The following is a 57,671-nucleotide window of genomic DNA, read 5'->3' as shown; positions in this document are numbered from 1 at the left end:
GATATTTATGTAAGTAGTAGAGGACAGGTACCACTTACAAGAGGAGCTCAGATTTTAGTTGACGGAATTGAATATAATAATCCTTCTGGTTATTTTAATGCTCTTGCCATACCTATAGAAAATATTGATAAAATTGAAATAATAAAAAGTCCAGCTACCTCTCTTTATGGTAATTTTGCAACAGGTGGAGTGATTAACATAATCACCAAAAAATCCAAAAAACCCTTTGAGGGTAAATTAAGTTTTTCAGGTGGCAGTTTTGACACACAAAAATACTCTGTTTTACTTACTGGAGTTTTAAAAAACTTAGAATATAACTTAGAAATGAGATATTTCAAAACGCACGGATGGCAAGAAAATAGCTGGGAAGATAATAAACTTTTGAACTTAAAATTGAAATATAATTTAAATCCTCAAACTAACATAGGATTGCATTTTAACTATGCACCAATCGAAAATGGATATCCTGGAACACTTACAAAAAAAGAATTTCAAGAAAATCCTAGACAAACAACTCAACCATGGGGAAAGGCAGATTCATATACCTTTATTATCGCTCCATATTTTGAAAAAATATTTTCTGATTCGAGAATATTATTTAAAATTAAGTATGGCTATCAAGATGGATGGGTAATTGATCCTGATTATTTTGAATTTGCAAACTATAATATTGTACCTGAGTTTAATTATACAATAAGTCATAAAATCGGGGATATAAAAGGAATTTTACTAATAGGTGCAGAATATCGTTATTTAAATAATGAAAAAATAAAAGCATATTCATTTGATGGAAGTACAGGAATTATAGGACCTCTCTATCAAGATCGAACATGGAAAGATAAAACTTTCGCTTTATTTTTTCAAGAAGATCTTGAAATAATGAAAAATTTGTTTGTCTCTTTTGGGGCAAGATACGACCGTGTTGATACAGATTTTAGGGATAAAATAAAGCCTTCTCTAAATTTTAGTAAAACTCATTCTGCATTTAGTCCTAAAATAGGTATTTCTTATTTGCTATCTGATTCTTTTAACATTTTTGCCAATTATAGTCATGGTTTCAGAAACCCTACTACTGCAATTACTGGATTCGCTAATAATCCAGATCTAAAGCCAGAAAAAATAAACAGCTATGAATTAGGACTGAGAGGACAACCCTCAAAATGGTTTTACTATAGTGGAGCACTTTTTATTATAGATACTAAAGATAAAATAGTTAGAGTTGGAGGGCCTAGAAGAGTTGAAAATGCTGGTGAGACAATATCTAAAGGAATTGAATTTAATTTTACAATAGACTTACAAAATGGATTTTACAGTTCAATAAATTATACATATCAGGATTCGAAATATAAGGAATATACGACCTTAGCAGGCATATCTTATAAGGATAAAAGAATTCCTCTTATACCTTCTAATATTTTAGGTATAAGTATAGGATATGAATCATCTAGTTTTGGAAAAATTGATCTAATATCAAATTACACAGATAAGAAATATATTGATTCAGCTAATACGGAATCCTTAGGTGATCATTTAATAATTGATGCTAAATACACAAAACAAATTGGTAAAAATATGGAGATATTCCTGTCTGGTAAAAATTTGACAAATAAAAAATATGCTGAAGTGGGATTCGTAGATGCAATTTATCCTATGCCAGGCAGAAGTATTATGGCAGGAATAAATTTAAATTTTTAATTTAAATATAACTTAAAAAAGAAGAAGGAGGATACAGAAATATGAAAAAAATCAATAAATTATTAATAACAATGATAATTTTTACTTTTTTATCCCCTAATTTTAGCAATTTAGCAAATGCTCATGACAGATGGTTGATTTCTTCAAAACCTTTTGCCAAAATCAACGATTTAGTTCCAGTTGAATTTTGTGTTGGACATGGATTTGAATCTGAGGCAGCTCCCAGTGAATGGTGGCTTACAGACTTTTATTTACTTGATCCTGATGGAATTGTAAGTAAATTAGAATTTAATTTTGACAGAGATAAACAAAAATCTGCCTTATCTAAATTTAAAGCAAATAAGGAAGGAATTTATATAATTTATTCTGTGGCAGAAAACATATACTGGGTTAGAACGCATGACAATAAATATATTCAATTCAAAGACAAAATAGAGATAGATAAATCACAGATTAAGAGAACTTTTATTGGTTGGCAATATAGTAAAACTTTTATAAGGGTGGGGAAAACAAAAAGAGGTGATTATGATAAAAGTGTGGGTGGACTTATAGAAATAATTCCTCTTAAAGATCCTACAAATCTTAAAGTTGGAGAATACTTACCAATTAAAGTTTTATCTAATGGCAAAAATACTAATTGGAATGTTGGAGTAGTTGCCCTATACAAAGGATTTAAAGGTGAAAAATGGGCTTATAGTTATTTTTCTGAATATCCTGGAGTGATATATATTAAAGAAGGAATAGGGAAAGACCCTTATTTTAAAATTCCTATTGATAAAAAAGGTTTCTGGTTTATAAAGGCTTTTCGAATGATGGATAGAGAAGTATTATCTGAAAAGAAATATGGTGAACATGATGAATACTTTTTTGAGGCAACAATTACATTTTATGTGAAATAATTTTTTTAATCTATATTATCAGCAACAAAAATTTTTTAAGATTTAAACTAAATAGTAATTATAAGTTTATAAATGAAACCATATTATGAATATTTTTAAAGAGGCGAAATTAGCAAAGTAGCATACAATTTTTTTAAAATAAGAGTTTATGAAAACTATTAAAGCGATTTTGATTCTTCTTTCTCCAATTTTCGTTGGATGGTTTGCGCTTTTTCTTGGCGCTTATGAAGTTACACCTTTGATGGTTTTAAAAATTTTATTAAACGAGACTTTGCATATATTTGAAATTGGTGATATTCCAGAAAAAGCAATAGTCATAGATATAAGACTTCCGAGAGTTATACTTGCTGGAATTGTTGGAGCTTGCCTTTCTGGTGCAGGTGTTACACTTCAGGGAATATTCCGAAACCCTCTTGTTGACCCTTTTATTTTAGGTATCTCAGCTGGTGCAGCCTTTGGATGTGCAATAACAATTGGTTTTTTAAGTAATATTCCTATTCAATTTATGGCATTTGTTTTTGCTGTCTCTGCGGTAGTTATTGCCTATACAGTTGCAAGAACTCAGGGTGAGGTGAGCCGTCTTCCACTTATTCTTTCAGGAGTTATTGTCTCAGCCTTTTTTACAGCATTGGTTTCAATTGTTAAGTTTCTGGTTGACCCCCATAAACTTCAAAGTATTGTTTATTGGCTTATAGGAAGTTTTTCCCTTGCTGACTGGAAGGCAGTAAAAGTCTCCTTTGTTGGTGTTATACTCGGGATTTTACCTATTTTTCTTATGCGTTGGAGATTAAATGTAATGAGCATGGGAGAAGAGGAAGCTAAAGCGTTGGGAGTTAATGTATTAAGAGAGAGAGTTCTTTTCATTGGATTTTCCACACTGGCTGTGGCAGTAGCGACCTCTCTTTGCGGAATTATTGGATGGGTAGGCCTCATGGTGCCTCATCTTGTAAGAATGCTTACAGGTCCTGACCATAAAACTCTTGTGCCCCTTAGTTTTGCTGCTGGGGCATCCTTTATGATTGCAGCAGATACAATATCGCGCACCCTTACAAGTTTTGATATCCCTGTTGGAATTATTACAGCTCTTACAGGTGCACCATTTTTTATTTATTTAATGAAACGTAGTGGTAAAGAGGCATGGGGTAAATAATGCTTAATCTTAAAGAAGTTTATTTTAGACATAAAAACCAGACTACGGATGTTTTAAAAGGAATAAGTTTTAATGCAGAAAAGGGTTCTATTACTACAATTCTTGGACCAAATGGTTCTGGCAAAACAACTCTCTTTAAATGTATTACAGGACTCTGGAAGTATTATAAAGGAGAGATTAAAGTTGATAGAGTTTCAATTGATAAACTCTCCTTTAAAAAAAGAGCAAGGCTTTTTTCAGTTGTCCCGCAGGAGCATGAGCCACCTTTTCCCTACTCTGTTTTTGATGTTGTGCTTATGGGAAGGGCAAGCTATATAAGAGTTTTCTCATCTCCGAGTAAAAAGGACTATGAAAAAGCAGAAACTGCATTAAAAACAGTTGGAATTGAACATTTAAAAAATATCCCTTACACTAAAATAAGTGGTGGTGAACGACAGCTTACTTTAATTGCAAGGGCAATAGTCCAAGAATCTCCTGTTATGCTTCTTGATGAGCCTATAAGTCATCTTGATTTTAGAAATCAGATAAATATTCTCAAAAAAATTAAAGAAATTGCATTAATTCGCGGAATTACAGTTGTAATGACCCTTCATGACCCTAATCTTGCAAGCCTTTTTTCAGATAAGGTAGTAGTTATTAATTCAGGAAGTAAAGTAGCAGAAGGACTGCCTAAGGAGATAATCACTGAAGATTTGATTAAAAGGGTTTATGATATTGAGGTAAAGAAAGCAGATATTGACGGACAAAGCATAATTTGTCCTGTATTGTAAATTTTTATTGAGGAGGATTGTCTTTTTGATTTGAATTTATTATATATTTCTAAAAATTCAGTTAAAAGAGATTCCCAAATCTTCACTTATTATTTATTTTTTTATATTGCGAATTCTTCCTTGACTGTTATATGGGCTGGTTCGGATACTTTCAATGTTTTAAATAGGGCTTTTCCTATTTTATCAATCCTGTTCTTTAAATAGTATTCTTTGCCATCTATGCTAAATTCTGTCAGGGTTATATTTCTTAAAGTTTCAACATAGGGAGTATAATCCCTGCGAGTTCATGAAGTTTGACATTACATCTAAAATTGCAGAATGCTTGATGCAAAATATTTTCTATTAGATGAAATTAAAAGCGAAAATATTGTAAATATTGTGACATCTTACAAAATATTAACAAAAATTTAAAAATACCCTTATCTACAGTTGATTCACATTAAGATATTTGATATAATTTGGCAAAATGGATTTAAAAGATCTAATTCCATACACTGAAAGTCTTCCAGCACCGCCACAAATTTTAATTTTACTTGAGCAATTATTTTTTCTAATTCATATTGTGCTTATAAATTCTATTTTGGGATTAAGTTTAATAATAATCTATAAGAGGATGAGATTACTCTCTATCTCTTCCCAAGACTTAGATATTTATAAACCTTTTTCAAAACAAATACCTGTCCTTTTTGCCCTTGCAATTAATATGGCTATACCTGCTCTTTTGTTTCTTCAGGTTGTTTTCGGGCATCTTTTTTATACAAGTTCAGTGCTTCTTGGAACATACTGGATTTTAATTATTCCTTTGCTCATAGCTGGATATTATTCATCCTATATTCATTACAAAAAATTTGAATCCTCTCAATTAGCAAAATTTACAATTTTTGCTGTTGTTTTTATTATGCTTTACATCTCCTTTATTCTGGTTAATAATCTTTCATTAATGGAGAGTCCAATAAAATGGAGTAGATATTTTGAAAACAGAAGTGGAACAATTTTACTTTGGGATGAAATAAGCATATATCCAAGATATCTACATTTTCTTGTTGCTTCTTTGGCAATTGGTGGATTGTTTTATAGCCTCCATTACAAATTCAAAAAAGACTTAAATCAAAATTTACGAAATATAAAGATTAAAGAGGGATTAAAAATTTTTAGCTATTCTACAATGGTTCAAGCCATTGTTGGTGTTTTATTTCTTTTAAGTCTTCCCAAGAAAATCATGCTTAATTTTATGGGTGCTGATATTTTGGCTACCATAATATTTATAATAGGAGTAGTTTTTGCATTTCTATCTATATTGGCAGGTTTAAAGGGGAAATTAGGCTTAACAGTTCTTTTTCTTTCTATAACTCTCATTGCTATGGTGATAAACCGATATCACCTAAGAATTTTTCAACTGGGAGAACATTTTAGCCTCTCACAATTAAATATTGTTCCTCAATGGGATGTCTTTGCTATCTTTCTTATTATTTTAATTTTGGGTATAGCTGTAATTTTTTATATGCTTAAGATCGCCTTTCCTAAGGGAGTTAAAAGATGAATTATCCAGTTTGGGAACTTTACTATCTTAATTCTGGAACTTTAATTGCCATAATTGCTGTGCTACATGTATTTGTATCTCACTTTGCAGTGGGTGGTGGAATATTTTTATGGCTTACTGATTTAAAAAGTGTAAGAGAAAACAATCAGGAACTACAGCTTTATGTTCGTAAACACATATGGTTTTTCTTGCTTCTTACAATGGTTTTTGGTGCTGTAACAGGAGTTGGAATATGGTTTACCATTGCTCTTTCAAGTCCTTGGGCAACTTCAATTCTGATTCACACCTTTGTGTTTGCTTGGGCAATAGAATGGGTCTTTTTCATTGTTGAAATTATCGCTCTTTTGATATATCACTATAAATTTGATGGACTTTCAGATAAATTTAGACTTAGAGTTGCTTTTATATATGCTCTTTCAGCTTGGCTAAGTCTTTTTGTTATCAATGGAATTATTACTTTCATGCTTACTCCGGGACAGTGGCTTGAGACTCAGAACTTCTGGGATGGATTTTTCAATCCTACAAATCTGCCAAGTCTTGTTTTTAGAACAGGAATTTGCCTTATGTTTGCAGGTCTTTTCGGATTTGTTACAGCTGTGTTTATGCCTCAGAGTGATTTCAGAAAAAAACTTCTTAAATACTGTGCAAGGTGGCTTTACATGCCTTTACCATTTATTTTGATTTCAGGATTCTGGTATTTTTACTCAATTCCAGAAAATGCAAGAATAACCAATTTCTGGTTGAATAAACAAACAGCTAATGCTGTCAATGTCTTTGTGATTTCATCAGTATTGCTTTTTCTTCTGACAATTCTTTTCATAATTAAAACGTCAAGAAGATTTCAACAATTCTTAGTATTCGTTCTTTTATTAATCGGGCTTTCATGGATTGGAGGATTTGAATACATGAGAGAGTATGCGAGAAAACCCTATGTTATTTACGGATATATGTACTCTCCATCAGTTTTAGTTAAAGATGAAGAAATGTTGAATAAAGAAGGTTTTCTAAAACATTCAAAATGGTCAAAGATAAAAGAAGTAACTGAAGAAAACAAAATTGAAGCTGGACGGGAACTTTTTAATCTTCAGTGTCTAAGCTGTCATAGCATTAGAGGAGTAAAAAACGATATTGTTGAAAAAACTAAGGGATTTACCTATCTTGGTGTACTATCTCAGCTTTATGGTCAGGGAAAGGTTCGCGATTACATGCCAAGGTTTATAGGAACAGAAAAGGAGATGGAAGCCCTTGCAACATTTATTGTTAAGGGATTACATGGAAAAGAAGCTACAATACCTCCAATTGATGATAAAATTACAAAATTAACCTCTGAGATTCCTGAATTTAAATCTTCTAATCAATATGTTCTTCTTGTATGGAATACTCTTGGAATGAAATGTGTAAGTGATGCTGACAAATGGTTTGCCTATTTACCTCCTGGCAATACTCTTGAAGCATTACTAATAAAGAGAGGGAAAAAACCCGAAATTGTTACAGATAATATTGAAATTGCCTATACTGTTGAAAGGGGTTTTGAAAATCCTTCAAAACACACGCTATTTTGGAATTATGTTGAATATAATTATGGTAAAAAAGTCTCAAAAGATACGGGACTTACTGGTAAAGGATTAAAGGGTGCTTTTGATTTTGACAAAGAGAGGGGAGTTTTTAAGGCAGAGGGATTACCGATTCTTCCATATAGAGATGACGGTGTTTACAATCCCTATCCGATTTTTGAGGTGATTGCAAAGGATAAAAGTACTGGCAAGATTTTGCAGAAAACAAGGGTTGTTGCTCCTGTAGCAACAGAGATGAGATGTTGGATGTGTCATGAAGGTGGATGGCGATGGAATGACATATCTGGTATTTCTGACGAAACAGCAAAAAACATTCTCAAACTTCACGATAGAAAACATAAGACAAAACTTTATGAATCAGCTATTAAAGATAAGCCTATGCTATGTCAAAGCTGTCATGAAGATTTCATAGTAAAATCAAAGGGAATTAAGGGACATAATAGCTTTTCAGTTTCAATGCATGGATTTCATGCCAATTATATACCCTTTAAAGATGAAAGAGCCTGTGCTTTATGTCATTCAAGCCATCCAAAGGGCAATACAAGATTTAACAGAGATATTCATGTGAAAATTGGAATAAACTGTACTCACTGTCATGGAAAACTTGATGAACATGCTGTATCCCTATTGCTTGGACAGGAAAATTCACGAACAGCAAAACTTCTCTTAAAAAATCTTAATCCAGAAACCCCCATTTACCAAATAAATCCAAGGAAACCCTGGATAAATGAACCAGACTGTTTAAACTGCCACAGAGGATTTCAGAAGCCTGAAAAAAATATGAGAGCTTTCAATATATGGACTGAAAATTTTAATATGCTATATAGAATGAGATTTGACAATACTGGTAAGATTCCCTGTATTGCCTGCCATAGTTCACCCCATGCAGTTTATCCTGCTTTCAATGAATTTGATAAGAATAGGGATAATATTCAACCATTGCAGTATCAAGGAGCACCTCTTCCAATTGGAGCAGAAATGAAATGTGAAATATGCCATATTTTGAAAATGGACAGACAATCATTTCATCATTCAAACATGTTTAAAGCATTCAGGAATAAACAGCTTTTGAAGTAAAATTCAAGCTATTTTTATTTTTTTGTAAAATTCTAATATTAGAAAAATTATAAATTGGAGGTAATATGGCAAAATTAAACAAAGAAGTAGACATTGTAAGAGGAGATGTTGTTTATGACGATGGAACTCATAAATTTATATGGCTTGGTTGGGAAGAGCATGAAGAAGAAGGGTTTGTTCAGGTAAACCAGTATCTCATTGAAAATAAAAATGTTGGCGTTATTCTTGACCCCGGTGGTGTTCATGTTTTTCCAAGAGTTGTTGCAAATGTTTCAAGATATGTTGACCTTGAAAGAATTCAACATCTATTTTTCTCACATCAAGACCCAGATGTATCCTCAGGTGTAGCACTGTGGCTCAGTGTAACACCTGCGAAGGTTTATATATCAAAATGGTGGGTAAGATTTTTACCTCATTACGGAATTTTTGATATGACAAGAATTGTTCCTTTGGAAGAAGGAGGTGGAAGAATTCAACTTCCATCAGGAGACTATCTTGAGATAATACCAGCTCATTTTCTACATTCTGTTGCTAATTTTCATGTTTATGACCCTCGTTCAAAGACTCTTTTTACAGGTGACTTAGGAGCAGCAATTTTTCCAAAGGGACAGAGGTATCCCTATGTTGAGGATTTTGATAGTCATATAAGGCTTATGGAGGGATTTCACAGAAGATATCTTGCTTCAAATAGTATAGTGAAGAAATATCTTGAAAAAATCAAAAGGCTTGATATTGAAAGAATAGCTCCCCAACATGGTGCAATGATTCATAAAAAAGAACATATTCAGAGATTTTTTAACTGGCTTGGTAACCTAAGATGTGGTGTTGATATAGCTGATGAGTTCTACAAATAGGGAGGAATAAAATGTTTTTTAGAAAAAAGAAAAATACAAATCTTACAAAAAAAGATGTAGATACCAATCTTTCACTTATCAAAACTCTTTCATCAGGAATAATAAAGTCAAACATTGTAGGTTCCACAATTTCAAATACAATGGGTTTAATTGATTCAAATTTTTCAAGAATTAAAGATGAAGTTTCCTCAATAGCAACTGCCATGGAAGAAATTGACACCACTATTAGGGATATGTCAAAAAGTGTAGTTTCTATAAACAATGAAGTTCAAGCACTTGTTAAACAAAATGAGACAATGGATGAGGAACTTGAAAAAAAAGTTAAAGAGATTGAATCTCATAATGAAAAAATAATAGAGGTTGTAACAAATATAAAAGATCTTGGGGATGCAACAAAAAACATTGGAAATATTGTTACTGCTATTTCTGATGTTGCTGACCAGACAAATCTTCTTGCCTTGAATGCATCTATTGAAGCAGCAAGGGTAGGAGAGGCTGGTAGAGGCTTTGCTGTTGTGGCAGATGAAATAAGAAAGCTTGCGCAAAAAACTGATGTCTTAACAAAAGATATTGGGAAAATTCTTGGTAATCTAAGTGAAAGAGTAATTATAGCAGTAAAGGAAGTAGAAAAAATTAAAGAGCTTTTTTCTGAAATTGAAGAAGAAATGAAAACAATAAGAATATCCTTTGAAAAAAACAAAACCATGTCAGATACAGTTGGTGATGCGGTAAATACTCTTTCAACAGCAATAGAAGAACAAAGTCAGGTATTAACTGATGTTTCTAAGAGAATTACAAACACCGCCTCCATGCTCAATGAAACATATAAGGTTTTCTCTACAGTTGTAAAAGTTAATGATGAAATTGCAAAGATAACTAAATTTTAAACTTATGCAGAATAATGTATTAACCTTTGCCTTTTGCCCTCACTGCAGTGAAAGAGATATTAAACAATGGGAGAATATTGTCTCTTTTATATCTTCAATCCTTAAAAAAGAGGTTAACATTGTTTTATTTAAAGACTTTGTAGAAGAGGAAAAAATTACTGAGTTTGATTATCATATTGTTTATGCAAATCCTGATACTTCCTTGAAACTTTGGGAAAAAGGTTATATACTCCTTGGTAAACTTAAAAATGATATAAATTCTTTGTGTAGCATTACTTCATTGTCTTATTCTTCAAAAAAGGAGCTAATAAATATAGCTTTAATCAACAGTAAATACTTTCTTATTCCTCTTTTACTTTATAAAAAAAAATACAAAAATTTTCATCTTATTTTTGCTAAAAATTATGAGGAGATAATAGACCTTGTTAAAAAGGGAATTGCAGATTTTGGGTTTATATATACATCAAATCTAAGAGAACTGGAAGATGAAAAAAATATAAAATTTTCAGAGGATTTCTGTTTCCCTTGCCCTCACTTTATCTTTATTCATCCATCATTGAGGGAATATAAGGAAAAATTGCTTAATATTGAGGATATTGATAAAGCATCAGAAGAGGAAATTCAATATATTAAAAGTCTTTACGAACAGTTAGAAATCTTACTTGAAGAATGGGCTTATCATGATATCACTAAGGCTCTGATGAAATCATCAACTATTGGTATGTTTATTTATCAAGAGAAAATAGTATTTATAAATGAATATGCTTTAAATCTTCTCGGCTATGAAGAAGAGGAAATCCTTGAAATGAATAGTATAGATTTAGTTTATAAGGAGGATAAAGAAAAAGTAATTGAAAATTTAAAAAGAAGACTATCAGGAAAAAATTTTTCTTCAATCTATGATATTCGTTTTGTAAAAAAAGGTGGAGAGATAATACATGTTAAATGTTTCACATCAACTATACTTTTTAAAGGTAGATATTCAGGCTGCGTTATCTTTTATGACATAACCCAACAAAAGCACGCTGAAAGTGTAAAAGAAATTTTAAAAGAAATTAATAAAATCATAACAATGTCATTAACTGAAGAGGAAATATATAGCGGAATATGTAAAGCTTTAGTTGAAAATCTTAAATTTAAATTTGTATGGATTGGATTAATTGATGAATATGGAAAGAGAATTCCTAAATTTCACTATGGTGATAATGAATTCATAAAATTCCTTAGTGAATTAGAACATAAATGCGATAAATTATTACAAGAAAAAAAGATATTAATTAATTCCGATTTAAGAAAAGATACCGATAAAAATCCCATAAGATTAGAACTTTTAAAAAGAGGAGTTTTGTCATCTTGTGTAATTCCTCTTTTTAAAAATAAAAAAATTGTGTCTTCGATAAGTATCTATTCAGAGTTTCCAAATTATTTCACAGAATCGATTGCTGATATACTACAAGAAATTCAAAGAGACCTCTCTTTTGCCCTTGAAAGAGTTGAAAGGATAAGGCATAACACTATCATTTCAGAGGCAATTAAAAACTCTGATACATGGATTTTAGTTACCGATGAAAAAGGTAATATTACTTATGTAAATGAATCTGTAGAAAAAATAAGCGGATACAAAAAAGAAGAGTTGATTGGTCAGAATCCAAGAATATTTAAATCAGGACTTAATCCACCAGAATTTTATAAAGAAATGTGGGATACCATTCTTTCAGACAAAATATTCAATGCCATAACACCAAACAGAAAAAAGAGCGGAGAGATTTTTCATGTTGACTTAAAAATTATACCTATCAGACTTCCTGGAAATATCTTAAGATTTGTTGCTGTAGCAAAGGATATTACAGAAAAATTAGTGCTTTCCGAAAGAATAAATAAATTACAAAACTATGATGCCCTAACAGGACTTTTAAATTTAAATGGATTTTCTGCCGATGTCTCCGTTAAATTGAGAGAAACCCAGGCAAAGGGACTTATAGGAGTATTCCTATTAATAGATTTATGTAATATGACAGGGATAAATAAAATTTTAGGATTTTCAGGGGGCGACAGATTCCTGCAATCCTTTGCTAAAAATTTAAGTGAAAACTTTAAAGGTACAGATGCCGTTGCCAGAATAAGTGCTGACACCTTTGGAGTATATGTTATGATTGATAGTTCAATTGAGAGCTATAGTGTTTATCAAAAAATTTTAGAACTTAATGATTTTAAATTTGAAATAGAAAACAAAACAGTAAGTACCAACATTAATGCAGGCATAGCTTTATTTCCAAAAGATGGAACAACATTTAAGTCTTTATATGAAAAAGCTGACATAACTCTTACAGAGGCAAAGAATGAAGGTGAAGGAGTAATTAAATTTTATGACCCAGCAATTGAAAAAGATGTAGAAAGCCAATGGGAAATAATCAATCTGGTTAGAAAAGCCCTTGATGAAAATCTTTTTGTATTTCACTATCAACCTTACTACCATACTGATACTTTGAAAGTAGCAGGTTTTGAAGCTTTAGTTAGAATAATTGATAAAGACAAAATTTATTATCCGAATTCTTTTATTAACTACATAGAAAATAGCCAATATTTAAATAAATTTGAAGATTTCTTAATCAAAGAAACAATTGAAAAAATAAGGAAATGGAGGATTAATATTTCAATAAATATTTCAGGAAAAACTTTTAATGATGCAAATTTTATTCAAAAAATATCTCGCATTCCAGAAGAAATAAGGGATAAAGTCACAATTGAGATTACAGAAAGAGTATTTATTGAAAATCCGGATCATGTAATGGATTTAATTTCAATGATTAAAAAAATGAAAAATCCCCCCAAAATTGCAATGGATGATTTTGGCACAGGTTTTTCTTCTCTTGTTTATCTTAAGGATCTACCAATAGATATTATAAAGATTGATATTGCTTTCATAAGAGACATATTAAAAGATAAAAAATCCTTTGCTGTTGTTCAAACAATAATAGAGCTTGCAAAAAGACTTGACAAACTCACCCTTGCTGAAGGAGTTGAAAAAGAAGAACAACTTAATATCTTAAAATTCCTTGGTTGTGACTTGGTTCAGGGTTTTCTTCTTTCAAAACCTCTCTCAATTGATATCATAGAAAGCAATATAATCAAATAACCTTAATAAATATCTTGGGATATCTTAACTGTTAAATCTCCAAACATTTTTGTATAACTTCCAAGTTCGTTATCATGCCAGCCATATATTACTTTTCCCGAGTTTATCAACTTAGGCTTAAAATTTGCCAAATTGCACTCGTAAACCCTTGATTTTATTTGATGTGATTTTTTATTTCTAAACCCATCTTTCTAAACTTTTGCCTCTCACTTATTGAAATAATTAATTTTTTATTTTCTGTGTAATGGCGAATATTTTTTGATATAAGTCATTTCTTCCTTCACAAAATTATTTATTCTATGTTATAAGTATTGGCGTATAAAAAGGAACATTCAAAATCTCTAAAAAGACTGTAAAAGGTAAGACCTATTACACTGCTGATATTGTTAAAAGTTACAGAGAAAAGGGAAAAGTAAAACAGAGGACCATAAAGTCCTTTGGAGGTGTTACATGGGAAGAGGCACAGAGGTTAAAGCTTGCCTATACAGCTAAGTCTATAGAAGGATTAATCCACATAGATGATATTGAATGCGAAGAAAGTGTTTCTTATGGAGGGAATATATTTAGTGAGGCATCTTTGTGCGTTATTTCAATTCTTTCACACAGTGATAGAATATCTTTTAAAGAAAAAGGGCAATACAAATCAGTGATGTATTGGCGAAAATGAATACTATTTCCCTTATTTTACAATGACTTACATTTAAAAAATTATAAAGTCGGATTTAAAAAATAAGAAAAGCTTCGCAGTATAAAGAAGATAAAGAATCAAAAACTTATCAAGTCCTAATTATATTTTTATCTTAACCACCAATAGCCCTGAATATCAAGATTTGAAAGACCTAATTCTTTGGCTTTATTTACAACTTTTACATACTCTTCTTTGGTTATTCTTCTTGATATCTCTGGATAATCAAAAGCTTTATAAAGCGGGGTATACTGTGCCATTATATTTACATAAGTATCTTTTGGTAGAACCTTTGCAATCCATTCCATTATTTTTTCTGATCCAGCGACATTATTTGGCATAACAAGATGTCTGATGATTAATCCTCTATATATAATTCCATCTTTTGCAGGTTTTGCTGTTCCAACTTGACGATGCATTTCCAAGACTGCTTCCTTTGTAATCTCAGGATAAGTTTCTGCTCCTGATGAGTATTTTGAAGACATGCTACTTTCCCAATATTTGATATCAGGTAAATAAATATCAACAATTCCATCAAGAACTTTAAGTATCTCAAGTCGTTCCCACCCTGAAGTATTGTATACAAGAGGAAGAGTAAGTCCTTTTTCAACTGCTACATCAAGGGCTTTGAGAATATGGGGAGAATAGTGAGTTGGTGTAACAAGATTTATGTTGTGGCAACCAATTTTTTGTAAGAAAAGCATCATATCTGCTAAATCATTAATACTTCTCTCTGTACCTCTTCCAATATGGCTTATTTCCCAATTCTGACAGAATACACATCTTAAATTGCAATGGGTAAAAAATATAGTTCCTGAACCTCTTTTTCCAACAAGGGGTCTTTCCTCTCCAAAATGAGGATGAAATGCTGAGATAACAAGTTTACTTCCTGGAGCACGACAAACCCCTTTCATTCCTTTCAAACGATTTACTCCACATTTTCTTGGGCAGAGTTGACATTTTTCCATAATCTTCCATAGTTTTTCTGCCCTTTCTTTCAACTCACCTGATCTGTGAAGCTTTAAGTATGCTGGAGTAAAACCTGAATTTATACTTTTACCATAGCCGTGTCTGCCAAAGATTGGTAAAAAAAGCATTTGAAGTCCAATACAACTGATTTTTTTAAGGAAATTTCTTCGGCTAATTTTATCACCGCAATTTTTTTCCATTTTTTTACCTTCTTTCTGACACATTAATGGCAATGGTTGGATATACTATTATAATTAAACTTAAAAGTTTAAGTAAAACAACAACTATTGCAGTATTAAGAAGTCCGAGAACAGGTAGGAGAACTATACCACCTAAAACTCCGCTAATCCATCCACCTATAAGGTCAGAGCTATAAAGAATTCCTGCAGTTTCTGACAAACTTGGGCTCTTTTCTAAATATATCATATTTGCAATTGGAAATTGAGCACCTACTAAACTACCACTTATGAACGAAAGAATCAGGAAAAGTATTTTCAAAAAAATAAATTCAACAGAGCTATCTATGTGAGGATGTAGCATAATAAATAAAACAGGCATTAAAAGAGAAAAAAAGATTATTGTTAAATCAATTTTAATAAAAACACTTAATAAATTTTTTATTCGTGACAAAAGGGAATTTGTAAAAAAGGCTCCAAAGGATACTCCCACCATAAAAAAGGTTACAAGAAGTCCTATCCAGGAAAAGACATATCCATAGATTGACTGGAATGCAAATATCAACATAAGGTCAAAAATCATTCCTGCAAAACCGGTTGTCATTATACATAAGGGTATACCTAATCTATAAAGCTTTGTCTTTTTGATTGGTAGTAGGAAAAATAATAAAATAAGAATAAAAAATAAAACTATGAACATTTGCAAATTCATTTTCTCTAATAGTTGGAAAACCTTAGCAATTTCAGGATTGAAAACTGAATTCCAATGAGACACACTGTAAAAAACTCCTATTGGTGTAAAATCAGAATTGATTTTTTCAGTGCCACCCTCAAAAAACATAGTAAACCATTCTTTCCATCCAGGATGTAGCACTTCTTCAATATGCCTTGCAATGGGAATATTTACATGAATGCCTCGCTCATTAAGTCTGATTAACAGTTTTGAGCTGTCAAAATGGATAATTTCATCTGAATCTGAAGCCAAGAAAAGATTTGTTCCTTCTGCAGGAAAAACTCTTATATAAGAAAATTCACTTTTAAGGGTATTAAAAATACAACTGTTTAGATTTTTTAATTCATCATTAAAATATCTTAGTGAACCGGGTAATCCTATAACAAGTATACCACTATTATTTAATCTCTTTTTAGCTAAAGCAAAAAATTCTTTTGTAAAAAGTCTGTTTGTCTGTAGATCCGATGGATTGAATACTCCTACGAGAATTATGTCGTATCTATTTTCAGTCATTTTAAGAAAAAGACGTCCATCAATATACTTAACCTTTACATTTTTATGATTTAATTCATATTCTGTTAAAGGAGTGGGAAACTTTTTTATAATTTCAAGAAACAGTGGGTCTAATTCTGCATAATCAATTTCTTTTACTGATGGATGTTTCAATATCTCGTTAATTACACCACCAGCTCCACCACTTAAGATAAATAATTTCTGAGGTTGAGGATGAGTAAAAAGGGGAATATGGACGAATTTTTCAACAAATCCTATGTCAGGTATTGGGGTAATTAGCTCAGGAATACCATCTGAAAAGAAGATGTATTGTCCTTCATTCTCCACAACAGAGATATTTCCATAAAGAGAGTTTTGATAATGAACTACATTTAAACCTTTCCATTGAGCTGATATAGAAAATTGATGAATCCTTTCTGCTGAAATGGTAAGATATAATGAAACAATTAAAATAGTTAAGGTAATGACCGTAGTAATTTTCTTTAATCTGAATTCTCTCCAAAAAATGATAATTAAAATGATGTTTATAAGCAGGATTAAAATGACAAGAAAAAAAGCTATTTGGAATGAGTGAAAATAGGTAATAAAAAAATATGTCCAGACAATACCACCCAAAATTGTTCCTATTGTCTCATAGATGTAGACCTTTCCAATGGATGATGCTTTATCATGGGAAAAATCAGAATAAAGTTTACAGGAAAGAGGAAATAATGCCCCATGAGAAATACTTGTTGGTAAAAGTATGATAAAAGATGAATAAAGCATCTGTAAAAATCCTATATTTTCACCTATTGAAAAACCAAGAAGTTCCTTTAGGATACGTGTGAAAAAAATTGCTAAGATCAGAAATATAGAAAATATAATATTAAGTGCAATAAATGTTTCAAATTTATTTTTACTTTTTTCAGCCCTTTTACCAAAAAAGAAACAGCCAAAAGCCTCAAGAATAACCCAATTTGCAAAAATAATTCCAATAGAAAGTTCATTGCCTGAAAAAACTATTAACAATTCCCGTAAAAGTAGCATTTGGGCAATTAGTCCGCTAAACCCCATGATTAAGATAGCCAATCTTAGACTATTTTTAATAATTCCAAAAGTCATGGGTTAAATAACTCCAAATTAAAAAAACCAAATTCTATTTAATTTTTTGTTGTTGAAAGAGATATCTTTTTATTTTCATTGAAGTTGTTTTAGGAAATTCTTCTTCTCTAATGGTAAACTTTCGTACTCTTTTATAGTTAGCTAAGTCACTACTGTATGTGACAATCTCTCTATGTATGAGCTCATGCAAATCATTAGTGTTTGGATTTTTAATACCCCTTTTTTCAAAATACTGATTTACATTTTCAAAATTTGGATACACGATTGCATGAACATCCTCTTTATTTTTATCAGAATCCCACACCCCAATCACCAAAACTTCAGAGATATAGGGAGATCTTAACAATGCTATTTCTACCTCCTCAGGATAGATATTTTTTCCGCCAGATGTTATTATCACACTTTTTTTTCTTCCTGTTATGTAAAGGTATCCATCTTTATCCATATACCCCATATCTCCTGTTAAAAACCATCCATCTTCAGTAAATACTTCTTTAGTAGCTTCCTCATTCTGATAGTAACCAACCATTACCATAGGTCCTTTAATAGCAATTTCACCGATTCCGTTATTATCTGGTTCATGTATTTTTATTTCTACATAGGGCAGAGGCAAACCAACGCTTTCATTTCGAGGACAAAATGGAGGATTTAGCGTAATAACAGGTGATGTTTCTGATAATCCATAACCCTGAAGTATGGGAAAACCCATTTCTTCTAATGCAAAAGAAACCCATCTTGGAAGGGCTGCACCACCTGAAATTAGGTATCTAAGATTTTCCATCCCTAATTGGGCTCTGACATTTCTGAATAATGTTTTTGATATTTTGCCTTTAAAGAGTTTATCAAGATTTCTTGCAGTTATTCTTAATGAATTAAATATGAGCTTTTTTAATATTCCAGATTCTTTAACTTTTCTTATTATTCCCTCTACTATTTTTTCAAGTAATAAAGGAACTGTTAACATTACTGTTGGTTTTACATAACGCATTTCTTCGATCAATACTTTAGATTTTAATGAACTTGCATAGGCTATGGTGGCTCCTCCAGCTATTGGACAAATAAGTCCACAGGTTTGTTCATAAACATGATGGAGAGGTAATACTGAGAAAAATCTATCATTAGGTCCGTATTCTATCGTTTGATAAACAGCATCAACATCTGAAATTATATTCTTGTGAGAGAGCAGTACTCCCTTTGATATCCCTGTTGTTCCTGATGTGTATAAAATAACCGCATAGTCTTCTAAAAATACCTTTTCCATAGGAATTCCAGTTTTTACTTTTTGAAAAATATCTTGTAAAGAGGTGATATTCAATTTATTCGGCTGTTTAGATATTATGTGCTTTAATGTTGGGAGTTCTCTTTGAATTTTGAGCAGTTCTTCAAGAAAAGTATCTTGTGCGATAATGACAACTGATTCAGAATCTTTTAGAATAAATTTAATTTCAGGTGTTTTCAATCTTGTATCTACAGGTATAACAATTAGTCCAAGCCAATGACAAGCAAAATAAGATATTACCCAATAAGGTGAATTTTGTCCAATAATAGCTACTTTATTACCCTTTTTGAGTCCAATTTCATCTTTTAAATATTTTGCAAGCAAAGTAACTTTTTCATATAAAAACTTATAAGGTAGACTTATCCATTCATCTCCCTCTTTTGTCATTATGGCAATTTGCTCTTTATACAAAGTACATGATCTTTCAAACATTTCTGGAATGGTAATCAAACCAATACTTTGTCTTACATTAGGGAAAGACATGATAAACTCCTAATTTTTAAATAAATTTTAACAGTAGAGCATTAAATAGTCAAATTAAAATTGAAAAAATTTTTATTAACAATACAGCATTCAAGTTTGTTGAAAAGTACTCAAAGGGACAACTCATTCCAAAATCCCTTACTAATTTTATATTTAATTTTATATAAAGTATTAGGAGTAGTTGAGGCAGGATCTACATCTTCTGTAGAAGAAAAACTCTTGATAAAATCTCTATTGACCAAAGGTTGATAAATAATCATGCACTTGAAAAAATAAATTTTTAATTTTTTCAATTTGTTAAGATATTATACTTCAAGTAATTTTTTAATTTTTAAGGCATTTTTAACAGCATATCCCATATAGTCGTTATCAAAGTAAATGTAAGTATCTTTATCCCAGACTTTGATTTTATTAGCCCATTCAATAAGTTCCTCATCTGAATACTCTGAAGCATAAAGTTTTTGAGAGCCGTGTAATCTCACATAAATAAAGTTTGCTGTAATTGTCTCATAGTAAGGGAATCTTCCAGCAGAATCTGCTATACAGAAAGCAATGTTGTTTTGTTTCAGAATTTCAAAAAAATTATCATTAATAAATGTTTTATTTCTAACTTCAATTGTGTATTTATATTTTTTATCTAACATATTGATAAAATCAGTAATCAAATTTACATCGAACTTTAATCCAGGTGGAAGCTGAATTAATATAATGCCTAATTTATATTTGAATGTTGAGTACTTCTGAATAAAGCTTTCAATTAAATCCTTATTAACTTTAAGTTTGTTAAAATGGGTTATTTGTCTTGATAGTTTTACTGAAAATTGAAAATTCTCTGGTGTTAGTTGATACCATTTTTCAAAAGTTGAAACTCTTACATCTCTGTAAAAAGTTACATTGACCTCAACTGTTGAAAAATATTTACAGTAATAAGATAGCCATTCAGAATATTTTAATTCTTCAGGATAAAAAATTCCTTTCCAATGTCCATATTGCCATCCTGATGTGCCAATAAAAATATTTAATCCTCTCCGTAAAGTTTGCTCCATAAATTTTCATAATAAAAGAGTTTTTTAAACAACCAATTTCTATTGTTCAAATTCCATTCTATAGTAGATTTTAACCCTGATTCAAACTTTGTTTTAGGTGCCCAACCTGTTTTATTTTTTATTTTTTCAGTACAAATCGCAAATCTTTTTTCGTGTCCAGGACGGTCAGGTACAAATTTTATGAGAGTTTCTGGTTTATCAAGAATTTTTAGTATTTGCTTTATAATGTCTATTACTTGAAATCTTTCCCCACTTCCTATATTGTAAACATCTCCCGGTTTACCTTTTTCTAAAACTGCAAAAATTGCTTGAATACAGTCACATAGATATAGCCATTCGCGAATTATATCCCCTGTTCCATATACGGGGATTGGTTCATTTCTTAATGCTTTTAAAATTGTCATAGGAATCAGTCTTTCTGGATTTTGCCATGGACCATAGATACTGCAAAGTCTCAATGTAATAACAGGAAATTGCAATGCTCTCCAGTAAACCTGTCCCAACATATCCGCTGATGCTTTACTTACAGCATAAGGTGAACGAGGATTCAGGGGGCAGTCTTCATCTCTTTCTCCTTCTTTAATTTCTCCGTATTCTTCATAGGATGTAATATTTATAAATTTTTCTACTCCGAATTCTTTAGCAAGTTCTATCAGGTATATAGTACCTATTATGTTTGTTTCCATGAAAATACTTGGTTCTATGACAGACCTATCAATATTTGTTTCAGCTGCAAAATGTAAAATAACTTCTGGTAGCTGTTTTTCAAATATTTTTCTTAATTCATCCTTGTCAAGGATATCTACATTGTAAAAATCTAATCTATCCTGTATTGGTTTGAGTCTTTCCAAATCACCTGCATAAGTTAATTTATCAACAACTGTGACTTTCCAGCCCTTTCTTGCAGCTAATCTTACAAAATCACTTCCTATAAAACCGGCTCCACCTGTGACAAGAACTTTCATGTCTGAAGCCTCCTTAAAATTTTTTAATTATTATACCAAAAATATATAAGGATGTTTTAAAATAAAATTTGTCAGTACTTTATAAAGGAGGTGCAGGTTCAGATGCCAATTTATGAGTATGAATGTATGGAATGCCACAAAATCTATGAATTTATTCAAAAATTCAGTGAAGAGCCTTTAAAAAATTGTCCTGAATGTGGTGGAGAGCTTAAAAAACTTATCTCACAGTCTTCCTTTATCTTAAAAGGAAGTGGCTGGTATGTGACTGATTATGCAAGAAAAAATAATTCAGGAAATGGAAACTCCAATTCAAACAAAGTTTCAAATAAAACAGAAGGAAAATCATAATAGATGATAAAACCTCATATTCATGTACCATATAACAAAATTTACGATTATATTGATATAATTCAAAAAGAAAAATTTAATCTTGAAATATACTTCAGTGCTACTGTTCTTGATCAAATAACAACTGAAGACATAGAAAAGCTTAAGAAGGCTCTATATTATGAACCTTCTTTATCTTTTCACGCACCTTTTATGGATTTATCTCCTGGTGCAGTTGATTCAAAGGTTAGAGAGGTCACTTTAGAGAGATTTAATCAGGTTTTTGATATTGCTGAATTGCTAAATCCGATATCAATAGTTTTTCATTCAGGCTATGAAAAATGGAAGTATGCTTTTAAAGTAGAAGTATGGCTTGATGCGAGTATTAAAACATGGGAGAGAATTTTATCAAGAGCAGAACAATTGCATATTAAAGTTGCAATAGAAAATATTTTTGAAGAAGACCCTGAAAATCTCAGAATGCTTATGAAATACTTTTCATCTCCCTATTTTGGAGTATGTTTCGACACAGGACATTTTAATCTTTTTTCAAAAAAGAGCATAGAAGAATGGCTTTTTTCATTAAATGATTACATAATTGAATTACATTTACATGACAATAATAAAAATTTTGATGAACATCTTTCAATTGGAAGTGGTTGTTTTGATTTTGAAAAATTTTTTCAATTATTAAAAAAGAAAGAATGCATATACACAATCGAAGCACATAATCCTGAACATGTTTTAAAGAGTATAAAAAGACTTAATAATTTGATTAAATAGAAAAATTTATGTTATTTTATTTTTTAAAGCTTATAAAATAGGGGATATAGCTATGGCAAAAATGAAAGGTGCTGAAATTTTGATTGAATGTTTAAAAAGGGAAGGGGTAAAACATATATTTGGTTACCCTGGGGGAGTAATTCTTGATATATTTGACCTTCTTTACGATGATCCAGACATAAAGCTGATTCTTACAAGACATGAACAGGGTGCCACTCATGCTGCTGATGGATATGCAAGAGTAAGTGGAAAACCAGGTGTTGTACTTGTTACAAGCGGACCTGGAGCAACAAATACTGTAACTGGTATAGCTACTGCTTATATGGACTCTGTGCCTCTTGTCATTTTCACAGGTCAAGTCCCAACATTTTTAATTGGAAATGATGCCTTTCAGGAAGCAGATATAGTAGGAATTACAAGACCGTGCACAAAATACAATATTCTCGTAAAAGATGTTAAAGATTTAGCAAAACAGGTCAGAGAAGCTTTTTATATTGCAACCACAGGAAGACCTGGTCCTGTTCTTGTTGATCTTCCTAAGGATGTAACACAGGGTAGGGCTGAGTTTGTTTGGCCAGAGAAAATTCATATAAGAAGTTATAATCCAACTTATGAAGGCAACATTTATATGATCAAGAAAGCTGCTCAGGAAATAGCTAAGGCAAAAAAACCTGTTATTATTGCAGGTGGTGGTTGCATAATTTCAAATGCCAGCGAACATCTTAAGGAACTTGCAGAAATTACACAGATTCCCGTAGCAAATACTCTTATGGGACTTGGAAGTTTCCCAAGAACTCATGAACTATCATTAGGAATGCTTGGAATGCATGGAACATATTATGCTAATATGGCAGTTCAAAATTCAGACTTGATAATTGCAATAGGAATGAGATTTGATGACAGAGTTACAGGTAAAACCGATGCCTTTGCACCAAATGCAAAGATTATTCATATAGATATTGATCCTACCTCTATAAGAAAAAATGTAAGAGTAGATATACCAATAGTAGGAGATGTTAGCAAAGTTCTTGAGGTTCTAAATAAAGTTCTTAAAGAAGAAATAAAGCCACAGTGGGAAGAAGTCAGACACGCATGGCTCAAGCAAATTAATCAATGGAAAAAGGAAAGACCTCTTACATATGAGTTTGATCCAGAGGTTATAAAGCCTCAGTATGTTATTGAAAAAATATATGAGATAACAAAAGGTGATGCAATTATTACAACTGAAGTTGGACAGAATCAGATGTGGACAGCTCAATTTTTTAAATTTGACAAGCCCCGTAGACTTGTAACTTCTGGTGGACTTGGTACAATGGGTTACGGTTTCCCAGCTGCAATTGGTTCTCAGCTTGCCTTTCCAGACATGACGGTTATTGATATTGCAGGAGATGGAAGTATCCAGATGAATATACAGGAATTGGCAACTGCTGTAGTTTATGACTTACCAGTGAAGGTTGCGATACTAAATAATAGTTATCTTGGAATGGTCAGACAATGGCAGGAACTTTTTTACAATGAAAGATATTCACATACTTATTTAAGTACAGCACCTGATTTTGTAAAGGTTGCAGAGTCCTACGGTGCTGTTGGATTAAGGGCAACTAAACCCAGTGAAGTAGAACCTGTTATAAAAGAAGCTTTATCTATAAGAAAACCTGTATTTATGGATTTTGTTGTTGACTGGAAGGAAAAAGTTTATCCTATGGTACCACCAGGTGCTCCAATTGATCAGATGATTTTTGAAGAAAAGAAAAAAGAACGCAAACTGAAAGCAGTTAAATAGGAGGAAACCTGTGAGACACACTATTTCTGTGTTGGTAGAAAACAAATTTGGAGTTTTAGCAAGAATTGCTGGATTATTTAGTGGTAGAGGATACAACATTGAAAGTCTTTCAGTTGGTGAAACCATTGATCCAAATATATCAATCATGACAATAGTAACCACAGGTGATGATAGAGTAATTGAACAAATTACAAAACAGCTTAATCGACTTGTCGATGTCATTAAAGTTGTTGATTTAACTGAAATAGATCATGTAGAAAGAGAAATGGTTTTAATTAAAGTTGCACCAAGAAAAGAAAATAGACTTGAATTATTAAAAACCGTTGAAATATTCCGCGGAAGAGTTGTTGACTCAGGTCCTACAACTTATACTATAGAAGTTACTGGCGATGAAAAAAAGATTAGGGCTTTTATAGAACTTGTTAAACCTCTTGGAATAAAGGAATTTGTAAGAACAGGTAAAGTAGCTATCCCAAGAGAGATATCCCAAAGAAAATAAAAACAAAATTTACAGAAGGAGGAGAAATAAATGGCAAAGAAGGGAACAGTTTATCTTATTGATGTAACAAATAGAGATGGTGTGCAGACTTCAAGAATACTGCTTCCAAAACTTTCAAAGACAATGCTTAATATATATCTTGATGAAATGGGTGTTTATCAAAGTGAGATCGGATTTCCTACTTTAAAACATGAAATTAATTACATCAATGCTAACCTTGAACTTGCTGAATTAGGAGTTTTTAAAAGAATTCATCTTGAAGGATGGGCAAGGGCTATTCCTGAAGATGTTGAGTTAGTATTTAAGAATTGTCCAAAAATTAAACATCTAAATCTCTCAGTTTCCACATCTGAAATTATGATTCAGGGTAAATTTCAGGGTAGAAAAACATGGGATGACGTTGTGAAGGGTATGTACAATGCTGTAAAACTTGCTAAAGAACTTGGAGCAGAAACAGTAGGATTTAATGCAGAAGATGCATCCCGTACAGAGCTTAGTAGGCTCATCGAGTTTATCTTTGCTGGAAAAGAAGCAGGTGGAGATAGATTTCGTTATTGCGATACATTGGGATGTGAAGACCCTATCACAATTTATGAAAGAATTCATACTCTTGCCTTAGCAACAAAATTTCCCATTGAAATGCACTGTCACAATGACCTTGGCATGGCAGAGGCTGTCTCTGTTGCTGGAGCTCAGGCCACAGTGGAAGCTGGTGTTGACAGTTATATAAATACAACAGTGAATGGATACGGTGAGAGAGCAGGAAATGCGGATTTAGTTTCTACAATTCTTGCTCTTAAGTTTTCTCACGGTTTAAAGGAAAAATGCCCTCTTGATGAGCATGTGAATCTCAAAATGGCATGGAAGATTGCAAAATATGCTTCCTATGCTTTTAACATACCAATTCCTATTAATCAACCAGGTGTTGGAGCAAATGCCTTTGCCCATGAATCAGGAATTCATGCTGACGGAGTTTTAAAAGATAGAGCTAATTACGAACTTTACTCCCCAGAAGATGTTGGTCGTGGAGAACCAGAACTTCTTGAAACAGGAAGAATAATCACTACTGGAGAATATGGTGGTATAAAAGGATTCAGATATGTCTACAGTAAACTTGGTATTGAATTCCACGATGACAATGAGGCAAGAAGAATACTTGAACTTGTTCAGTATGCAAATTTACATACTCAAAAACCTCTTACTGATGACGAACTTAGATTTATTGCCCAGTATCCTGACATTGTCAGGCAAATTCTTACAGTAACACCTTAGGAGGAACCATAAGAATGTATACTATTACACTTATTCCTGGTGATGGAATTGGTCCTGAAATATCAGAAGCAATGAAGAAAGTTGTTGAGGCTACAGGAATAAAAATTCAATGGGAAATTCAAAATGCCGGTGAGGAAGTTTATTTAAAAGAAGGAAATCCTTTACCAGAAAGAGTAATAGAATCTATTAAGAAAAACAAAATTGCAATAAAAGGTCCAATAACAACACCTGTTGGAACAGGTTTTAGAAGTGTTAATGTCTCTCTTAGACAGGCTCTTGACCTTTATGCCTGTGTAAGACCCTGTAAAAGTTTTAAAGGTGCAAAAACAAAGTATGAAAATATAGACCTTGTTATAGTTAGAGAAAATACAGAAGACCTATATGCTGGAATTGAATTTAAAAAGGGTGAGACTGAAACCATTGATTTGATAAAATTTATTGAAGAAAAAACCGGGAAAAAAATAAGGCAGGATTCTGGAATTAGTATTAAACCTATTTCAGTTTTTGGTACTGAAAGAATTGTTAGATTTGCTTTTGAATATGCAAGAAAAAATGGACGTAAAAAAGTTACAGCTGTTCATAAAGCAAATATAATGAAACATAGTGATGGATTATTTCTTGAGGTTGCCCGAGAGGTTGCAACAAACTATCCAGATGTAGAGTTTGAAGATAAAATCGTTGACAACATGTGCATGCAGTTAGTTCAGAAACCAGAGCTTTATGATGTACTTGTTTTACCAAATCTTTACGGAGATATTATAAGTGACCTTGCAGCAGGACTGATTGGTGGATTAGGATTGGCACCAGGTGCAAATATTGGTGATGAATACGCTGTTTTTGAACCAACCCATGGAAGTGCACCAAAATATAAAGGATTGAATAAAGTAAATCCTTTTGCAATAATATTAAGTGCGGTTATGATGTTAAGGTATTTAGGAGAGACACAGTCAGCAGATAAAATAGAAAACGCTGTAGCAGAAATTATAAAGGAGGGCAGATTTGTAACCTATGATATGAAGTCTCCTGATGATCCAAATCCACCAGTAGGAACCCTGGAGGTGGCAGAAGCATTAGTAGAAAAAATAAAAAGTTATTAATTAGTAGACCCTTATATAATAAAAAATTATTAAAATGAATGAAATTTTTCTGATACTCTGCCTCATCGTTTTAAATGGTTTATTTTCTGCTGCAGAAATAGGTGTTGTTACTCTAAGACGTACAAGATTAAAACAACTAATTGAGGAAAAGAAATCAAATGCATTAATAGTAGAAAAATTTAAAGAAAATCCAAATAATTTTTTAGCTACAATTCAAGTTGGAATAACCCTCATAGGAACCCTTGCATCAGCTATAGCAGGTGCCTATGCAGTAAAGAACATTAAACCATTAATTGAATCTTTACCATTTACTTATTTACAATCTTCAGCTGAGGCTTTATCAATCACATTAGTTGTTTTGATTGTTACATATGTTTCAGTGACTTTAGGAGAACTAATTCCAAAATCAATTGCCCTTCATAATCCTGAATGGGTGAGTTTAAAAACCGCTAAATTTATAGATAATTTTTCAAAAATAACATCAATACTCGTTAAAATTTTAACTAATACTGCAAGTTTTATTTTAAAACCCTTTGGATTAAAAACATTTTCTGAAAGAGGATTTATTTCCCAGGAGGAGTTAAAGCTTTTGATAGAAGAAGGAGAAGAAAAAGGTATATTTGAACCAGAGGAGCGACAGCTTATACACAGTGCCTTTAGTTTTTCCGATATTATTGTAAAAGAAATTATGATTCCTGCACCAGAAATAACAACAGTTAGTGTTTATATGAGCTTAGAAGAAATAAAAGAAATAATAATGGAAGAGCAATTCTCGAGATATCCAGTTATTGGAAAAGACTTAAACGATGTTAGAGGGATTCTCCATTCAAAGGATTTTTATAATCTTATATTAAAAAATCAAGGAGGGAAAATTGATATAAAAAAATTGTTAAAACCTCCATTTTTTGTGCCTGAGACAATGAAAATAAATATTCTTTTAAAGGAAATGCAAAAAAAGAGGGTTCATATGGCATTAGTTGTTGATGAATATGGAGTTATAACAGGATTAGTAACCTTAGAAGATATTCTTGAGGAGCTTGTGGGAGAAATAAGAGATGAGTATGATATTGAAATGCCTGTAGTTACATTACCAGATGGTTCGATGATTATAGATGCAGGTATTTCAGTAAGAGATTTAAGAGAAGATTATGGAATAGAAATTGAGGAATCAGAAGAATATGAAACTCTTGGAGGTTTTATACTTACCTCTCTTCAAAGAATTCCTAAAGTTGGAGATACTGTAAGGGTTAATGGCAAAGTCTTCAAAGTCATAGAAATGGTAGGACAGAGAATAGCTAAAATTAAATATGAAAATATAAGCACTGAAAAAGAAGAATTAGATTAAATTTTAATATTAAAAAAGATTATTTGCTTTTCCTAAATTTTTTTTATTAATCTTAATAAAATGCAGAAGCCTGAAAAAATTAAAGCTGAATTGAACAACTCTGTGGATTTAGTCCAAGAGCAAGAAGGTACAGTTATTTTAAAAACTGATGCTTCCTATATCAAAGAAATAGTAAAAATTCTTATTTTAGAAGGTTTAAGATTTATTCATCTGACTGCTATAGATTTTACTTCTCAAAGAGAAAAAATTGAATTGAATTACTTTTTTATGTTTCCTCAAGAAAAACTTAATATAATAGTTAAAACTGATATAGATTCTTCAAATCCTAAAATTGATTCGATATCTGATATTATTCCTGGTGCAACATGGGCTGAAAGGGAATGTAATGACCTTTTTGGAATAAAATTTTACGGTCATCCTGATCCAAGAAGACTTGTTTTGCCTGATGATTGGCCTCAAAATACATATCCTTTGAGAAAAAGTTTTTCATATAATACAAAACCTTCTGAGGAGCTTGGGCAATCTACACAACTTAAAAAACCTGAAGAAGGCAAAACTGTTATCCCTATTGGTCCTTTTTATCCTTCTCTTGAAGAACCTGCTTATTTTCGATTAATTGTTGATGGTGAGGATATTGTTGATTTTGATTATAGAGGTTTTTATGTTCATAGAGGAATTGAAAAACTCGGTGAAAGCGTCCTAAACTATCAACAAATTCCATTTCTTGCTGAGAGAATATGTGGAATTTGCGGTTTTGTCCACTCTACTGCCTATTGTCAAGCTGTTGAAAAAGCAGCAGGAATTGAGATACCAGATAAAGCAAAATTTATCAGAAGTATGTTTCTTGAACTTGAAAGGATTCATAGTCATCTTCTTTGGGTTGGTTTAGCAGCACATATCGTAGGATTTGATACTTTATTTATGCAAGCATGGAGAATAAGAGAGCCTGTAATGTACCTTTGTGAAATGATTACAGGTAATAGAAAAACCTATGGAATAAACATTGTTGGTGGAGTTACAATTGATGTTCTTCCTCAACATTTAAAAGATATGGAAGTAGTTATATCAGATATTGAGAGAGAAGTAAGAGAACTTAGAGAAATTATTATTGATGATGATGTCCTTCAGATGAGATTTAAAAATGTAGGAATTCTTTCTGAAAGTGATGCTATGAAATATTTTATTGGTGGACCTGTTGCAAGAGCTTCAGGGATTAATATTGATATAAGAGTTAATTTCCCCTATGCAGCCTATTCTATGTTACAGATACGAGTTCCATTGAGAAAAGAAGGTGATATATGGGCAAGAACCATTGTGAGACTTGAGGAAATTTTAGTTTCTATTAATATTCTCCGACAGATTATTGAAAAATTTCCTGAAGGAGTTAATTTTGTAAAGGTATCAAAAATTGAGCCTTGGAAAGAAGGTATTTCATATATTGAAGCACCCAGAGGACAACTTTTTCATTATGTAATGACAGGCACTGATGGAAAACCCTATCGCTGGAGTGTAAGAGCTCCTTCTTATCAGAATTATCAGGCTTTATCAGTTCTTTTAAAAGGCAATTCAATAGCAGATGCACCTCTGATTATAGCAAGTATTGATCCTTGTTTTTCCTGTACAGAAAGATATGAAACAATAGATATAAATAATAAAAAAGTTAAAATTTACAATTCTCAAGAATTAGTCAAATGCTTAAAAGTAAAATAAAAGCTCTTTTACTTTCATCAAGACATAAAAAAATAACAAGACCCTATCCTTTTGTTCCTTTAACACCACCAGAAAATTTGAGAGGAAGATTAAAAGTTGATCCTAATAAATGTATTGGATGTGGTAACTGTGTAAGAACATGTCCGTCAAGATTAATAGAAATTCAAGATAAAGAAGATGAAAAAATTGTGTTGTTTTACTCCGGTAGATGTATTTACTGTGGACGATGTGCTACAGCATGCCCTGAAAAAGCAATAAGAATTACCCATGAGTTCGAACTTGCTACTGATAATAAACAAGATTTAGATATTGTTATAAAAATAAAAATGGTTAAATGTTCAATCTGTGGAAAACCTTTTATTACTCTTAACATGTTGAATAAACAAATTGAAAGACTTCAAAACAAAACAGAAGAACAGATAAATAAATTAAAAATATGTTCAGAATGTAGAAGAAAAAATCAGAACAAAGAGGCATGATTATGGATTATTTACTTCTATCCCTTATCATACCTTTTTTAGGCGCTTTAATATCCTATTTATTTAAAAACAGGGTTGCTGGAATTATTGCAGCAATTTTTGCTTTTTTAACTATGTTATTTAGTATTTTTAGTTTATTTAGCAGTTTTAAAGTCCATTATGATTTTTACTTATTTAAATGGCTTCCTATAAATTTAAATTTTGGTTTAATGAGTGATCCCTTAACTGCGATTTTGCTCATATTAATAACAGTAATAGGTTTTTTTGTAATTTTATATTCCTATGGATATATGTCTCCATATAATGCTGATCATCCCTTTTATGCTCCATATCAAAGCTATTATTTTCTTTTGCTTCTTTTTATTGGTGCAATGATTGGAATTGTTACTTCACCTAATTTATTACAACTTTTCTTTTTCTGGGAGGTCACAACTCTTTGCTCCTGGGCACTAATTTCCTATACAAAGGAGGATAAAGCTTTATTTTCAGGATTAAAAGCTTTCATAATGACCCATATTGGTGGATTTGGATTTTTAGTTGCCTTGGCTTTAATGTATACAGAAGTTAAATCCTTTGATTTTTCGGCAATTGATTCCCTTTCGATATCATCAAAATTTATCGTATTATTACTTATATTTTTTGCTGCCTCTGCTAAATCAGCTCAGATACCTCTTTTTACATGGTTACCAGATGCAATGGTTGCTCCAACACCAGTAAGTGCTTATCTACACGCTGCTGCAATGGTTAAGGCAGGGGTTTACTTAATGGCAAGAATATATCTTTCTAATTCATATTTCTCTGAAAATTTCATAATTATTATGTCAACTATAGCTATTTTAACTATGATGATTTCAGTTATTTTGTATTACTTTCAGGATGATTTAAAAAAGCTATTAGCTTACTCTACAATAGGACATCTTGGATATATTTTACTTGGTATTACTCTTGGAATATTTGGATCAAAAACAGGAGGAATGGGAGGTATTTTTCATATTATAAATCATGGATTTGCTAAGGGATTGCTCTTTCTTTCAGTTGGTGCTATTGCATATACAACTGGCACTAAAAGTATAAGCGAATTAAGAGGTTTAATAAAAAAATTTCCTCTTCTTACTCTTTGTTTTTTATGTGGAATGTTTGCAATTGTTGGGATTCCACCTTTTTCAGGATTCTGGAGTAAATTCATGATTTTTACTGGGGCCTTTGAATTAAAAAATACTTATACAACAGTATTTGGATTACTTGCCTTAATTGAGAGTATTCTGTCTTTTTGCTGGTATATTTTTGTAGGTCATAGGGTTTTCTTTGGAGAAGCCTCATCCAAAGTTGTTTTAGCAAATAATCAAATTCCTTTTTCTATGAGATTTAGTTTAGTATTTTTATTAATCTTAACTTTTCTTTCACCCTTGATCGGTTATCCCTTTGTAAAAGCTTTATATGGAGGGTGAAACAATGGAAATTATTAATTATTTATATCATGCAGTTTTATTTTTATTTATAGGTTTTATTTTAACTTTTCTTATAAAAAATAAATCCATTGCTGGTATAATTGCTTTTATTTGCACATTTTTTTCTTCAGTATCTCTTTTTTATCTTTCCTTTGAAATTTTTATAAATAATAAAGTTATAAAAGAGGAATTATTTTCCCTTAAACCAATAATAAATTCGTCTCTGCAATTGAATATAGATTCCCTTTCTGCTTTATTTTTGATTGTCATTGCTTTAATCTCAATGAGTGTAACCATGTTTTCATGGAAATATCTTAAGGCATACAATCAATCTTCTGTAAGATTTTATCCGTTTCTATTGTTGCTATTCATTGCTTGTGTTGGTGTAGTATGCGTCAGTGATATGCTCTTTTTTATTATTTTTTGGGAAATGATGACTTTAAGTTCATGGTTTTTAGTACTTTTTGAAAAGGAAAAACCTTCAGCACTAAAAGGTGGACTACAGTATTTCATAGCAACTCATGTTACAACAGGATTTTTAATTTTAGCTTCTTTAATTTTATATTCAGGAAGTCATGATTTTGCCTTTACAGAAATAAAAAATATTTTTAATCTCTTAATTATAAATAATCCTGTACTTTCTCATTTTATTATATTTTGTATTTTTTTAGCTTTTATAACAAAAGCAGGAGCACTTCCCTTTGGTTTTTGGTTACCAAATACTTATCCCGAACCTCCTTCATCAGCTTCATCATTTTTTGGTGGTATTATGTCAAAATTGGGAGTTTATGCTATTTTAAGATTTTTCTTTTCTGTTTTACCTCTGTCATCTTATACAGAAATTTGGGGATTTATATTAGCCCTAACAGGAGTGTTCTCAATATTTATCGGAACTGTAGCAGCACTTACTCAGGATGAAGCTAAAAGATTAATGTCCTTTCATGCAATTGGACAAGTAGGATATATGCTACTGGGAATAGGTATCGGATTATACTTTATAAATACTCATCCCTTCTTGGGTGCTATTAGTTTGGTAGGAGGAATTTTTCATATTTTTAATAATTCCATATATAAAAGTTTACTATTTTTAAATGCTGGTTCAATTTATTATCAAACAGGTACAACTGATCTTAATAAAGTTTCAGGATTAATGAAAATTATGCCCTTGACAGCTATTGCAGCTTTGATAGGCTCTTTGTCTATTGCTGGAGTACCACCCTTTAATGGTTTTGTATCAAAGCTTTTGATTTTTGAATCTTCCATTTGGTCTGCAAATGAATCGGGAGTTTCATTTTTAATAAAATTTATCTTTATTAATTTTGGAATAATTTCAATTTTTATATCGGCAGTTACTTTAGCCTCTTTTCTTAAATTTGTCAATTCAGCTTTTATGGGAAAACTTCAAGGAGTGAGAAACAACACAGTCAAATTGCCTTTTAGTATGACATTTCCCCAGATATTTCTTTCTTTAATCTGTATTTTTTTAGGACTTTTTCCTATAATACCACTTAAATTAATTTATATTTCAGTCTCTGATTCTTTAAATATTAAATTACCTGAGTTTTCTCAAGTTTTTATGACAAGTTACTTAGGTTTTGGCATTAACTTTTGTGAAGAATGCTTTGCAGGCACTTGGTTTCCGATTATGATTTTGATTCCTCTAATTTTACTATGTCTTCTTATTTTTGGTTTTGAAAGATATGCGGATGTTAAAAAAAGGATAGTAGAAACATGGTATGGTGGGAAGGAACATACCCCAGAAGAAGTTACTTATACAGGACATAGTTTTTATCAGCCCTTTAAAAAACTTGTCAGTTTTAAAATTGGAAATATTCAGTTTAAGGGATTTTATCCGGTAAATCTTCCTTCTTTAAAATTTTCATTGCCTAAATGGTTTATAAAAATACTTCAACCTGATAGCTGGTTTTATTATCCTTTTGCACATAAAATTTTTAATTTATTTGAACATAGCCAGCAAGTTTATCAAAGGATGATTAAAAAGTATATTCTATGGCTTATATTTGGTAGCTTATTAATTTTTATATTTGTTATGTATTTATATGAGGGGAAACCATGATTGATTATCTTATTATTTCATTTATAATCAATCTTTTTGTAGTATTGATACTGTCTCCTTTTTTTGATGGATTTACAAGAAAAATACGAGCTTTAATTCAGAGTAGGGTAGGACCATCACCTTTGCAGTCCTATTTCGATATTATTAAACTTATGGGAAAAGAAGATTTAAAATCTACTATAAATCCCCTTTTTAGATTGTCTCCATATCTTTCTGTAGTAAGTGTTGGCATGGCTTCTCTTTTGATACCTATAACAGGTAAAACTCCACCACTCAATTTTTGGGGGGATATATTTCTTTTTATCTATATAATAACAGTAGTAGGAATTGCAATAATAATCACTGCCTCAGCCTCAGAAAATCCCTTTGCTTATGTAGGTGCTTCTCGTAAAATGATGCTTCATCTTTCCGTTGAACCAATTTTAGCCATTGCATTGATAACAGGAGCAATAAATGCCCAATCTTTTAAAATTGGAGATATTGTTTCATGGTATACTTTAAATGGACCAAATGTTTCTATGCTTTTAGCAACTGTATGCGTTTTCTTATCTCTACAAGCATTGATTGGGAAAATTCCCTTTGACATTTCAGAAGCAGAACAGGAGATTGCAGAAGGAGTTCTTATTGAATTAAGCGGTCCAAAGTATGCTTGTGTTAAATGGGCAAATATGTCAAGGCAGGTTTTGTTTTGTTTAGTATTTTCACAGATTTTTGTTCCCTGGCCCATGACTGAAAGTTTGATATTAAATACTCTAATTGCGATTATAAAAGTTACAATAATTATATTTATAAGTACACTAATTGAGGCTTTAAATCCTCGATTAAGGATTGATCAGGCATTAAAATATAATTTAACGCTTGCTGTTTTTTCAATAACTTCAATTTTTTTAGCTTTAATAGGAGTTTGATATGGAATTAATTTTTATATCAATTCTAATTTTAACGTTTTTTGCAGGAGAATCAAAAAATTTAAGATTTTCAGTATACTGTCTTATTGCTAATTCTTTATTTATTGTTACTTCTGTTTTTACAATGGGCTTTACTTATAATATAACATCTCTTTATTGGATAGCTTTTTTAGATTTATTAGTTAGGGTTTTTATAGTTCCATTATTTATTCTTAAATCTATTAAAAATCGAATACACAGCGAGATAAAACCAACTATAAGTCATCCACTTTCTATAGCATTATCAATTGTTGTTCTTTCTTTAGTTTATCACTTTATGGGAATTTTTAAAACAATGAATCTTCCTCAAGTTCTTCCATCTTTTGCATGTGGAATAACTCTTTTTATCTACGGATTATATCTTCTTATTTCAAAAAATGACACCGTGAAAATGGTTATTTGTTTCTTTATAGTTGAAAATGGAATTCATTTATTGATAATAAGTTTAATTCCCCATTTGCCTAAATTCATTGAATTTACATTAACTTTCAATTTTATAGTTGCCATATCCTTTTTCCTTTATATAATTCTTAGATTAAATGAAATTTTAGTAAAAGAGGAAATTGAAAAACTTAGACAAACAAAAGCAATTCATAGATTAGAGGAGTAGAAATGATAGATATTGATGTATTTATAGTATCAATGGTTTTTATATCTCCTATTTTATTTGCCTCTTTTGTGCTTCTTGCTGGCAATAAATTTACCATAAATAAAATTTTTCCTGTTATCTCTATTCTTATATCCATTTTTTGCACAATCCTTGTCTGGGAAAAGCTTAATTTATCTGAAAGTAAAGTTATAGAAGTAAATCAAATTTTTTATATTGATGGATTTAGTATTCTAATGCAATTAATGATTGAAATAGTTGCTTTGATTACAATTTTATATTCACCTCAATATTTGGCAAAACTTTACAGTCATAGGCAAAATAAATTTCATCTTTACTATTCTACAATACTTTATTCAACCGCATTTATGAATCTTGCATTTGTTCTCAATAATCTGTTTTTAATTTATATTTTTTTGGAACTAAGTACTATATTAGTCATCTATCTGATAGCATTTAACCTTCAAAAGGAAGACCTTAAAGCAAGTTTTAAATATTTATTATTCATCAATGTAGGAATTTTATTTAGTTTGTTGGGAATTATTTTACTTAGTTATTTTACAGGTACTTTGATATTTTTAAGTAATATTTCTTTTTATGTTGCGTCATTGCCAAAGCATATAGCATTAATTTGTGCAGTGCTTTTTATAATAGGTTTTTTTACAAAATCTGGATTAATACCCTTTCATGTATGGCTTCCTGATTCTTATTCTGAATCTCCTTCGCCAATTACAGTATTTTTAGCTGGTGCTGTTACAAAAATAGGTTTTTACGGTATAGTAAGGACTGTTACTGTTTTTTCCTTTCATTTTCAGGAAATACAAACATTAGTAATTATACTTTCATCATTAAGTATGTTTTTTGGTGCAGTATTAGCTTTTAATCAAAGGGATTTAAAAAAGATGATTGCCTATTGCAGTATAAGTGAAATGGGATTCATAGCATCAGCATTGGTTCTAAATAGTTATATAGGTATTTTAGGTGGAGTTTTTCATATTATTAATCATACTTTAATGAAGGGAATTTTATTTTTTTCAACGGGTATTTTGATTTTTGCCTATGGTAGTAGCAAAATAGATGAAATAAAGAAATCATTTGGAAATATATCGTGGGTTTCTCCAATGTTCTTTATTGGAGCTTTAGCAGTTGCAGGAATGCCTATGTTTGGAAGTTTTTTGAGTTCTATCACAATATTTTTTGCACTTACTGAATCAGGATTTCTTTGGACTTCTATTATTTTAATTTTATCGGGATTTATTAGCGGACTTGCTCTTCTTAGAACGGCAATATTTTTATTCTGGTCAAAGAAAGAACAAAATCAGATATTAAATAAGATTCAATTGCCAGCTTCTATGGTTTTATCCACTTTTGTACTTACTTTTTTATTAATCATTTTTGGTGTTTTCCCCGAAATTATTTATCCATTACTTGAAATTGCTACAAATGGTATTATTAAAATGTCACATTAAGGAGGAAAAAATATGTCATTGTTAAAAAAGCTTGCTCAATGGGCTTTAAAAAAATCTATATGGATTTATCATGTAAACACAGGAGCATGTAATGGTTGTGATATAGAATTACTCGATATTTTAACTCCCTATTATGATATAGAGCGATTTGGCATGAAGGCAGTTAGTTCTCCAAGACATGCAGATGCTTTGGTTATATCAGGACCTGTAACACGTCCAACCATTGAATTTGTTATAAAAGTCTATGAAGCAACTCCAGAACCAAAAATTATTATAGCCCTTGGCTCCTGCGCAACTGCAGGTGGAATATGGTTTGACAGCTATAATGTTGTTGGAGGAGTTGACAAGATAATACCTGTAAACTTATATATTCCAGGATGCCCACCCCGTCCAGAGGCTATTCTTTTTGGAATTGCTCAAGCATTGGGAATTTCAAAAAAGAAAATAAAGCCCTTGATTGCAGAACAAGTTGGAATTAAGTGAATTTTTAAGTAATATCAATGGAAAAGTCTTAATCGCAGGAATTGGGAATCCTTTAAGAGGTGATGATTACGTTGGTTCGTACATTATAAAAAATCTTAAAAACAAAATAAATGCCATTTTGATTGATTGTGAAGATAAACCAGAAAATTTCATAGAACAAATAATCCATGAAAAACCAGACACTATAATATTCATTGATGCATTACAGATGAACAAATTACCTGGCAGTGTATGTTTCATAACTGATAAGGAACTATCAAATAAAGGATTATCAACTCATAGGCTATCTTTAAAAATTTCTATTAGCTATATTAAAGCAAGAATTAATTCAAGAATAATGATTATAGGCATACAACCGAAAACTACCGGGTTTGGAGATCCAATGAGTGAAGAAGTTGCTAAAACTGTCCAAATAATTCAGGAATTATTTATTAAATTTTTGCGTTAAGGATAATTTTTCTTTTATTTTTATTAAATTTGTTATAGTTTCATTTACCTGAGTTTGAAGATTAATTTCTTTAGCAATTTTAACTATAGCACCATTTAGAGCATCTATTTCTGTTTTTTTACCCTGTTTTATATCATAATACATTGATGGAAAATGTTTGGCAGTTGGAGGGACAAGTTTCTCATAAAAATATTCGAGATATTCTTTGTAATCTTTCCAGTTAAGTTTTATTCCTCTCAATTTTGCTACTTGAAAAATTTCTTCAATTATTTTATTCATTATATTTCTTGTTTCTTGGTGTTCTGCCAAAGTTCCGTAACTGCATTCAAGAATTGCTCCAAGAGGATTTAAAGCAGAGTTATAAAGAATTTTATCCCAAAGGATTGCATATACATTCTGGGATACCCTTGTTGGAAGTCCTGATTCATTAAAAATTTTTGCAATTTCATTTAATCTTTCTTCGGGGATTGCCATATCAGGTTGACCAATAACTATATCATCTGCGAAAACAGTTACTTCAGCAGTCCCAATTTCAGTAATTTTTGCACCGAAAATTACTCTTGAAAGCATTACCTTTTCTTTACCTAATATGGAGGTTGCAATTTCATAGTTTCCATAACCATTCTGAGCAAGTAAAATTAGAGTATTTTCTCCTATTATTGGCTTTATTTGATTGATAGCTGTCTGTGTATCATATGCCTTTACTGAAACAATTATAAGGTCAATATCTTTATTTTTAATTTGTTCAGTGTTTGTAAAAATATCATCCAACTTGGCTTCTTTTTCTCCAAAAAGTCCTGTTATTTTTAATTTTTTGTCTTTGAGTTGATTAATGTACTTTTCTTTTGTAAATCCAAAAACATTATGTCCCTGTGATTTTAGACAAGTAGCAAATACTGTTCCTAATGCACCAAGTCCGAAAACTAATATTTTCATGGTAATCTCCTTTTATCTTGGCATAATAGGGTTGATTTTCTGATTTGTAGAATTTTTTGTAGATTCAGAATTTTTTGAATTATCTTTAATTTCTTGGGTATTTATTGGTAAGATGAAATCTAATGATTCTTTATTAGCTAATGCTTCTTTCATAAATTGAGCCCAAATTGGTGCAGATACCCTTCCACCAGCCTCACCTTGACCAAGGCTTTTTCTCATATCATCATATCCAACCCACACACCTGCAACAAGCTGAGGTGTATATCCGATAAACCATGCATCTTTAAAATCATTACTTGTTCCTGTTTTACCTGCCAAAGGTCTTCCGATGTTTGCCCTTGTTCCTGTTCCATAAGTGACAACATCCCTGAGCATGGATGTAATTGTATAAGAAACTTCAGGAGAAATCGCATCCTGAAGTTCGGGTTCGTTTTGAAGTAAAATTTTGCCAGATGCATCAGTTACATATTTTATTGCAATCGGTTTTATTTTTTTTCCTCCATTTGCAAAAACAGCAAATGCTGAAGTTAGTTCCAATGGAGAAACGCTTAAACTGCCTAATGCAATAGTTAAATCTGCTGGCATTTCTGATGTGATACCAGCCCTTTTAGCAAGATTTATTATTGAATCAACTCCAAGCATTTCTGCTAATCTAACTGTAGGAACATTTCTTGAAAAAGCTAAAGCTCTTCTTAATGTGATTTCTCCCCAGAATTCTCCATCATAATTAGAAGGTGACCACTCTTTGAGTCCTGTTTTGTAACTAATCGGTTCGTCAAGCATAGTATTCTCTGGCGTAAAACCCTTTTCTATAGCAGCAGCATACACAAAGGGTTTAAAACTACTACCAGGCTGTCTTTTTGCATAAACAGCTCTGTTGAATTCACCTCTTTGGAAACTATATCCACCAACCATCGCCTTTATAAATCCTGTCTGTGGGTCAACTGCAACAAGAGCTCCTTCTATTTCTGGTTCTTGTTCAAGAGAGAAGAGGATTTCTTTACCAATGGATTTAAATTTTACCATTATAACATCACCCGGATGGAGAATGTCAGTTAGGCGAAAATTTCTCAAAATTTTAACTTTTCCTGAAGAATCAATTACTTTGCTTGCCCATTGAGCATCAGACAAATTTAGTTTTCCCTTAATTCCTCTTGCTTTAATTATTGCTTGATTTGGTGTTACTGAGATTACAATGCCTCTTGCAATATCTCCAACTGCTGGAGTAAAAGCAACCTTTTCTTCTTTTTCTTCATTATTTTTTATAGAAACTTTTCCAAATGGTCCTCGCCATCCAATTCTTTTATCTACATCTCTGAGTCCTTCTTGTAAAGCCTTTTGAGCAGATATTTGAGCACGAATGTCTAAGGTTGTATAAACCTTTAAATTTCCCTTATAAATTTTTTCAATGTCAAAGTTTTCTTCAAGTTGTTTTCTTACATACTCAAGAAAATAATTATAGTTTTCTGTTGAAATTCTCAATGAACTTAAATGAATTGCCTGCTGAGAGGCTCTTTTTCTTTCTTGAGGAGAAATCAACTCTTCCTTTTCCATTCTTTCTAGTACTGTTTCCTGACGCTGTTTTGCTCTGACAAGGTCATTGTATGGTGAATAGGTATTAGGTGCTTTTATTAATCCTGCAAGTAAAGCTGCTTCGGGTAGCGTAATTTCATGTACCGATTTACCAAAATATATTCTTGATGCCATTTCAACACCATAGGCTCCATGTCCAAAATAAACGTTGTTTAGATATAGTTCAAGTATTTTTTCTTTACTGAGCTCTTTTTCAATTTTTATTGCAAGATAGGCTTCTTTAATTTTTCTTGAAAGCGTCTTTTCTGGTGTAAGAAACATTATTTTGGCAAGCTGTTGTGTAATGGTACTTCCTCCTTCTTTAAGACTCATATGTAAAATATCTGTAATGATAGCTCTTCCTATTCCAATATAATCAATTCCTTTATGTTTCCAGAAACGAGAATCTTCTGTGGCAACTACAGCATCTATAAGATGTTTAGGTATTTGTTTAAAAGGGATATATATACCCTTTTGAATTTTAAATTCACCAATTAGAGTTCCATCTTCTGCATAAACTTTTGTGCCCTGGATGGGTTTTACTTTTTCAAAATCTTTTATTGAAGGGATGTCTCTCAGTAAAGCAAATCCAGCACCACCAAGAAATGCAATAAGCACTATAACCGTAATCACTATAATTTTAATTTTCATATTAAATATTATAACATTGCCTTTGACATATTAAAAAGAGATAATTTAAAATAATTTTAAAATAGTTTTTACTCAAAAAGGAGGAGACTATGAAAAAGTACAAATGTAGCGTATGTGGTTATGTTTATGATCCATCCCAAGGTGATCCTGATAATGGAATACCTGCAGGAACAGCCTTTGAGAATTTACCAGACTCCTGGAGTTGTCCTGTGTGTGGTGCAACAAAAGATATGTTTGAACCAGAAGAATAAGAACGGAGGATTTTATGAAGTCAATTGAAATTGCTTTAAAGATGGAGACTGATGCTGTAAAGTTTTATACTGAAGCTTCTCAGAAAGTCTTCCATCCTGCTGGTAAAAAAATGTTTCTTACAATAGCAGAAGATGAAAAAAATCATATTAAAATGATAGAAGAAGTTCTTAAAGGACTTGAACTTACAATCAGAGAAGCTAATCCTATAAAAACAGTTAAAACAATCTTTGAAGAAATGAAAGATCAGATGATGGAAAGACTTAAAGTTGAAGAAGATGAACTTGAAGCATTCAGGATTGCAATGGAAATGGAAAAGGAAGGAATAGAATTCTATAAAAAAGTAAAAAATGAAGTCAATACAGAAAAGGAAAAAAAGCTTTTCGAAAGATTAATATACGAAGAAGAGCAACATTATAAAATTTTTTCTGAAACATACACCTTTTTGAAAGACACTGGTAACTGGTTTATGTGGAAAGAATTCTCAATTGTTGAAGGATAAAAGGGGGAGGGGAATCCCTCCCTTTATTTTATTCCAAGTACATCTCCCATATCATAAAGTCCTGCTGGTTTGCCATAAAGCCATAATACTGCTTTTAATGCTCCCCTTGCAAAGGTATCCCTGCTTGATGCTTTGTGGGTTATTTCAATTCTTTCACCTAATCCTCCAAATATAACAGTATGTTCTCCAACTATATCGCCAGCTCTAACCGTTTGAATTCCTATCTCTTTTTTAGTTCTTTCTCCAATAATTCCCTTTCTTGCGTACACTGCTACTTCGTCAAAATTTCTACCTAAGGCTTCAGCAATGACTTTTGCCATTTTTATAGCTGTTCCACTTGGCGCATCCTTTTTCATCCTGTGATGAGCTTCTATTATCTCAACATCATAATCATCGCCAAGTACTTTTGCTACATCTTTTAAAATTTTAAATAAAAGATTAACACCTATACTCATATTGGGAGATAGAACTATAGGAATTTCCTTTGATGCTTTCTGAACCAGAGAAATTTGCTCATTATCAAATCCTGTGGTTCCAATTACTATAGATTTTTTGTGTTTTTTTACAATTTTGAGATGCTCTATGGTAGCCTCTGGATTGGTAAAATTGACAGCAATATCTGTGTTGTCGATCACTTTTTCAATGTCGTCAACTATTTTTATCCCTAATTCTCCAATTCCAGCAACTACACCAACATCATCGCCTAAGCGAGAATTGTCCTTTGATTCAACAGCTCCTACGAGCTTTATCTCTGGATAATCCTTTGAAAGGGCAATAATTCTACTGCCCATTCTTCCTGCTGCACCACATACTGTAACTTTTATCATTTTCTTCCTCCTCAATATTTATTTTTTGATTAACTTCTTCAACTTTTATTGAATAGTTTTCATTAACCCAGTTCCATAGGTCAATTATTTTACAATTTTTAGAGCAAAAAGGTCTCCATGGATTGTTTTCAAGGTTTGTTTCTTTCCCACATACAGGACATTTAGCAGGCATGTTTAATTTTAATTTTAAATATCCTAAAGTTGCAACTGAATATGATACACTATAAAAATGATTATTACAGAGAGAGCAAGAACAGTTCTTGAAATCAGATATTTACTTAAAAATGAAAAAGGTGAAGTTATTGAAACACCAGATGAGATGTTTAAAAGAGTTTCAAATTATATTGCCACTGCTGAAAACCTTTATAAAGAAAATTCTGAAGAATGGGCAGAAAAGTTTTATGAACTCATAAGTTCCTTAAGATTTTTACCAAATTCTCCCGCATTGATGAATGCAGGCAAACCAAAAGCTCAGCTTGCTGCTTGTTTTGTTCTTCCTGTGGAAGATTCTATAGAGGCAATATTTAAGACTCTTAAGGATGCAGCATTGATTCTGCAAAGTGGTGGTGGAACAGGATTTAATTTTTCTCATTTAAGACCAAAGGGGGATGTTGTTCGCTCTACAGGAGGTATTGCAAGTGGTCCTGTTTCGTTTATGAAGATCTTTGATAGAGCTTCAGACATAATAAAGCAGGGTGGAGCAAGAAGGGGAGCTAATATGGGCATTCTTAGGGTTGACCATCCTGATATTTTGGAGTTTGTAAGAATTAAAAGAATAGAAAGTCTTAGTAATTTCAATATATCTGTTGCGGTTACTGATTCCTTCATGGAAGCTCTTTTTAAAGATGATTACTATCCTTTGATAAATCCAAGAAATGGTGAAATTGTAAAGAAAATCAAAGCAAAGGAAGTTTTTGATGAAATTATTAAGTCAGCTTGGGAAACAGGAGATCCAGGAGTTATTTTTATAGATACAATAAATAAATACAATCCAACGCCTCATATCGGACAGATAGAAAGCACAAATCCCTGTGGAGAGCAACCTCTTCTTCCTTATGAAGCATGCATTCTTGGCTCACTTAATCTGTCAAAGTATGTTAAGGATAAAAAAATTAATTATGAACTTCTTGAATACGATATAAAAACTGCTACCCGTTTTCTTGATGATGCAATTGATGTTACCCATTATCCTGTGCCAGAAGTGGAGGCGATGCATAAAGGTAACAGAAAAATAGGACTTGGAGTTATGGGATGGGCAGACTGCCTTGTAGAGCTTGAAATTCCATATAATCATAAAAGAGCTTTTCATTTAGCTGAATCACTTATGAAATTTATAAAAGAAAAATCTCACGAAGCCTCACAAGAACTTGCACAAAAAAGAGGAGTTTTTCCCAATTTCAAAGGCTCTGTATGGGAAAAGGAAGGTATAATGATGAGAAATGCAACTACAACAACAATTGCTCCAACAGGTACAATTTCAATAATTGCAGACTGTTCAAGCGGAATTGAACCTTATTTTTTACTTGCTTACAAACAGAGAATTCTTGATACAGAATTTGAAATAATAAATAAATATCTTGTTGAAATCGCCCAGAAAGAGAGTTTTTACAGTGATGAATTTATTAACACACTGAGACAAAAGGGAACTTTGAGAGGTATAAAAGGGATACCATCAAAAGTTAAAGAACTTTTTAAAACAGCTCTCGAAATTTCTCCAGAAGAACATATTGAGATGCAGGCATCATTTCAGAAATATATAGATAATGCTGTATCAAAAACCATAAATCTACCCCAGAGAACAAAAAAAGAAGAAGTAGCAAAAATATTTATTCTTGCTTACAAAAAGGGACTTAAGGGAATAACAATTTTTAGATATGGCTCTAAAAGAGGAACTCTTCTTAAAGTAAGCGATGCTCATTTAACAGAATGTTGTGAAGTTAAAGGAAGAGCGCCGAGGATAACAAAGCTCCATGACGCTTTATGATAAGAATTGAAAGTATCTCAAAGAGTTATGGAAAAGTTAAAGCAGTTGATTCTTTAAGTTTTGAAATAAAAAAAGGTGAAATATTTGGTCTTCTTGGTCCTAATGGAGCTGGGAAAACAACAACCGTAAAAATTCTTACAACACTTACAAAACCCGACAAAGGAGCCTGCTACATAGATGAAATTGATATAATTCAAAATCCTATTGAAATAAAAAAAATAATTGGAGTTGTGCCTCAGGAAAACAATCTTGAACGGGAACTAACTGTTTATGAAAATCTTCTAATTTATGGTATGCTTCATAAAGTAAAAAACCTGAAAAGTAGAATAGATGAAGTCCTTTCAGCAATGGGACTTCAAGATAAAAAAAACTCAGTTGTTTCAACTCTTTCAGGTGGACTTCAAAGAAGAACACTTCTTGCAAGAGCGCTATTGCCTCAGCCAAAGGTTTTGTTTCTTGATGAACCATCAATAGGTCTTGATCCTCATATTAGAAGGGAACTTTGGCAGATAATAAGAAAAATTAAATCTGAAGGTAGAACAGTTCTTCTTACAACTCATTACATTGAAGAAGCAGAAACACTTTGTGACAGGGTAGGTATCCTGTCTCACGGTAAGTTAATTGCTCTTGGAACACCTTCGGAACTTAAAAAAGATGTTGGTGAGTATGTGGTTGAGTTTACTGATAAAGATGGAAGACTTGTAAGTCAGATATGTCACAGTAGAGAGCAGGCATATGAGATTGCAAAACAGAGAAGCGATGGAGTGATGATTAGAAAATCAAATCTTGAAGATGTTTTTGTAAAGTTAACTGGAGAAAGAATTAAGGAGATTAAAGAAGGACAATGATAGGCTGGTATCCTATTTTTTTAAAAGAGATGCTCCAGTTTAAAAGGAAATTGCTGAGGCTTGGATACATTTTTTCAGCAATGATGGCACCGATTATCTATCTTGTAACATTCGGGCTTGGTTTAGGAAGGACAGTAAAACTTTCTGAAGGAACTGATTATTTAACTTTTTTACTGCCAGGACTTGTTGCTATGAGTTCTATGAATAATTCGTACTCATGGGTTGCAAGTTCACTTAATCTTAGCAGGCTTTATTTTAAGACATTTCAGGTTTACATTCAGTCACCAGTTAAGCCTTTTTCAATAATGATAGGAGAGGTTCTGGCAGGTATGGTAAAAGGGCTTTTTGCATCTCTGCTTATAATTACTGTGGGCTTTGTAGTTCCTTCAAATTTTTCCATAAATCTGATTTTTGTTGTGACCCTTTTATTTAATTGTTTTATGTTTGCCAGTCTTGGTGTAATTACAGGAATGATAACAAAATCCCATGAAGACACTGCTACTTACTCAAACTTCTTTATCATGCCGATGGCTTTTTTTAGTGGAACCTTTTTCTCAATTGACAGGATTCCTACAATTTTTAAACCAATCATTTACATAATGCCTTTGACACATACAAATATCCTGATAAGAAAAACTTTTCTTGATATGGAAGGATTGATTTCTTTGTTTGTTATTATATTTTACTGTTTTTGTTTTTTCCTCGCCGGTTCAAATTTAATGAAGAAATACAATGAGTAAATCAGTAGCCTATACTTTCAATTTTATTTTATACTTAAAAAATGGATATTCTTGAATTAACTCTGATACTTTCTCAAAGACTTAGCATTATAACCACAGTAGCATTTATTATTTCAAGAATGCCAGCTCTTGGAAGAGTTCTTTCAAGAAAACCTTCAGCAAAAGATAAATTAATTCTTACAGTTGTTTGTGGTGGACTTGGAATACTTGGAACTTTTGGAGCAGTAGAGATTCACGGAGCATTGGCTAATTCAAGAGTTGTTGGTGTTATGGTAGGAGGGTTACTTGGTGGTCCTTTGGTTGGAGCTGGAGCTGGTCTTATTGCAGGCGTTCACAGATATTTTATTGGGGGATTTACAGCCTTTTCATGTGGATTATCAGCTGTTGTAGAGGGTTTTTTAGGAGGTCTTATTTATAACTATTGGAAAAAGGGATTAATTCCATGGCATGTGGCATGGTTAGCTGGATTTATTGGAGAGATTGTTCAGATGCTTATTATTCTTACTTTTGCAAAACCTTTTTCAGAAGCTTTGGAACTTGTAAAAATTATTGCTATTCCTATGATCACTGTTAACTCAATTGGTGTGGCAATATTTATGCTGATAATAAAGTCTGCAGTGGAGCATCAGGAAAGAGTTGCTGCGATGCAGGCAAAAGCTACATTAAACATTACAAATCTTATACTTCCTCATCTAAGACAGGGGTTAAATGAAAATTCAGCGGGTAAAATAGCTGAAATCATACTTAATACTCTTGGAGTTGCAGCAGTAGCAATAACTGATAGGAATAAAATTCTTGCTCATGTTGGAATAGGGAGTGATCATCACCTCGCAGGGCATCCTTTACTTACAAAAGCAACACTGAATGCAATTAAAAGAGGGGAAATCCAAATCGCAAATAAAAAAGAGGAAATTGGCTGTAGTAATCCCAAATGTAAATTAAGCTCTGCTGTAATTGTTCCTTTGAAAAAAAGAGAAGAGGTAATAGGCAGTCTAAAACTTTATCATGACAGAGAAAACAGTATCACTTCTGTTAATCTTGAAGTAGCAAGAGGACTTGCCCATATATTTTCAACTCAACTTGAAATAGTTGAGCTTGAAACACTCGCAAGGCTAAAGACAGAGGCAGAATTAAAATCTCTTCAGGCACAGATTCATCCTCATTTTATATTCAATGCCCTGAATACGATAATATCTCTTATAAGAATTGACACTTTAAAAGCCAAAGATTTGCTTCTTAATTTAGCAACATTTTTAAGATACAGTTTGAAAAAAGAAAAGGAGATACCTTTAAGAGAAGAGCTTTCCTATGTTGAAGCTTATCTCTCAATAGAACAAGCTCGTTACAGAGATAAACTAACTGTCAATTACTTTATAGAGCCATCAGTGGATCTTGATATACTAATACCTCCCTTTACAATCCAGCCACTGGTAGAGAATGCTATTAAGCACGGTTTAAAAACTAAAATTGAAGGTGGTAAAATTTTAATCAAGATTCTTGACAATGAGGACAACATTGTAATTTCAGTTGAAGACAATGGTGTGGGGATAAATAATCCATTAAATAGCTTATCAGATAAAGGTGCGGGATTAGGTTTATACTTAGTTAATGAAAGACTTAAAAGATTTTACGGAGAAAGAAGTATTCTTAACATAAAAAGTTTCCCAGACATTGGCACAAAGGTTACATTTAAAATACCTAAAAAAGAAGTTTTAAAAGATGTTGTTTTCAGCTATAGTAGTTGATGACGAACCCTATGCCAGGGAAGAATTGATCTATATTCTTTCCCAGTTTACTTCCTGTCAGATAGTAGGAGAGGCTGGTAATGCGAAGGATTGTATATCTCTTTATTCAAAATTTAGACCAGATGTGGTGTTTCTTGATATTGAAATGCCTGATATGTCAGGAATTGAAATAGCTAAAATTCTTGCAAAGTTCAATAATCCGCCTCTTATTGTTTTTGCAACAGCCTATGAAGATTATGCAATTGAAGCTTTTGAACTCGGAGCAGTTGACTACATACTTAAACCTTTTGAAGAAAAAAGAATAGCTAAAACAATTATGAGAATAGAAAATCTTAAAAGCAATGAGTCTGAATGGAATAGGGCTGTAGACAGGCTTTCTCATTTTCTTGAAAAGAAAAAAGTTTTTAAAAAGCTTCCTGTTCAACAAAAACCAGGTGTTATCAGTTTCGTTCCTTATGTGGATATTTTTTATTGTGAGGCAAGTGAAGGAGGAGTAAGAATTTTTACATTGAAAGATGAGTATTACTTTGACGGAACCCTTTCAGAACTTGAAACAAGGCTTAAGGAAGAAGGATTTATGAGGGTTCATAAGAGTTTCATTATAAATTTAAAAAGAATTGAGGCAGTGCTACCATGGTTTAAAGGAACCTACTGGATTGTTATTGAAGGTAAAAAAACTCAGATACCTGTTAGTAAATCAATAATTAAGGAACTTAAAGAAATTTTAGGGATAAAGTGTAGTAATTAATTTCTATTCAACCTCCATTATTTCCATTTAGATTAGGATTTTCTCCATTCAGGAATTTTTTATTGTTCAGAGTTTTATTTCTCTATAGAATTATTCATAGAAAAAAATTAAAAAGGAGGTGTTTTTTTATGCATGCTTTGGTATTAGTAATAATAGCAGCATGCGTTTTTGTGCTTGCCTACAGGTTTTATAGCGCTTTTATTGCAGCAAAAGTTCTTGCCCTTGATCCAAATCGTCAGACTCCTGCTGTAAGACTCAATGATGGAAGAGACTATGTTCCAACGAATAAGTGGCTTATTTTTGGACATCATTTTGCAGCAATTGCTGGTGCTGGACCACTAATTGGACCTGTTCTGGCAGCCCAGTTTGGTTATTTACCAGGATTCTTATGGATTTTAATCGGAGGTGTTCTTGCTGGTGCTGTTCATGATATGGTTGTTTTGTTTGCCTCTGTAAGGCATAATGGAAAATCTCTTGCAGAAATTGCCAAAGAACAAATCGGTCCAGTATCTTATTGGCTTGTTCTTGTTGCAACTTTGTTTCTTTTAATTATTGTTCTTGCAGGTGCCTCCATTGCTGTTGTAAATGCGCTTTTTAACAGTCCATGGGGTACTTTTACTGTTGGAGTTACAATTCCCATTGCCCTTTTTATTGGAGCCTATCTTAAATGGTTGAGACCTGGAAAAATTGTTGAAGGAAGTATCATAGGTGTTGCGCTTATTATTCTTGCAGTTGTTCTTGGTCCTGTAATTAAAGAGTCTGCTTTAGCACCATATTTTACACTCGATAAAAAAGAGCTTTCTATTTTAATACCACTTTATGGATTTTTTGCTGCGGTTTTACCTGTATGGTTGCTTCTTGTTCCAAGAGATTATCTTAGTTCTTATATGAAGTTTGGAACAATGTTTTTGCTTGCTATTGGTGTAATTATTGTCAATCCATTAATTCAGATGCCTGCTACAACACAGTTTATTTCTGGTGGTGGGCCTATAATACCTGGTAAAGTATGGCCCTTTATGTTTATTACAATTGCCTGTGGAGCTATTTCAGGATTTCACTCTCTTGTATCATCAGGAACAACACCCAAAATGGTTGCAAATGAAAAGGATATTAGAGTTATAGGCTTTGGTGCAATGCTCACAGAATCTTTTGTTGCATTAATGGCATTAATAGCAGCAACAGTGCTGCCCACAGCAGACTATTTTGCAATTAATAGTCCACCTGCTGTATTTCAAAAACTTGGAATGCAAGTTCAGGATCTTCCATATCTATCTGCTCTTGTAGGTGAAGAACTTGCTGGTCGTCCTGGTGGAGCAGTATCTTTGGCTGTTGGAATGGCAGATATTTTCTCAAGAATTGGGGGATTAAGACATTTGATGAGTTATTGGTATCACTTTGCAATAATGTTTGAGGCTCTGTTTATTCTCACTTTAATAGATGCCGGTACAAGAGTTGGAAGATATCTTATGCAGGAAATTGGTGGAGTTGTTTATCCGAAACTCAGAGATTATAAATGGTGGCCTGGTGTAATTATCACAAGCGGAATATTCACATTTTGTTGGGGATATCTTCTTTACACAGGAACAATATCAACAATATGGCCCCTTTTTGGTGTGAATAACCAGCTTCTTGGTGGAATGGCGTTAGCAATTGCTACAACTTTTTTATTAAGATTGGGTAAAGCAAAATATATATGGGTGACAATGATTCCAATGACATTTCTATTGGTCACAACAATTGTGGCAGGATATCAAAATATAGTGAATAATTATCTCCCTAAACATAATTATCTGCTTGCTGTGCTTTCTGCATTGATGATTATAATGGTTGTGCTGATTGTAGCAGATTCTGTTAGAGTATGGATCAGAATTTTAAGTGGTAAAACTCCATTAATTAAAGAGACAGAAGAAAAAGCCATTCTTAAAGAAGCTCCAACTAAATATTTGTCTGAATAAAATATTCGGGTGGCTTTAAAACCACCCGAATATTTTATTATATAACTAATTAATCCTTCTACCACAAAGCAGGTGCATGAACTATATAGCATTTTAAAGGAGTTTTCGATTTTAAACCATGTAATTCATTTTTCCCTATTGCAATTATATCTCCCTTTTTTACTTTATGCCAGCTGTCTACTATGAACATCTCCCCTTCGCCTTCAATAACAAAAATACTGTCAATCTCTTTTTCATGGGTGTGCAAGGGTACTTCAATACCACTGTCAACTTCAAGTATTATAATGCTAAGTTCCGAATGTGATTCTTTGGTTACAACATATCCAATCTTCACTCCATCAAATTTTGGATGGGGTTGCATCTTTACTTCATTTAAATTGATTTTAATTGCCATTAGATACCCTCCTTATATTAGTTTCATTAATGCAACATTTTCAATGTGATATGTCTGTGGAAACATATCAACTGGTTGAATCTCTATTAGTTTATATCCTTTTTCCTTTAAAAATTTCAAATCTCTTGCCAATGTTGAAGGCTCACAGGATACATAGATAACCTTTTTAATCTTTTTTTCAACAATTCCCTGCAAAACTTCTTTCATGCATCCTACTCTTGGTGGATCAAGAACTATTGCATCTACATCAAAGTTAAATTCAGACAAAGCTTCTTCTGTTTTTTCGCATAAATAGGTTATGTTGTCATAATTTTTTATATTTATTTGAGCATCTTTATAGGCAGAACGTGATTCTTCTATGGCAATTACTCTTTCTGCTTTTTCAGATAAAAAAACAGTAAATGTACCAACTCCAGCATAGGCATCTATAATTGTTTTGTCTTCTGAATCTATATAGTTTAAAACAGTCTTTATTAAATTTTCAGCTTGATAGGTATTTACCTGAAAGAAAGATGGTGCTGAAATCAAAAATTCCTTCCCAAGAAGTTTTTCAATGTAAAATTTTTGACCTGTCTCAATTTCTATTACATCAATTTCTGGTTGAACAAGACACTTTCCAGTGTTTACTCCATATCGTATTGTGACATTGTGGGTTTTTCTTTTTGGTGTTTTACCTTGAAGTATTGCAAGAAGTTCATTTATCTTCTCATGCATTATATGGCAGTAATTTACATGAATAAATTTATGGGTACCTCTCATTTTAAATCCCAAAAGTTTTTGTCTGTTTATTGAAAAATCAGCTCTGTTACGGTAATTATATGGATTATCTGCTTTTATTGTAAGTTGGGTGAATTCTTCTGGATTTTCAAATCCTCCAATTCTTTTGAGTTGCTCCATTACAACTATTTCTTTTAATTTTGTCTGATAACTGTATGTCACATGCTGGAAACTGCATCCACCGCAAAGCCCAAAAAGACTGCAAGGTGGATTTTCTCTGAAAAAGGAAGGTTCAATTACTTCAATAATTTCAGCTCTCAAATAATCACCTTCATCCTTTATTATCCTTGCTTTAACAGTCTCACCTGGAATTCCATAAGGAACAAATACTACTTTGCCATCATGCTTTCCAATAGCTTCACCAAGATGGGCAATTCCTGTAAGATTAATCTCTATTTCATTCATAAAGAATCCTCGAAACAGGGAATACAAAGAATCTTTCCATTAAGTAACCTTGCCTTTACCTCTGCTACCTTTTCTCCACAATTTTCACATCTTAAGCTTTTAAATATTCTTGCCTGTTTTGGAGGTTCAACTTTCGGATAAGAGATTTTAAGAATTTCCTCTTTTTGGGCATTAAGAATTTGTTTTGTCTTTTCTGCTTTTCTTTTTTCAATAAACTCAGTAACTTCAGGGGAATTGTCTCCCTCCATAAATCTCTGCCAGAATTTTTTTTCTTCTTCAATTTCTTTAAATTCAAAATCAACGGAAATTCTTATAACCTTACCAGTTTTCCTATTAAAAAATGTATAAACCTGTTTTCCATAATCTTTGAATATTAAATTTCCTTTTCCAAAGGTACATCCTGTTACAACCTGAATTGCATCAACAGCGCAGGAATCATTTTCAACAATGCATACAATTTCTTCATTATAAGAAGGTTCTTTTAGTCCAAGTTCTTCAATAGCAGTCACTGCAACTCTGTATCCTAACGCAAGTCCTGGACAGCTATGTCCATGAAATTTTACCACATCTTCAAATTTCATCTTTTCCTCCTACAAAATTTGTAATTAATACTTTGTATCCTTCCTGTGCCATTGATTTTGCTAAATTGTATGCCTCATCATAACTTTTAAATTTACCAACTCTGACACGATAGAAGGTCTCTCCTTTTACAACTGCTTTATTTATGTAAACATTGTCATATCGAAGTCTTAATGCTTGCTTAAGTCTTAAAGCATTTTCAATTTCAAGGAAAGCACCTACCTGAATTGTTAGAATGCCAGAGGTGGGAGTATATTTTACGTATCTTACATAAGTCATGTCTCTTCCTATTGGTTCCATTAAAACTTCTGCTGTACCAGGACCAATTAAATCAATTTTTTTTGCTGATGCATAGGATAAATCAATGTCTCTTCCAGAAATAAAAGGACCTCTGTCATTGACAGTGCAGGTAACTTCTTTGCGGTTTTGAAGATTTACAACTCGAAGCTTTGTTCCAAAGGGATATTCTCTATGAGCACAGGTATATTCATACATATTAAATATTTCTCCTGATGCTGTTGGTCTTCCATGAAATTCTGTTCCATACCATGAGGCAACACCTTTTCGTGCACCCTTTGGAATATATTCCCCTTGAGTAGTTTTTTTAGGAGCACAGGAAAATAGAATAAAAATTATCAAAATTAGCGTGAAATTCTTACAGTATATATCTGCTGAGATCTTCACTTTTGAGTATTTCACTTAGTTTTTCTTTTACAAATTTTGCATCAATCACAATTTTTTGTCCCTTCAATTCAGGAGCATTAAAAGAAATATCTTCAAGAAGTTTTTCCATTACAGTATGAAGTCTTCTTGCTCCAATATTTTCTGTTTTTTCATTTACATGTTGAGCTATTTCTGCAATTTCTTCAATTCCATCTTTTGTAAATTCAAGATAAACATCTTCTGTTTCTAAAAGAGCAATATACTGTTTTATCAGAGCATTGTCAGGTTCTATAAGAATTCTTACAAATTCTTCCTTGCCAAGTGAGTCAAGTTCAACCCTTATTGGAAATCTACCCTGAAGCTCTGGTATTAGGTCAGAAGGTTTTGCAACATGAAAGGCACCTGCTGCTATAAAAAGAATATGATCTGTTCTAACAGGTCCATATTTTGTAGTTACTGTTGAACCTTCAACAATAGGAAGCAAGTCCCTTTGAACTCCCTCGCGGGATACATCTGGGCCATAGGAACTTCCACGAGAAGCAATTTTATCAATCTCGTCAATGAAAACAATGCCTGTCTGTTCAACTCTTTCAATTGCCTCTTTTGTAACCTTTTCCATATCAATAAGCTTATTTGCTTCTTCCTGAGTAAATAATTGCAAAGCCTCTGAAATTTTCACTTTTTTTCTTTTTACCTTTTCAGGAAGAAAACTTCCAAGCATTTCCTTTAGATTTATCTCTATTTCTTCCATAGCAACATTTGATATAATTCCAAAGGGTATAACTTTTTCTTTTAAATCAATTTCAATGTAACGGTCATCAAGAGCGCCTTCTCTAAGTTGTTTTCTAAGTTTTTCTCTTGTTTCTTTATATCTTGTTTTTTCTTCTGCCTCATCCATTTCTCTTGTGTATCTTGGCTGAGGTAAAAGTATATCAAGTACCCTTTCTTCTGCCATCTGTTTTGCCTTTTCTTGAACTTTGCCAGAGTGTTCCTGCTTAACCATGTTCATTGCAACTTCTGTAAGATCTCTGATGATTGACTCGACATCTCTGCCAACATATCCTACTTCTGTAAATTTTGATGCCTCAACTTTTACAAAAGGAGCATTCACAAGCTTTGCAAGTCTTCTTGCAATCTCTGTTTTTCCTACACCTGTTGGACCTATCATAAGAATGTTTTTTGGAAGAATTTCATCCCTTAATTCTTTTGGAAGTAGTTGCCTGCGAAATCTGTTTCTTAAGGCAATCGCAACTGCTTTTTTTGCCTGCTCCTGTCCGATAATGAATTTATCAAGTTCTTCAACTATTTTTTTTGGTGTAAAATTTTCCATTAGCTTAATTCCTCCATTATAATTTGATTATTCGAGTAGATGCATATTTTTGAAGCAATTTCCATCGCCTTTAAAGCAATTTCTTTTGCTGTAAGCCCGGTGTTATCATAAAGTGCTTTAGCAGCTGCAAAAGCATAGGGACCTCCAGAGCCAATCGCTGCGATTTTATCTTCTGGCTCAATAACATCACCATTTCCAGAAATAATCAGTATGTGTTCTTTATTTGCAACAATTAAAAGAGCTTCAAGCCTTCGAAGGATTTTATCAGTTCGCCAATCCTTTGCAAGTTCAACAGCAGCTCTTAATAAATTTCCCTTGTATGTCTCAAGTTTACTTTCAAATCTCTCAAAAAGTGTGAAGGCATCTGCAGTAGATCCTGCAAAACCTATAAGAACCTGTCCATTGTAAAGCCTCCTTATTTTTTTTGCATTATGTTTCAAAACCGTATTTCCCATTGTAACCTGTCCGTCTGATGCCATAATAACTGAACCATTCTTTTTTACACATAATACAGTTGTTCCGTGGATTACAGTTTTCTCTTGAAAATCCATTTACTTTTCCTCCTTTGATAATGGATGGGCTTTATCATATACATCCATTAAATGTTTTAAATCAACATGGGTATAAATCTGAGTTGTTGAAAGAGATGCGTGTCCAAGTAGTTCCTGAATTACTCTTAAATCAGCTCCTTCCATCAGTAGATGACTTGCGAAAGTGTGCCTTAAAGTGTGTGGTCCAATTTTTTCAAGAATTCCTACAGTTTTAGCATATTTTTCAACAATTCGTCTTATCTGTCTTGTTGAAATTCTTCCACCTCGGTTATTAATAAAAAGGGGAGATTCATCTGTTAAAAATTTTTTCTTAATTCGCAAAATTTGCCTTATTGCAAGATACTTCTTTAATGCTTCTTTTGTTTTTTGTCCTATAGGAACAATTCTTTCTTTATTTCCCTTTCCTCTTACCTTTATCAATCCTTCTTTTAAGTCTAAATCATCCATGTTTAATCCACAGAGCTCACTTACTCTTATTCCACTGCTGTAAAAAAGTTCAAGAATTGCTCTATCCCTTTGCACTGTAAATTTATCTTCCTTAGGGGACTCAACAAGCTTGAAGGCATCATCAACTGTAAGAAATTTTGGTAAACTTCTTTTTGTTTTAACTGATGTAACAACCCGTGCAGGGTTAATTTTTATGATTCCTTCTGAATAAAGATATGAGAAAAAGGATCTCAATGTGGACAACTTTCTTGCTACTGTTGTTTTGGCTTTGCCTTTTAATATTTGTTCAGAGATAAAACCTCTGATTGTAACAGGTTCAACTTTGGTAGGTTCTGTTTTAGCAAAATTAAAAAACTCTTCCAAATCTTTTTTATAGGCTCTGACAGTATGAGGGGAGTCTCCTCTCAGAAGTTTTATATGATTTAAAAAATTATCTATATAGGATTGTATATTTTCCACCATCAAAAAATATTGTAAAATCCAATGATAAATTAAATCAACAGTTTAATGCTTGACATAAAGGCATTTATTAGTTTATAAAAATTTGTTTTAACATTTTTCATCGATGATAAAAATTCAAGGAGTTCAGAATGGGTAAAATAAAACTTGCTATTGTTGGTTTAGGAAATTGTGCAAGTGCTTTAATTCAGGGAATTGAGTATTATAAAAAATATACCTCACAAGATAAGGTCCCAGGTTTGATGCATTTTAACTTAGGCGGTTATCTGCCAGGAGATATAGAAGTTGTAGCAGCCTTCGATATCGATGAAAGAAAAGTAAATAAACCTCTCAAAGAAGCTGTTTTTGCCAAACCAAATTGTACTAAAATATTTTACTCAGATTTACCTGATTATCCTGTCAAGGTTTCTATGGGACCTGTTCTTGATGGATTTGCCGAACATATGGAAAATTATTCTCCCGATAAAAGATTTATTCCAGCTCAGGCAGAACCTGTAGATGTTGTTAAGGTTCTTAAAGAATCAGGTGCTGAGGTTATGGTCAGTTATCTTCCAGTAGGTTCTGAGGAGGCAACACGCTTTTATGCTCAAGCAGCTTTAGATGCAGGAGTTGCCTTTATAAACTGTATTCCTGTTTTTGTTGCTTCAAAGGATGAATGGATAAAAAAATTTGAAGAAAAAAATATTCCCCTAATAGGTGATGACATAAAAAGTCAAATTGGTGCAACAATTATTCATAGAGTTCTTACAAAGCTTTGCATGGATAGAGGTGTCAGAATAACAAATACTTATCAACTGAATGTAGGCGGTAATACGGATTTTCTTAATATGCTTAATCGTGAAAGACTTGCTTCAAAAAAGATTTCGAAAACTGAAGCTGTCACTTCTCAGATTTCCCATGAAATTACCGCTGATAATGTTCATATTGGTCCTTCTGATTATATTCCATGGTTAAATGATAATAAAATATGCTTTTTAAGAATTGAAGGTGAGATTTTTGGAAA

At 32.1% G+C, this 57,671-nt stretch carries 50 protein-coding genes (2 of these 50 running past the window's edge); 34 read left to right on the top strand and 16 right to left on the bottom strand.

Annotated features, from left to right (window positions below; genetic code table 11):
- The 9 genes from QI155_RS08505 to QI155_RS08465 all read left to right on the top strand — a co-directional run.
- On the top strand, window positions 1-1,695 hold the 3' portion of the coding sequence (locus tag QI155_RS08505; RefSeq protein ID WP_281321437.1) for a TonB-dependent receptor. It extends 255 nt beyond the left edge of the window; only the last 1,695 of its 1,950 coding nucleotides appear in the window; its start codon lies beyond the left edge, outside the window; the stop codon is at window positions 1,693-1,695.
- Window positions 1,696-1,736: 41 nt separating this feature from the next.
- Window positions 1,737-2,594 (top strand): DUF4198 domain-containing protein, encoded by an 858-nt coding sequence (locus tag QI155_RS08500; RefSeq protein ID WP_068860339.1) that lies wholly within the window; start codon window positions 1,737-1,739, stop codon window positions 2,592-2,594.
- Between the two features lie 148 nt (window positions 2,595-2,742).
- Window positions 2,743-3,744 carry an iron ABC transporter permease gene (locus QI155_RS08495; protein ID WP_068860341.1) on the top strand — a complete coding sequence of 334 codons (1,002 nt, stop codon included), beginning with the start codon at window positions 2,743-2,745 and terminating at the stop codon, window positions 3,742-3,744.
- Window positions 3,744-4,514 carry an ABC transporter ATP-binding protein gene (locus QI155_RS08490; RefSeq protein ID WP_281321436.1) on the top strand — a complete coding sequence of 257 codons (771 nt, stop codon included), beginning with the start codon at window positions 3,744-3,746 and terminating at the stop codon, window positions 4,512-4,514. Before QI155_RS08495 ends, QI155_RS08490 begins: the two co-directional genes overlap by 1 nt.
- A gap of 466 nt (window positions 4,515-4,980) precedes the next feature.
- Complete coding sequence (locus tag QI155_RS08485; protein WP_281321435.1) at window positions 4,981-6,054, top strand: hypothetical protein; 1,074 nt, start codon at window positions 4,981-4,983, stop codon at window positions 6,052-6,054.
- Window positions 6,051-8,705 carry a cytochrome ubiquinol oxidase subunit I gene (locus tag QI155_RS08480; protein ID WP_281321434.1) on the top strand — a complete coding sequence of 885 codons (2,655 nt, stop codon included), beginning with the start codon at window positions 6,051-6,053 and terminating at the stop codon, window positions 8,703-8,705. The genes QI155_RS08485 and QI155_RS08480 overlap by 4 nt, the downstream gene beginning before the upstream one ends.
- Before the next feature lie 65 nt (window positions 8,706-8,770).
- Window positions 8,771-9,559: an MBL fold metallo-hydrolase gene (locus tag QI155_RS08475; RefSeq protein ID WP_281321433.1), complete on the top strand. Its 789-nt coding sequence runs from the start codon at window positions 8,771-8,773 to the stop codon at window positions 9,557-9,559.
- 11 nt (window positions 9,560-9,570) lie between these two features.
- A complete protein-coding gene (locus tag QI155_RS08470; RefSeq protein WP_281321432.1) occupies window positions 9,571-10,446 on the top strand; it encodes a methyl-accepting chemotaxis protein in 876 nt (291 codons plus the stop codon).
- A gap of 4 nt (window positions 10,447-10,450) precedes the next feature.
- Complete coding sequence (locus QI155_RS08465; protein ID WP_281321431.1) at window positions 10,451-13,582, top strand: EAL domain-containing protein; 3,132 nt, start codon at window positions 10,451-10,453, stop codon at window positions 13,580-13,582.
- Window positions 13,583-14,377: 795 nt separating this feature from the next.
- Here the strand turns inward: QI155_RS08465 and QI155_RS08460 are convergent.
- The 5 genes from QI155_RS08460 to QI155_RS08440 form a co-directional block, all read right to left on the bottom strand.
- The gene (locus QI155_RS08460; protein WP_281321430.1) at window positions 14,378-15,436 is read right to left on the bottom strand and encodes a radical SAM protein; all 1,059 of its coding nucleotides are present in this window, start codon (window positions 15,434-15,436) and stop codon (window positions 14,378-14,380) included.
- A gap of 4 nt (window positions 15,437-15,440) precedes the next feature.
- Window positions 15,441-17,759: a fused MFS/spermidine synthase gene (locus QI155_RS08455; RefSeq protein WP_281321429.1), complete on the bottom strand. Its 2,319-nt coding sequence runs from the start codon at window positions 17,757-17,759 to the stop codon at window positions 15,441-15,443.
- Window positions 17,760-17,793: 34 nt separating this feature from the next.
- On the bottom strand, window positions 17,794-19,521 hold the full coding sequence (locus QI155_RS08450) for an AMP-dependent synthetase/ligase (protein WP_068859407.1): 1,728 nt from the start codon (window positions 19,519-19,521) through the stop codon (window positions 17,794-17,796).
- A gap of 305 nt (window positions 19,522-19,826) precedes the next feature.
- On the bottom strand, window positions 19,827-20,567 hold the full coding sequence (locus QI155_RS08445; RefSeq protein ID WP_068859406.1) for a DUF72 domain-containing protein: 741 nt from the start codon (window positions 20,565-20,567) through the stop codon (window positions 19,827-19,829).
- Window positions 20,540-21,532 (bottom strand): dTDP-glucose 4,6-dehydratase, encoded by a 993-nt coding sequence (locus QI155_RS08440; protein ID WP_068859404.1) that lies wholly within the window; start codon window positions 21,530-21,532, stop codon window positions 20,540-20,542. Before QI155_RS08440 ends, QI155_RS08445 begins: the two co-directional genes overlap by 28 nt.
- Window positions 21,533-21,634: 102 nt before the next feature.
- On the opposite strand from QI155_RS08440, the gene QI155_RS08435 reads away from it, so the two are divergent.
- Genes QI155_RS08435 through QI155_RS08360 form a run of 16 tightly spaced genes read left to right on the top strand, consistent with a single transcriptional unit; the run spans window position 21,635 to window position 38,306 of the window.
- A complete protein-coding gene (locus QI155_RS08435) occupies window positions 21,635-21,880 on the top strand; it encodes an FmdB family zinc ribbon protein (protein ID WP_068859402.1) in 246 nt (81 codons plus the stop codon).
- Window positions 21,881-21,883: 3 nt separating this feature from the next.
- Window positions 21,884-22,642, top strand: coding sequence for a sugar phosphate isomerase/epimerase family protein (locus QI155_RS08430; protein WP_068859400.1), 759 nt, complete (start codon window positions 21,884-21,886; stop codon window positions 22,640-22,642).
- Between the two features lie 52 nt (window positions 22,643-22,694).
- Entirely contained in the window at window positions 22,695-24,425 is a 1,731-nt protein-coding gene (ilvB, locus tag QI155_RS08425; RefSeq protein WP_068859398.1) for a biosynthetic-type acetolactate synthase large subunit, read from the top strand.
- Window positions 24,426-24,435: 10 nt separating this feature from the next.
- On the top strand, window positions 24,436-24,924 hold the full coding sequence (gene ilvN, locus QI155_RS08420) for an acetolactate synthase small subunit (RefSeq protein ID WP_068859396.1): 489 nt from the start codon (window positions 24,436-24,438) through the stop codon (window positions 24,922-24,924).
- A gap of 30 nt (window positions 24,925-24,954) precedes the next feature.
- Window positions 24,955-26,196: a homocitrate synthase gene (locus QI155_RS08415; RefSeq protein WP_068859394.1), complete on the top strand. Its 1,242-nt coding sequence runs from the start codon at window positions 24,955-24,957 to the stop codon at window positions 26,194-26,196.
- Window positions 26,197-26,210: 14 nt separating this feature from the next.
- On the top strand, window positions 26,211-27,293 hold the full coding sequence (locus QI155_RS08410; protein ID WP_068859391.1) for an isocitrate/isopropylmalate dehydrogenase family protein: 1,083 nt from the start codon (window positions 26,211-26,213) through the stop codon (window positions 27,291-27,293).
- A gap of 34 nt (window positions 27,294-27,327) precedes the next feature.
- Window positions 27,328-28,638, top strand: a complete 1,311-nt coding sequence (locus tag QI155_RS08405) for a hemolysin family protein (protein WP_068859390.1) — start codon at window positions 27,328-27,330, stop codon at window positions 28,636-28,638.
- Window positions 28,639-28,698: 60 nt separating this feature from the next.
- A complete protein-coding gene (locus tag QI155_RS08400) occupies window positions 28,699-30,348 on the top strand; it encodes an NADH-quinone oxidoreductase subunit C (RefSeq protein ID WP_068859386.1) in 1,650 nt (549 codons plus the stop codon).
- Window positions 30,330-30,827: a 4Fe-4S dicluster domain-containing protein gene (locus QI155_RS08395; protein WP_068859384.1), complete on the top strand. Its 498-nt coding sequence runs from the start codon at window positions 30,330-30,332 to the stop codon at window positions 30,825-30,827. Before QI155_RS08400 ends, QI155_RS08395 begins: the two co-directional genes overlap by 19 nt.
- Window positions 30,828-30,829: 2 nt before the next feature.
- Complete coding sequence (locus tag QI155_RS08390; protein WP_281321428.1) at window positions 30,830-32,275, top strand: hydrogenase 4 subunit D; 1,446 nt, start codon at window positions 30,830-30,832, stop codon at window positions 32,273-32,275.
- A gap of 4 nt (window positions 32,276-32,279) precedes the next feature.
- Window positions 32,280-34,352: a proton-conducting transporter membrane subunit gene (locus QI155_RS08385; RefSeq protein ID WP_068859382.1), complete on the top strand. Its 2,073-nt coding sequence runs from the start codon at window positions 32,280-32,282 to the stop codon at window positions 34,350-34,352.
- Window positions 34,349-35,260, top strand: coding sequence for an NADH-quinone oxidoreductase subunit H (locus QI155_RS08380; protein WP_068859380.1), 912 nt, complete (start codon window positions 34,349-34,351; stop codon window positions 35,258-35,260). The genes QI155_RS08385 and QI155_RS08380 overlap by 4 nt, the downstream gene beginning before the upstream one ends.
- Window position 35,261: 1 nt before the next feature.
- Window positions 35,262-35,909: a hypothetical protein gene (locus QI155_RS08375; protein WP_068859378.1), complete on the top strand. Its 648-nt coding sequence runs from the start codon at window positions 35,262-35,264 to the stop codon at window positions 35,907-35,909.
- A 2-nt stretch (window positions 35,910-35,911) separates the two neighbouring features.
- Entirely contained in the window at window positions 35,912-37,375 is a 1,464-nt protein-coding gene (locus QI155_RS08370; RefSeq protein WP_068859376.1) for a proton-conducting transporter membrane subunit, read from the top strand.
- A 12-nt stretch (window positions 37,376-37,387) separates the two neighbouring features.
- Entirely contained in the window at window positions 37,388-37,858 is a 471-nt protein-coding gene (locus QI155_RS08365) for an NADH-quinone oxidoreductase subunit B family protein (protein ID WP_068859374.1), read from the top strand.
- A complete protein-coding gene (locus QI155_RS08360) occupies window positions 37,845-38,306 on the top strand; it encodes a hydrogenase 3 maturation endopeptidase HyCI (RefSeq protein ID WP_281321427.1) in 462 nt (153 codons plus the stop codon). Before QI155_RS08365 ends, QI155_RS08360 begins: the two co-directional genes overlap by 14 nt.
- Here the strand turns inward: QI155_RS08360 and QI155_RS08355 are convergent.
- Window positions 38,283-39,242: a ketopantoate reductase family protein gene (locus QI155_RS08355; protein WP_068859370.1), complete on the bottom strand. Its 960-nt coding sequence runs from the start codon at window positions 39,240-39,242 to the stop codon at window positions 38,283-38,285. The two genes, QI155_RS08360 and QI155_RS08355, sit on opposite strands and share 24 nt — an antisense overlap.
- Window positions 39,243-39,254: 12 nt before the next feature.
- Window positions 39,255-41,465 carry a PBP1A family penicillin-binding protein gene (locus tag QI155_RS08350; protein WP_083200038.1) on the bottom strand — a complete coding sequence of 737 codons (2,211 nt, stop codon included), beginning with the start codon at window positions 41,463-41,465 and terminating at the stop codon, window positions 39,255-39,257.
- 89 nt (window positions 41,466-41,554) lie between these two features.
- On the opposite strand from QI155_RS08350, the gene rd reads away from it, so the two are divergent.
- Both rd and QI155_RS08340 read left to right on the top strand, forming a co-directional pair.
- Entirely contained in the window at window positions 41,555-41,716 is a 162-nt protein-coding gene (gene rd, locus QI155_RS08345; RefSeq protein WP_068859366.1) for a rubredoxin, read from the top strand.
- Window positions 41,717-41,730: 14 nt separating this feature from the next.
- The gene (locus QI155_RS08340; RefSeq protein WP_068859364.1) at window positions 41,731-42,216 is read left to right on the top strand and encodes a ferritin family protein; all 486 of its coding nucleotides are present in this window, start codon (window positions 41,731-41,733) and stop codon (window positions 42,214-42,216) included.
- A 23-nt stretch (window positions 42,217-42,239) separates the two neighbouring features.
- Here QI155_RS08340 and dapB read toward each other — a convergent pair whose 3' ends face one another.
- Together dapB and yacG are read right to left on the bottom strand one after the other, a co-directional pair.
- A complete protein-coding gene (gene dapB, locus QI155_RS08335; RefSeq protein ID WP_281321426.1) occupies window positions 42,240-43,043 on the bottom strand; it encodes a 4-hydroxy-tetrahydrodipicolinate reductase in 804 nt (267 codons plus the stop codon).
- The gene (gene yacG, locus QI155_RS08330; protein WP_068859360.1) at window positions 42,997-43,215 is read right to left on the bottom strand and encodes a DNA gyrase inhibitor YacG; all 219 of its coding nucleotides are present in this window, start codon (window positions 43,213-43,215) and stop codon (window positions 42,997-42,999) included. Before yacG ends, dapB begins: the two co-directional genes overlap by 47 nt.
- 57 nt (window positions 43,216-43,272) lie before the next feature.
- Here yacG and QI155_RS08325 point away from each other — a divergent pair, with 57 nt between their 5' ends.
- The 6 genes from QI155_RS08325 to QI155_RS08300 all read left to right on the top strand — a co-directional run bounded on the left by QI155_RS08325 (window position 43,273) and on the right by QI155_RS08300 (window position 51,063).
- Complete coding sequence (locus QI155_RS08325) at window positions 43,273-45,027, top strand: adenosylcobalamin-dependent ribonucleoside-diphosphate reductase (protein WP_068859357.1); 1,755 nt, start codon at window positions 43,273-43,275, stop codon at window positions 45,025-45,027.
- Complete coding sequence (locus tag QI155_RS08320) at window positions 45,024-45,875, top strand: ATP-binding cassette domain-containing protein (RefSeq protein ID WP_068859355.1); 852 nt, start codon at window positions 45,024-45,026, stop codon at window positions 45,873-45,875. The genes QI155_RS08325 and QI155_RS08320 overlap by 4 nt, the downstream gene beginning before the upstream one ends.
- Window positions 45,872-46,615, top strand: a complete 744-nt coding sequence (locus QI155_RS08315; protein ID WP_281321425.1) for an ABC transporter permease — start codon at window positions 45,872-45,874, stop codon at window positions 46,613-46,615. The genes QI155_RS08320 and QI155_RS08315 overlap by 4 nt, the downstream gene beginning before the upstream one ends.
- 41 nt (window positions 46,616-46,656) lie before the next feature.
- Window positions 46,657-48,360: a sensor histidine kinase gene (locus tag QI155_RS08310; RefSeq protein ID WP_083200037.1), complete on the top strand. Its 1,704-nt coding sequence runs from the start codon at window positions 46,657-46,659 to the stop codon at window positions 48,358-48,360.
- Complete coding sequence (locus QI155_RS08305; protein WP_281321424.1) at window positions 48,335-49,108, top strand: LytTR family DNA-binding domain-containing protein; 774 nt, start codon at window positions 48,335-48,337, stop codon at window positions 49,106-49,108. Before QI155_RS08310 ends, QI155_RS08305 begins: the two co-directional genes overlap by 26 nt.
- A 128-nt stretch (window positions 49,109-49,236) precedes the next feature.
- A complete protein-coding gene (locus QI155_RS08300) occupies window positions 49,237-51,063 on the top strand; it encodes a carbon starvation protein A (protein WP_068859349.1) in 1,827 nt (608 codons plus the stop codon).
- A 58-nt stretch (window positions 51,064-51,121) separates the two neighbouring features.
- Here QI155_RS08300 and QI155_RS08295 read toward each other — a convergent pair whose 3' ends face one another.
- Genes QI155_RS08295 through xerC form a run of 7 tightly spaced genes read right to left on the bottom strand, consistent with a single transcriptional unit; the run spans window position 51,122 to window position 56,671 of the window.
- A complete protein-coding gene (locus tag QI155_RS08295) occupies window positions 51,122-51,457 on the bottom strand; it encodes a cupin domain-containing protein (RefSeq protein ID WP_068859347.1) in 336 nt (111 codons plus the stop codon).
- Between the two features lie 12 nt (window positions 51,458-51,469).
- The gene (rlmD, locus tag QI155_RS08290) at window positions 51,470-52,639 is read right to left on the bottom strand and encodes a 23S rRNA (uracil(1939)-C(5))-methyltransferase RlmD (protein ID WP_281321423.1); all 1,170 of its coding nucleotides are present in this window, start codon (window positions 52,637-52,639) and stop codon (window positions 51,470-51,472) included.
- Window positions 52,636-53,220, bottom strand: a complete 585-nt coding sequence (locus tag QI155_RS08285) for an FmdE family protein (RefSeq protein ID WP_281321422.1) — start codon at window positions 53,218-53,220, stop codon at window positions 52,636-52,638. Before QI155_RS08285 ends, rlmD begins: the two co-directional genes overlap by 4 nt.
- Window positions 53,210-53,902 carry a septal ring lytic transglycosylase RlpA family protein gene (locus tag QI155_RS08280; protein WP_281321421.1) on the bottom strand — a complete coding sequence of 231 codons (693 nt, stop codon included), beginning with the start codon at window positions 53,900-53,902 and terminating at the stop codon, window positions 53,210-53,212. The genes QI155_RS08285 and QI155_RS08280 overlap by 11 nt, the downstream gene beginning before the upstream one ends.
- Complete coding sequence (gene hslU / locus QI155_RS08275; protein ID WP_068859339.1) at window positions 53,874-55,211, bottom strand: ATP-dependent protease ATPase subunit HslU; 1,338 nt, start codon at window positions 55,209-55,211, stop codon at window positions 53,874-53,876. Before hslU ends, QI155_RS08280 begins: the two co-directional genes overlap by 29 nt.
- Window positions 55,211-55,762, bottom strand: a complete 552-nt coding sequence (gene hslV / locus QI155_RS08270) for an ATP-dependent protease subunit HslV (RefSeq protein ID WP_068859337.1) — start codon at window positions 55,760-55,762, stop codon at window positions 55,211-55,213. The genes hslU and hslV overlap by 1 nt, the downstream gene beginning before the upstream one ends.
- Window positions 55,763-56,671, bottom strand: coding sequence for a tyrosine recombinase XerC (xerC, locus tag QI155_RS08265; protein WP_083200036.1), 909 nt, complete (start codon window positions 56,669-56,671; stop codon window positions 55,763-55,765).
- Between the two features lie 128 nt (window positions 56,672-56,799).
- On the opposite strand from xerC, the gene QI155_RS08260 reads away from it, so the two are divergent.
- Window positions 56,800-57,671, top strand: partial view of an inositol-3-phosphate synthase gene (locus QI155_RS08260; protein ID WP_068859336.1) — the 5' portion only. Its footprint extends 226 nt past the window's final position; the window shows 872 of its 1,098 coding nt (coding positions 1-872); the start codon lies at window positions 56,800-56,802; its stop codon lies off the right edge, out of view.

Source organism: Thermodesulfovibrio sp. 1176 (assembly GCF_029946585.1).
In the GTDB taxonomy this organism is placed as follows: domain Bacteria; phylum Nitrospirota; class Thermodesulfovibrionia; order Thermodesulfovibrionales; family Thermodesulfovibrionaceae; genus Thermodesulfovibrio.
The sequence above is the reverse complement of the archived record's forward strand: the minus strand, read 5'-3'. Positions and strand labels throughout refer to the sequence as shown.

What these genes read in the sequence shown, in the direction of transcription:
- QI155_RS08500 (WP_068860339.1), top strand. Translation starts at nt 1,737, where the DNA reads ATGAAAAAAATCAATAAATTATTAATAACAATGATAATTTTTACTTTT.
- QI155_RS08495 (WP_068860341.1), top strand. Translation starts at nt 2,743, where the DNA reads ATGAAAACTATTAAAGCGATTTTGATTCTTCTTTCTCCAATTTTCGTT.
- QI155_RS08490 (WP_281321436.1), top strand. Translation starts at nt 3,744, where the DNA reads ATGCTTAATCTTAAAGAAGTTTATTTTAGACATAAAAACCAGACTACG.
- QI155_RS08485 (WP_281321435.1), top strand. Translation starts at nt 4,981, where the DNA reads ATGGATTTAAAAGATCTAATTCCATACACTGAAAGTCTTCCAGCACCG.
- QI155_RS08480 (WP_281321434.1), top strand. Translation starts at nt 6,051, where the DNA reads ATGAATTATCCAGTTTGGGAACTTTACTATCTTAATTCTGGAACTTTA.
- QI155_RS08475 (WP_281321433.1), top strand. Translation starts at nt 8,771, where the DNA reads ATGGCAAAATTAAACAAAGAAGTAGACATTGTAAGAGGAGATGTTGTT.
- QI155_RS08470 (WP_281321432.1), top strand. Translation starts at nt 9,571, where the DNA reads ATGTTTTTTAGAAAAAAGAAAAATACAAATCTTACAAAAAAAGATGTA.
- QI155_RS08465 (WP_281321431.1), top strand. Translation starts at nt 10,451, where the DNA reads ATGCAGAATAATGTATTAACCTTTGCCTTTTGCCCTCACTGCAGTGAA.
- QI155_RS08460 (WP_281321430.1), bottom strand. Translation starts at nt 15,436, where the DNA reads ATGGAAAAAAATTGCGGTGATAAAATTAGCCGAAGAAATTTCCTTAAA.
- QI155_RS08455 (WP_281321429.1), bottom strand. Translation starts at nt 17,759, where the DNA reads ATGACTTTTGGAATTATTAAAAATAGTCTAAGATTGGCTATCTTAATC.
- QI155_RS08450 (WP_068859407.1), bottom strand. Translation starts at nt 19,521, where the DNA reads ATGTCTTTCCCTAATGTAAGACAAAGTATTGGTTTGATTACCATTCCA.
- QI155_RS08445 (WP_068859406.1), bottom strand. Translation starts at nt 20,567, where the DNA reads ATGGAGCAAACTTTACGGAGAGGATTAAATATTTTTATTGGCACATCA.
- QI155_RS08440 (WP_068859404.1), bottom strand. Translation starts at nt 21,532, where the DNA reads ATGAAAGTTCTTGTCACAGGTGGAGCCGGTTTTATAGGAAGTGATTTT.
- QI155_RS08435 (WP_068859402.1), top strand. Translation starts at nt 21,635, where the DNA reads ATGCCAATTTATGAGTATGAATGTATGGAATGCCACAAAATCTATGAA.
- QI155_RS08430 (WP_068859400.1), top strand. Translation starts at nt 21,884, where the DNA reads ATGATAAAACCTCATATTCATGTACCATATAACAAAATTTACGATTAT.
- ilvB (WP_068859398.1), top strand. Translation starts at nt 22,695, where the DNA reads ATGGCAAAAATGAAAGGTGCTGAAATTTTGATTGAATGTTTAAAAAGG.
- QI155_RS08415 (WP_068859394.1), top strand. Translation starts at nt 24,955, where the DNA reads ATGGCAAAGAAGGGAACAGTTTATCTTATTGATGTAACAAATAGAGAT.
- QI155_RS08410 (WP_068859391.1), top strand. Translation starts at nt 26,211, where the DNA reads ATGTATACTATTACACTTATTCCTGGTGATGGAATTGGTCCTGAAATA.
- QI155_RS08405 (WP_068859390.1), top strand. Translation starts at nt 27,328, where the DNA reads ATGAATGAAATTTTTCTGATACTCTGCCTCATCGTTTTAAATGGTTTA.
- QI155_RS08400 (WP_068859386.1), top strand. Translation starts at nt 28,699, where the DNA reads ATGCAGAAGCCTGAAAAAATTAAAGCTGAATTGAACAACTCTGTGGAT.
- QI155_RS08395 (WP_068859384.1), top strand. Translation starts at nt 30,330, where the DNA reads ATGCTTAAAAGTAAAATAAAAGCTCTTTTACTTTCATCAAGACATAAA.
- QI155_RS08390 (WP_281321428.1), top strand. Translation starts at nt 30,830, where the DNA reads ATGGATTATTTACTTCTATCCCTTATCATACCTTTTTTAGGCGCTTTA.
- QI155_RS08385 (WP_068859382.1), top strand. Translation starts at nt 32,280, where the DNA reads ATGGAAATTATTAATTATTTATATCATGCAGTTTTATTTTTATTTATA.
- QI155_RS08380 (WP_068859380.1), top strand. Translation starts at nt 34,349, where the DNA reads ATGATTGATTATCTTATTATTTCATTTATAATCAATCTTTTTGTAGTA.
- QI155_RS08375 (WP_068859378.1), top strand. Translation starts at nt 35,262, where the DNA reads ATGGAATTAATTTTTATATCAATTCTAATTTTAACGTTTTTTGCAGGA.
- QI155_RS08370 (WP_068859376.1), top strand. Translation starts at nt 35,912, where the DNA reads ATGATAGATATTGATGTATTTATAGTATCAATGGTTTTTATATCTCCT.
- QI155_RS08365 (WP_068859374.1), top strand. Translation starts at nt 37,388, where the DNA reads ATGTCATTGTTAAAAAAGCTTGCTCAATGGGCTTTAAAAAAATCTATA.
- QI155_RS08355 (WP_068859370.1), bottom strand. Translation starts at nt 39,242, where the DNA reads ATGAAAATATTAGTTTTCGGACTTGGTGCATTAGGAACAGTATTTGCT.
- QI155_RS08350 (WP_083200038.1), bottom strand. Translation starts at nt 41,465, where the DNA reads ATGAAAATTAAAATTATAGTGATTACGGTTATAGTGCTTATTGCATTT.
- rd (WP_068859366.1), top strand. Translation starts at nt 41,555, where the DNA reads ATGAAAAAGTACAAATGTAGCGTATGTGGTTATGTTTATGATCCATCC.
- QI155_RS08340 (WP_068859364.1), top strand. Translation starts at nt 41,731, where the DNA reads ATGAAGTCAATTGAAATTGCTTTAAAGATGGAGACTGATGCTGTAAAG.
- dapB (WP_281321426.1), bottom strand. Translation starts at nt 43,043, where the DNA reads ATGATAAAAGTTACAGTATGTGGTGCAGCAGGAAGAATGGGCAGTAGA.
- yacG (WP_068859360.1), bottom strand. Translation starts at nt 43,215, where the DNA reads ATGCCTGCTAAATGTCCTGTATGTGGGAAAGAAACAAACCTTGAAAAC.
- QI155_RS08325 (WP_068859357.1), top strand. Translation starts at nt 43,273, where the DNA reads ATGATTATTACAGAGAGAGCAAGAACAGTTCTTGAAATCAGATATTTA.
- QI155_RS08320 (WP_068859355.1), top strand. Translation starts at nt 45,024, where the DNA reads ATGATAAGAATTGAAAGTATCTCAAAGAGTTATGGAAAAGTTAAAGCA.
- QI155_RS08315 (WP_281321425.1), top strand. Translation starts at nt 45,872, where the DNA reads ATGATAGGCTGGTATCCTATTTTTTTAAAAGAGATGCTCCAGTTTAAA.
- QI155_RS08310 (WP_083200037.1), top strand. Translation starts at nt 46,657, where the DNA reads ATGGATATTCTTGAATTAACTCTGATACTTTCTCAAAGACTTAGCATT.
- QI155_RS08305 (WP_281321424.1), top strand. Translation starts at nt 48,335, where the DNA reads ATGTTGTTTTCAGCTATAGTAGTTGATGACGAACCCTATGCCAGGGAA.
- QI155_RS08300 (WP_068859349.1), top strand. Translation starts at nt 49,237, where the DNA reads ATGCATGCTTTGGTATTAGTAATAATAGCAGCATGCGTTTTTGTGCTT.
- QI155_RS08295 (WP_068859347.1), bottom strand. Translation starts at nt 51,457, where the DNA reads ATGGCAATTAAAATCAATTTAAATGAAGTAAAGATGCAACCCCATCCA.
- rlmD (WP_281321423.1), bottom strand. Translation starts at nt 52,639, where the DNA reads ATGAATGAAATAGAGATTAATCTTACAGGAATTGCCCATCTTGGTGAA.
- QI155_RS08285 (WP_281321422.1), bottom strand. Translation starts at nt 53,220, where the DNA reads ATGAAATTTGAAGATGTGGTAAAATTTCATGGACATAGCTGTCCAGGA.
- hslU (WP_068859339.1), bottom strand. Translation starts at nt 55,211, where the DNA reads ATGGAAAATTTTACACCAAAAAAAATAGTTGAAGAACTTGATAAATTC.
- hslV (WP_068859337.1), bottom strand. Translation starts at nt 55,762, where the DNA reads ATGGATTTTCAAGAGAAAACTGTAATCCACGGAACAACTGTATTATGT.
- xerC (WP_083200036.1), bottom strand. Translation starts at nt 56,671, where the DNA reads ATGGTGGAAAATATACAATCCTATATAGATAATTTTTTAAATCATATA.